Here is a 56,594-nt window from a genome sequence, read left to right on the forward strand (position 1 = left end):
TTTTTGGTTATATACCGCTACGAACAAATCACGGGTAGGTAGGCTACGCTCTCGACCGCACTATCATCTGCGCGCCCGCGAGCGTGTCGTTTCGCCACCATCCAGCAGTTCGAATCCAGCTGGGTATACAGATTCCAGGCGAGCGGCAATTCGCTGAGGAACTTGTCGCTGCACCGCCTGCACTGCCTGTTCAATCGCGACTTCAAATGCTCGCTGATTGGCCGCACCATGACTTTTTATCACTGTGCCGCGCAATCCTAACAGACAGGCGCCATTATACTGGTCGGGGTTGAGGTGACTGAATCGCCTCGTTAGGCTTTTTTGTAACCAACGTTTTAATAACAGCAGCCACCACGACCGTTTTTTGCCCTCACCCTGAGATTTCAGCAGTGAAAGGAACATTCTTACAACACCTTCCATAGTCTTTAATGTGACATTGCCTGTAAAGCCGTCACAAACCAACACATCGGTTTTGCCAGTCAACAACTCATTGGCTTCAAGATAGCCGATATAGTTAATGGAAGGGATTGTTTTTAGCACAGCAGAAGCATCCCGAATACTGTCGAGACCCTTAGTTTCTTCTTCACCGATATTAAGCAATGCAACGCGAGGGCTGGCAATCCCAACCACCTCTTCTGCCAGCACGGAACCCATGACGGCAAATTGCACCAACATCGTACTGTCGCAATCAACGTTAGCGCCGAGATCCAGCACCACCGTTTTGCCCTTCTGCTGATGCGGCAACACCGTCACCAACGCAGGTCGCTCAATCCCCTCAAGGGGTTTGAGTAATAACTTCGCCAGTCCCATTAGCGCGCCCGTATTACCGGCGCTCACACAGGCTTCTGCACGACCTTCTTTCACGAGCTCCAGGGCAACACGCATAGAGCTACCACGACTGGCGCGGATAGCCTGCGAGGGCCGGGCATCACTGGCAATAACTGACTGAGCAGGGATAATCTGCAGACGTGAACGTTGTTCGAAGTCAGCTTTGGCAAGTAATGGCGTGATTGTATCGGGATCCCCGACTAAAAGAAGTGTGAGTTGCGAATTAGAATTCAGTGCCTGCAGTGCTGCAGGCACTGTCACGGTAGGGCCAAAATCGCCCCCCATGACATCTAACGCCAGGGTTAGACGTGTCAAGGTATCGTCGCTGCTCGGCTAGGTGTTTCCCCAGTTACCCGGGGAAAGCCTCACTAAGCTTCATCACGCTGGTTCTCTTTGTCTTTCTCACCGAGGTGGGAAATTCATTGAGCCATGCGTGATTACTTAGCGATTACCTTACGGCCGCGGTAGAAACCATCGGCAGTGATGTGGTGACGCAGGTGTTGTTCACCAGAAGTTTTGTCTACAGACAGGCTGGTGACTGCGGTCAGAGCGTCATGAGAACGACGCATGCCACGTTTGGAACGGGTTGGTTTATTCTGTTGTACGGCCATGGACCTTACTCCTCAATTACTTACGCTTTAAGCTGGCTAATACGGCAAATGGATTTGGTTTTTGCGCTTCATCAGGCAATTCACCAAAGACCATGTCCGCCTCGGACACTTCACAGTGTTCAGAATCATGCACCGGAACTACCGGCAAGGAGAGGATAATCTCATCTTCAACCATTGCAAGCAGATCGATTTCACCGAATTCGTTAACCTCAATCGGTTCATACGCTTCCGGCAGTGCTTCAGCCTGCTCGTCAGAACGGACAGGACTAAAACAATATGTTGTGTGGACATGGAGTGGGAACGGTTTCCCGCAACGCTGGCATGCGAGCGTAACCGAGACCTTCGCATCACCGGTAATAACGGCAAGACGTTGGTTATCGATCGCGAACGACATGGAGCATTCCACATCACTGTCCACACTGACTACAAAATCGGTGACGCGCTCTAACAGATCAGAAGTATAGATACCTTCATAATCGAGGCGTTTTTGAGCCGTACGAACCGGATCAAGAGTCAGGGGTAATTTTACCTTTTGCATAGGGCGCGCATATTAACTTTGTAACGTCATAGAGTCAAAGAAAAAGGCAGCCTGAGGTTGCCTTTTGCCAATAATTCGCACACATTGCGGGTCATCGACTTAAAATCACTCAAGTCTGGCCATAGCAGCCAACTTGAAGGTCGAGAGCCCTAGTTTAAAATGGCTCTCATCATTACGCTATATGCGAGGGAAAAAATATGCCTCAACTCATTCTTGCGTCTACCTCTCCCTGGCGTCGCGCCTTGCTTGAAAAACTGGCCATCCCGTTCGAATGTGCAGCACCTGAGGTTGATGAGACACCGCAGCCTGGCGAAACACCTCGGCATTTGGTATTACGTCTGGCCCAGGAAAAAGCGCAATCTCTTGCCCACCGCTACACATCACACCTCATTATTGGATCCGATCAAATCTGTGTACTTGATGGAGAAATAACCGGAAAACCGTTAACAGAAGAAAAGGCCAGACAACAATTAACCAAAGCCAGCGGCAATATTGTGACGTTTTACACCGGACTGGCGCTGTATAATTCTGCAAACGGACATTTACAAACCGAAGTCGAACCGTTCGATGTTCATTTCCGTCATTTAAGCGAGACGGAAATTGACGATTACGTACGCAAAGAACGTCCGTTACATTGTGCCGGCAGTTTTAAAAGCGAAGGATTAGGTATTGCGCTCTTTGAGCGTCTGGAGGGCCGCGATCCTAATACGTTGGTTGGCCTGCCGCTGATTGCGTTGTGTCAGATGCTACGCAGGGAAGAGATGAATCCGCTGAAAGCCTGATTAATCTTCCTGATGGCGACGCGGTGCGTCTTATCAGGCCTACGGCGCATAACGCAATGGTAGGCCTGATAAGCGACGTGCATCAGGCTTTGCTGCGTAATACCTCAAGGCAGCGTTTTAGCTGATTGTCCATCGGGGCTTCAACACGCATGACCTCACCGGTCCCCGGATGGGTAAACTTCAATGCTGCGGCGTGCAGAAACAGTCGGTTCAGCCCCGTACCGGCCAACTGCTTGTCGAACTCACGGTCGCCATAGCGATCGTCAAAAGCAATAGGATGTCCAGCATACTGGGTATGCACGCGAATCTGGTGGGTCCGCCCGGTTACCGGACTACAGCGCACAAGCGTGGAAAACGCATAGCGCTCTTCTACTTTAAATCGCGTCTCCGACGGTTTACCTTCCTGATTTACCCGCACGATTCGCTCACCGCTTTGCAGAATATTCTTTAACAGCGGCGCCTGTACGGTTTTGACATGCGACTGCCACTGACCTCTTACCAGCGCCAAGTAATCTTTTTGCATTCCCTTTTCGCGCAACTGTTCATGCAGCGAACGCAGTGCGGAACGTTTTTTGGCAACCAACAGCACGCCAGACGTGTCACGGTCGAGGCGATGCACCAATTCAAGGAAACGTGCCTCCGGGCGTAACGCTCGCAGACCTTCAATTACCCCAAAGCTTAATCCACTGCCGCCATGCACGGCCGTGCCTGATGGTTTGTTGAGCACCAGAATATGGTCATCTTCATACAGAATAACATCGGCCAGCGCGGCGACCTTCTGCAGATGCGGTGAAATAGCTTCTTCTTCGCGCTCAGCGACACGCACTGGCGGAATACGCACAATATCTCCGTCTTCGAGCTTGTACTCGGGTTTGATGCGTTTTTTATTCACACGCACTTCGCCCTTACGCAAAATGCGATAAATCATACTTTTTGGCACGCCTTTAAGCTGGGTGCGCAGAAAGTTGTCGATGCGTTGCCCTGCTTCGTCGGCAGTAATGGCAACAATTTTTACGGCTGGAGTCTCTGTTTTCATGGGTGCCGATTTTAAATAGCCATCAAGATTCGCGCCACACATTTTTCTATGCTTATATTAACTGCTATACCCTATTACACAGGTTTGACAGTTTCGATTTGGTGGTTATTAAACCAATCACTGTACGGAAGTGTAAAAACTGTGAGTAACCGGGTGGTAAATGGCAAAAGTCATCTTGCTATAACAAGGTTAGCAGTGGAATAATGAGGTCGTCTCCGTGTTGAATCTTGTTAAAACAAGAACTTTTCCGGAATGACCCAATTTTGCCCGACCGATCATCAACGCAGCAATGGCGTAAGACGTATTGATCTTTCAGGCAGTTAGCGGGCTGCGGGTTGCAGTCCTTACCGGTAAGTGCTCTATGAATTTCGCGTTGTAGGAAGACGGCAAGTCTGGGAACCCCCAAGAATTTACTCCGGTGAGTGACTGGGGTGAGTAGATGAAGCCAACGCACCGATAGCGTGAAAGACGACGAGCATAATGGAAGCGTTTCTGGAGAGTAACACCCAGACTGTTCCCCTGATAATTGCGCTGTGTTTCCGTATGAAATACAGGCAACCGACACTCTGCGCCTCTTTGAGCTGACGATAACCGTGAGGTTGGCGACGCGAATAGACACGAGGCCATCGGTTCACACCCGGAAAGGCATTACTCTGCCCGCAGCTTAGTCGTCAATGTAAGAATAATGAGTAAGTTACGATGAAAAGAATGTTAATTAACGCGACTCAGCAGGAAGAGTTGCGTGTCGCCCTTGTAGATGGGCAGCGTCTGTACGATCTGGATATCGAAAGTCCTGGACACGAGCAGAAAAAAGCCAACATCTATAAAGGTAAAATTACCCGTATTGAACCGAGTCTGGAAGCCGCTTTTGTTGATTATGGCGCTGAACGTCACGGTTTCCTCCCGTTAAAAGAAATTGCCCGCGAATACTTCCCCGCTAACTACAACTCCCATGGCCGTCCCAACATTAAAGATGTGTTGCGCGAAGGTCAGGAAGTGATTGTTCAGATTGATAAAGAAGAACGCGGCAACAAAGGTGCTGCACTGACCACCTTTATCAGCCTGGCGGGTAGTTATTTGGTTCTGATGCCTAACAACCCGCGTGCGGGTGGTATCTCTCGTCGCATCGAAGGCGATGACCGGACAGAACTCAAAGAAGCGCTGGCAAGCCTGGAACTGCCTGATGGCATGGGGCTCATCGTACGCACTGCGGGTGTTGGTAAATCCGCAGAAGCGCTGCAGTGGGACCTGAGTTTCCGTCTGAAGCACTGGGAAGCGATTAAAAAGGCCGCTGACAGCCGCCCTGCTCCGTTCCTGATCCATCAGGAAAGTAATGTCATCGTTCGCGCATTCCGCGACTATTTACGTCAGGATATCGGCGAAATCCTCATTGATAACCCAAAAGTCATGGAGATGGCGCGTCAGCACATCGCCGCGTTGGGTCGTCCGGATTTCAGCAGCAAAATTAAGCTCTACACCGGTGAAATCCCGCTGTTCAGCCACTATCAAATCGAGTCTCAGATTGAGTCTGCGTTTCAGCGTGAAGTGCGCCTGCCTTCTGGGGGTTCTATCGTTATCGATAGCACCGAAGCACTGACCGCAATTGATATCAACTCCGCACGCGCCACGCGCGGCGGCGATATCGAAGAGACCGCATTTAATACCAACCTTGAAGCGGCCGATGAAATCGCTCGCCAGCTGCGTCTTCGTGACCTCGGCGGCCTGATTGTTATCGACTTCATCGACATGACGCCGGTTCGTCACCAACGTGCCGTTGAGAACCGTCTGCGTGAAGCCGTTCGTCAGGACCGTGCGCGTATCCAGATTAGCCATATTTCTCGCTTCGGCTTGCTGGAGATGTCCCGTCAGCGTCTGAGCCCGTCATTAGGCGAATCCAGCCATCACGTCTGCCCGCGTTGCTCCGGCACAGGTACCGTGCGTGATAACGAATCGCTGTCGCTGTCTATTCTGCGCCTGATTGAAGAAGAAGCGCTGAAGGAAAACACCCAGGAAGTCCATGCGATTGTCCCGGTGCCGATTGCGTCTTATCTGCTTAACGAAAAACGTACTGCGGTCAATGCCATTGAAACCCGACAGAACGGCGTACGCTGTGTGATCGTGCCCAACGATCAAATGGAAACACCGCACTACTCTGTTCTGCGTGTTCGCAAAGGTGAAGAGACATCGACCCTGAGCTATCTGCTGCCGAAACTGCACGAAGAAGAGATGGCGTTACCGACGGAAGAAGAGTACGTCGAACGTAAACAGCCTGAACAGCCTGCGCTGGCGACCTTCGCCATGCCAGACGTACCGCCAGAACCTGCTCTGCAGGAGCCTGCCGTTACAGCCGTTGCTGCCGCACCAAAAGCAGCCGCAGTCGCAGCAGGATCCGAACAGCCTGGTTTGTTTGGTCGTTTCCTCGGCGCACTGAAGTCCATCTTTGGTGGCAATGAAGAAGCCAAGCCGGTTGAGCAGCCAGCACCGAAAGCGGAAGAGAAATCTTCTGAACGCCAGCAGGATCGTCGTAAGCCTCGTCAGAACAATCGCCGTGACCGCAACGATCGTAACGATCGTAACGATCGTCGTGATAATCGCGATAACCGTGGCGAACGTGATAACCGCGATCGTGACAACCGTAATGAACGTTCTGATAGCAGCGAAAACCGCGATGAAAATCGCCGTAACCGTCGCCAGCCGCAGAATGCCGAAGCGCGCGATACCCGCCAGCAATCCACTGATGTTGCTGATAAAGCGAAGTCAGGTGACGAGCAGCAGGCTCCGCGTCGTGAACGCAACCGCCGTCGTAACGACGACAAGCGTCAGGCACCGCAGGAAGTTAAAGAACTGAACCTGGTTGAACAACCGGCACAGGATACGGATCAAGAAGAGCGCGTTCGCCAGCCTCAGACTCGCCGTAAACAGCGTCAGTTGAACCAGAAGGTTCGTTACACCGATAGCGCAACCGTCGAAACCGAAGCCGTAACCGCTGCCGTGGTTACCGAAACGGTTGTGGCTGAGCCTGTGGTTCAGGCCGCTGTTGCCCAGCGAACTGAACTGGCGAAAGTCGACCTGCCTGCCGTTGTCACTACCGAGCATGAAGATAACAACGATGCGCGTGATAACAACGATGCACGTGATAGCAACGGTATGCCGCGTCGTTCTCGCCGCTCGCCTCGCCATCTGCGCGTAAGCGGACAGCGTCGTCGTCGCTATCGTGACGAACGTTACCCGACACAATCGCCAATGCCGATTACTGTCGCCTGTGCATCTCCAGAATTAGCCTCTGGTAAAGTCTGGATCCGTTACCCTGTTGCCCGTGCACAGGAACTGCAGGTTGAAGAGCAGCATCAGCAGGAAGTGGCCCAGGTGCAGCCGGTTATCGCCGAGCAGCAAAGCATTGCAGCGGTCGTTGCGCCAGCAGTGGAAACCGTAGCGGCATCTGTCGCGGTCACAGAAGCGCCGGTAGTCACCGAAACCGTCGTTGTCGAACCTCAGGTTGTGGCGGTTGAAACCACACATCCGGAGGTTATCGAGACGGCTGTTGAGGAACAACCGCAGTTCATCGTTGACGCTGACGTCCCGGTTGCAGAAGAGGTTGTTGCTGAAGCTGAGCCCGTAGCAAACGTGGTAGAAGCACCGATTACCGAAGAACCTGTCCAGGTTGACGTCGCTGTCGCCCAGCCAGACGTTGCTGAACCGGTTATCGAGGCCGCGCCAATTGCCCCGGTTACGCAGGAAGAAGTCGCACCGGTTGCACCAGTCGTTGTCGCTGAAGCTGTGGTAGAACCTGCGTCTGTTGCCGCTGTACCCGTAACGGTTCACAGCCACGCAACCGCACCGATGACCCGCGCACCTGCGCCGGACTACGAACCAGAAGCGCCGCGTCAGAGCGACTGGCAGCGCCCTGCTTTCGACTTCGAAGGCAAAGGTGCCGCAGGCGGTCACAGCGCCACGCATCAGGCTACTGCCCCAGCCACACGCCCGCAGCCTGTTGAGTAAGCCGTAATCAACATCAAAGCCGACCTTCGGGTCGGCTTTTTTATTTCTTATCGATTTGTTTCATTCCCGTCAGCTGCGGCATCACATCCTTCATCAGCGCCAGAAATTTACGCAGTCGGACCGGATAATAACGCGCCCAGGGATACACCAGATGCACCGGCAGCGATGCCGCAGGCCAGTCTGCGAATAACTCGACTAAACGCCCGTGAACAATATCTTCTTCCACCATCCAGCTTGACACAATGGCTACCCCCAGCCCTGCCAGAGCCGCATTTCTGGCAACATAAATACTGTCCGTGCTTAATCGGGGAGAGATATTTATCGTGATGGGTTCATTTCGCTGTTGATGGCGCAGCGACACACTATGCTGATAAAACGTGTTTACAGCAATCCACGGCAGCGTTGATAACTGTTCGGGATGCGTAGTATCGCCATACTGCGCCAGCAATGCCGGGCTGGCCACAATGCTTCGGGGCACTTCGGCCAGCAGAACGGAGACCGTTGCCGGATCAACTTCCGCACCCACTCGGATCGCGCAATCAATATTGTCGCTAAGGAAATCCACCGTTTTGTCATTGAGCATCCACTCCACCGATAACTGCGGATAACGGGCCAGAAATTGCAGCAGCGGTTCAAGCAGTTGTTGCTGACCAAACGCATGAGGCGCTCGTACCCGCAGCGTACCGACGGGTTCATCCTCCGTGATATTCAGCCCATCTTCCAGCGCTAACCAGGCATCGATAATATGCTTAGCATGCTGATATCCCCGCTCTCCGTCATCGGTCAATTTCATCGCGTGGGTGGTGCGTAAAATCAGTTTCACACCCAGCAGCGTTTCCAGGGATTGCAGTCTCCGACTGACGGTCGCCTGGGTGGTCCCCATCTGTTTTGCCGCCGCAGAGAGCGATCCTGCCTCAACGATGCGCACAAACGTCCGCATCAGCTCCACTCTGTCTATACGCTCATTTTTCAAGATAACCACTTTCATCATACGTCAAACGTATAACTGTTTTACCACCACGCCCGCTACCGTGCCAATGAGCGAAAGATAAAAATAGCCGTACATCCTGTGATTGAGGAATCATTTGTGAACACATCTACCGCACTTTCCCGTTGGGTCATCTTTGTACTGGCACTTGGCGCCGGTTTCAGCGTGGCGGCTATCTACTATGCCCAGCCTCTTCTGCCGCTGATCGGTCAGGACCTGACCTTAAGTCTCACCGGTATGGGGCTGGTGCCGACGCTTACCCAGGCCGGGTACGCGCTGGGGATTTTGTTTCTCTTGCCGCTTGGCGACCGCTATGACCGCCGGACTTTAATCTTGCTGAAAAGCATCTCACTTGCCGTGCTGCTTCTGGCCTGCAGCTTTAGCGGGCAACTGCATTCACTGCTGTTGATTAGCTTGCTGATGGGAATGGCGGCAACCATGGCACAGGACATCGTTCCCGCAGCAGCCATACTCGCCCCCGCGGGGAAACAGGGAAAAACGGTCGGTACGGTGATGACCGGCCTGTTGCTGGGCATTTTGCTCTCCCGCACCGTCAGTGGTCTGGTGGGCGAAGCGTTTGGCTGGCGCGAGATGTATCAACTCGCCGCCATCAGTATTGCCATTATTACTGTGGTGATGTGGAAAATGCTGCCTCACTTTGCGGCCAATTCCACGCTGAGCTATCCGTCGTTAATGCTCTCAATGGCCAAACTCTGGCAACGGTATCCTGTACTGCGCCGGGCGGCGCTGGCACAGGGATTCCTTTCAATTGCCTTCAGTGCCTTCTGGTCAACGCTGGCGGTGATGTTATCCGAGCATTATCACATGGGCAGCGCAGTAGCCGGGGGTTTTGGTATTGCAGGAGCAGCAGGTGCGCTTGCCGCACCGCTAGCTGGACATCTTGCAGACAGAGTTGGCGGCGAAAAGGTCACGCAACTGGGGGCATTATTAGTGACGCTTTCTTTCGCGCTGATGTTTTTACTGCCCGCCCTGCCGGTTGAGGGACAGTGGCTGCTAATAGCCCTTTCTGCGGTCGGCTTTGATCTTGGGCTACAATCCAGCCTGGTGGCTCACCAGAATCTGGTCTATAGCCTTGAGCCTCAGGCGCGGGGCCGCCTGAACGCCCTACTGTTTACCCTGGTGTTCATTGGCATGGCGTTGGGTTCAGTTCTCGGCACCCAAGTTTACGCCCTGGCAAACTGGCAAGGCGTTGTCGGGTTGGCAACCGTCAGCGGTGCGATTGCTCTGATGATCAGACTGACAGGTAACACTGTGGTGAGTCGGACAAAAACGGCCTAAAAAAATGCCCGCGCCGGGGTGTAAGTGGCGCGGGCAGACAAACATATCCAGTTTCATGATATGTTTCAAAAAAAGGCGTTAACGATTTAACTGGAACAACGACATTCCCTGCATATCGGTAAACGCTTTATAGGATGCCTGCAGCGCAGCCTGCTGCATAACATAGGACGAAATCGCTGCGTTCCAGTCGACATCCACCAGGTTACTCATCTGCTGAGTTTGCCCTAATGCGCGATCGGTACCCAGTGAATCCAGCGAGCTCAACTCACTGAGTTGTGTGCCTAATTCAGCACGCACAGACAGGACGTTATTAAGCGAGTTCTTCAGGCCACGGCTGGTTTTATCAATAGCGGCTGCCGCTTTATCTTTTGCCACATCATCCCCAGCAACCGGCGTTTTGAGGGCATCAATAGCGGTATCCAGCATTTTGAACAGGCTCTTTTCCTGGGTTCCACCCGCGGGTTCCGGCACCGCATTACTGGTCAATTCGGCAAATATTTTATCCCCGGTATGGCCAATCACCATGGTACGGGCAGCATCGACCTGCTGGGTCACGTTTTGGGTTCCGCCAGTATAGGTACCATCAGCCTGGGCAAATGGTGCACTTTCTGTTTTATATCCACCGAAAATATAGCGCCCGTTGCCATCGGTGCTGTTCGCCAGGTTCATCAGCTGATCGCGGATCCCCTGTAAATCAGTTGCCAACGATGCACGGTCATCATCACTTAACGTCCCGTTAGCAGCATGGACAATTTTTTCCTGCGCGCTCTGAATAGCCGTCGTTACCTGTCCCAACACGTTTTCTTCCAGTGAGACTTTTTGCGTGGCGAAAGAGCGCGCCAGCGTGTACTGGCTGTTTTGTGCCTGAGCCTGAGACAGCACCACGGCCTGTGAGGCGGCAATCGGATCGTCAGACGGATTAATGACCCGTTTACCCGTCGACATTTGCTCGCCGAATTTCATCCATTCCGCCTGAGAGTTGGTGATGCCACGCATGTTCTGCTGGTACATCATCTGGGTACTGATACGCATTGATTCCCTCTCCCTTAGCGAATATTAATCAGTGCATCAAACAACGCATTAGCGGTTTGCAGCACCTGGGCGTTAGCCAGGTAGTACTGCTGATAGCGCTGCAAATTGCCGTACTCTTCGTCGAGATTCACCCCGGAGATGGACTGCTGCTGATTAGAGAGCTGCGTGACCACGTTGTTTTGCGTGGTGCTGCTGGTTTTCAGCGTCGCGGTTTTGTTACCGACATCGCTTACCAGCGTGGCATAGGCATCGTTGAAGGTTTTATTCCCGACGGTGGCCTTATTTTGTAGATCCAACAGTTTCTGACCGTTACGGTTGTCGCTTGCGCCCGTCTCCGCAGCAGGATCGGTCTTTTTCTCTGACGCCATGGCAATTTTTGACTCGTCGGTCACCATCACTTTCATATTGACGATGGCGTCGCTAACCGGCTTCAGAATAAAACTGTCATTATCGTTAGCTCCGGTTGGTTTATTCGTCACCGTCACTTTCAGGCCATCAATATCCAGTTTACCGCTGGCATCCGGTTTTGCTTCAAACGTCGTATTATCCGCCAGGCGCGTGACTTGCCATTTGCCACCGTTAAACACAACTTTATAGTCAGTCGCCTGCACTTTCGAACTATCATCAACTTCAGCGGTTAACTCCGCTTTGCCGGTGTTTTTAGCATTACTGGTCACCGACGGATCGCCGATAGCAAAGAAATCCTTACCCGCAACACCATCAGTATCAAAACCGGCTTTATGCTGTGTGTTAAAGGCGTCGGCAAAAGCCAGTGCCAATTGGCCCAGCGTATTACGCGTCTGGTCCAGTTCCTGAGAGCGAAACGTCAGCAACCCACCCAGTGAGCCGGTATTGAGCAGTTTTTCTGGAATTTCAATATTACCCGCAACCCCATCGACATAGGCCACGGTGGTGCGGGTGGTATCGGCACTGGACGGTACGGCAGCAAGCTGACGTGCGCTACTGCCCTGCACCAGCGAATAGCCATTCGCCATGGTGACGTTATAGGTGGCGCCGTCTTGAACGCTGACTTCAACGCCGACAATCTTGTTTAATTCGCTCACCAACTGGTCGCGCTGGTCCAGCAGATCGTTCGGTGAAGCGCCCGCGCCGACGCCGGTCAGACGAGAGATTTGATCGTTGAGACTGGCAATTTGCTTCGAGTAGTTATTGATCTGGTCAACACTGGCGGAAATCGCGGTATTAACCTGTTTATCCTGATCGCGCAGATACTGATCGGTGGTTTTAAACTGGTTGACTAAGCCGTCTGCTTTGCCAATCAATGCCTGACGCGCCGCCGGGTCTTCTGCGTTACTGACCAACGTTTGTAAGCTGGTGAAAAAGCCCTGCATCGAGGTAGAAATAGAGCTGGTCTTGCTGGCGAGCAGGTTATCGATTTTCGACATTTGCTCATAACGCGTTGTCAGACCGCTGCTTTGGTTCTGCGCAGCGCGTAACTGATTACTGATAAATGAATCATACTCACGCTGCACGCCAGAAACATAGACGCCATTGCCAACCCAGCCCCCCGCACCCAGCGTGCTGTTTGCTTGCGCCATAATGGTCGTCTGGCGGGTATACCCTGCCACGTTATAGCTGGAGATGTTATTACTGGCTGTGTTCAACGCGGCCTGCGCTGCGCTAAGACCACTCATGGCGTTGTTAATCAAGCTGGACATGGAGGTTCCTTGTAATCCTTCAATACTCGTTATTATCGGCAGCGGATGGGTAGACTTGAGTTATTTAAAACAGATTGTCGAGATTGCTACTGTAAGTTTTACTCACTTTCTCGCTCATCGACTTCAGCTGCTGGATCATGGTGGTTAATTTACGCGCATAGTGCGGATCGGTGGCGTAGCCTGCATTCTGCAAGGCCTGCGCACCCTGTTCGGCAGTCGCCGCACCGGTTACCGCGGCGTAGCGCGGATTACGCGATATCAGCCCGACATAATCCGACAGCGCCTCAAGGTACGAGCTATAGACACGGAATCGGGCTTTCACTTTTTTCGCCTCACCGTTTTCATATTCGGTAGTGGTGATTTCAGTGGTCGGCCCTTTCCAGCTCCCCGAAGCCTTCACGCCGAAAATGTTAAAGCTCGGCTCACCGTTCTCACGGCGGATTTGGCGTTGCCCCCAGCCGGATTCCAGCGCCGCCTGTGCCAGGATCAGATGATGCGGTACCCCGCTTTGTTGACTCGCCAGTTTTGCTGGTAGCGATAGCTGAGCAAGGAAGTCTTTACTGTCGCCCGACAGCGGTTCATCGTTTCCTTCCGTCGCTTTCGGTAGCGCTTTACGCACCATCTGCGTCAGTGCCTGGTTTTGATAGCTGGTCACCGTTTCCAGTGAAAACTTCATCGGTACCTGCGGTGCATCATCCGCAGGCGTCCCCTGGCCTTCGGTCATCTGCTTAACCATCATTTCAGCCAGCCCCAGACCTTTGCCTGCTGTCATCTGCTGGGCTACCTGCTGGTCATACATGCTGGTGTACAAGCGCGTCGAGTCGCTGCTAAAGACGCCATCTTTTGGCAGCGCTTCACGCATGCTTTTCAGCATCATCTGGACAAACATCCCTTCAACCTGGCGGGCGACCGGGCGGATATTTGCCGCCGGATCCTGACCCGCCTTCGCTTTCAGTTCGTTCAGCGATTGCGCATCCCAGGCGGCGCTGGTCAGCAGTTTGCTGTCGCCAATCATCAGATAATTTCCAGTTTGGCGCGTAAACAACCCGCACTTTGCATGGATTGCAGAATTGACATCAAATCCATTGGCGTGGCACCGAGCGCATTGAGGGCGCGAACCACATTGTTCAGATTGGCGCTGGAGCGCACGCTCTGCAATGAGCCGCCGCTTTGACGCATATCGATTTGGGTTTGCGGGGTAACCACGGTTTGCCCACCGCCAAACGGCGTATCGGGCTGACTAACGTTGGCCTGGCGATTCACCGTGATAGACAAGTTGCCCTGCGCAACCGCGCAACTGTCCAACGTAACTTCGCGGTTCATCACTACCGATCCCGTACGGGAGTTGATAATCACCTTCGCATCCTGCGGCGTTACGTTCACTTCTATATTCTGGATATCAGCGAGGAAGCGCACCTGTGAGCTATTGCCGCTCGGCACACGCACCTGAATCGTACGCGCATCCAGCGCCGTGGCGCTGCCAAACCCACGCGAACGGTTAATGGTGTCGGTTATCTGCTGTGCCAGGGTGAAGTCTTCATTATTCAGCTGCAGATTGAGGGTGTTTCCGCCACCAAACTGGCTAGGAAGTTCGCGTTCAATAGTGGCCCCGTTGGTGATCCGCCCACCATTGAGTTGGTTCACCTGAACGCTACTGCCGCCCGCCGCAGCACCGGCGCCGCCGACTAAAATATTGCCCTGCGCCAGCGCATACACCTGGCTATCAACCCCTTTCATCGGGGTCATCAGCAGCGTCCCGCCGCGCAGGCTTTTGGCATTACCCATTGAAGAGACCACAACGTCAATGGTTTGTCCCTGACGTCCAAACGCCGGAAAGGATGCAGTCACCATCACCGCCGCCACGTTTTTCAACTGCATATTGGTGCCGGTCGGCACGGTGATCCCCAGTTGAGAGAGCATGTTATTGAGCGTTTGGGTGGTGAACGGCGTCTGGGTGGTCTGGTCACCCGTGCCGTCCAGCCCCACCACCAGCCCGTAGCCAATCAGCGAGTTTTCACGCACACCCTGAACGCTGGTCAGATCGCGAATACGATCGGCATGGGCCAATGTAGTTGCCAGCATCAGGACCATTGCAACAAGAGTTTTAAACACAGAAAGCCTCGCTTACATCGGTGACAAATTAAGGAAGAAACGCTGCAACCAGCCCATATTCTGCGCTTCGTTGATATAGCCGTTACCGACATACTCAATACGTGCATCCGCCACCTGGGTTGACGGAACAGAGTTGCTGCCGCTGATGGTGCGCGGGTTAACCACCCCGGAGAAGCGGATAAATTCAGTGCCCTGGTTTATGGCGATCTGCTTTTCACCCACAACGTGTAAATTGCCGTTGACCAGAACCTGATCGACGGTCACGGTCAGCGTACCGCTAAAGGTGTTACGGGCATTGGCGCCACCTTTACCGTTAAAGGAGTTCCCACCGGACGCTTCTACGTCAGCACGCTCGTTGCCAAACAGTCCCTGCAGGTAGCGCGGCACCGTGTCGAAACCAAAGTTTGTTTTGCCATCACGGCTGGCGTTAGCAGAAGAGCTTTTGCTCGCACTGACGTTTTCCTGCAATACGATAGTTAGCGTATCGCCAACATTGCGCGGACGGCGGTCTTCAAATAGCGGCTGGTAGCCATAGTTAACTGGCTGCGCAGACTGAAAAATTGATCCATTCGCCACCGGCGTTGGGCCAGGTATCGGCTGGGCAGAGGTCGCCCCCTGAACCAGCGGCGTGGCCGGGATCCAGGCACATCCTGTCAGTGACACCACCAGCAGGGCCGTAATCGGATATGGGTGAAGCGCGTTTTTTCGCATTGCCTTCATCTTCTACATCAGTGTGCCGGTGAGGTTTTCACCCCACCGGACAACACGTTAGAGTTGCGTCAGTTTTTGCAGCATCTGATCGGTAGTCGACACCGCTTTGCTGTTGATTTCGTAAGCACGTTGAACCTGGATCATATTCACCAGCTCTTCCGCCACGTTGACGTTAGAGGTTTCAACATAGCCCTGATACAGCAGACCCGCACCGTTAAGCCCTGGCGTGCTCTCGTTCGGCGCACCTGAAGATTGCGTCTCGGTGTACAGGTTCTCACCAATGCTTTCCAGGCCGGTATCGTTCATAAAGGTGGTCAGGTTGAGCTGGCCTACCTGTACCGGCGCCGCCTGTCCTTGCTGGGTTACGCTGACGATGCCATCACGCCCGATAGTGATGCTGAGCGAGTTCGCTGGAATGGTGATCGCTGGCTGAACCTGAAAACCGCCTGCCGTCACCAGTTGGCCGTTCTGATCCACCTGGAAAGAGCCGTCACGCGTATAAGCAGAAGTACCATCCGGCAACATGACCTGGAAAAAACCCTGGCCTTTAATCGCCACATCTTTGCTGTTATTGGTCTGTGACAGGTTGCCCTGACTGTGTAAACGCTCGGTCGCCACCGGACGCACACCGGTACCGATTTGCAAACCCGAAGGCAGTACGGTCTGTTCAGAAGACTGCGCGCCCGGTTGACGAATCGTCTGGTACAACAGATCTTCAAACACCGCACGCTGACGCTTGAAACCATTGGTGCTGACGTTTGCCAGGTTGTTGGCAATCACATCCATGTTGGTTTGCTGTGCATCCAGGCCGGTTTTGGCGATCCATAATGAACTGATCATAAAATGTCCTGTATTAACTCATCGACAGCAGTTGGTTGGCGCGACCCGCGTTATCATCCACGCTACTGATAATCTTCATCTGCATTTCGAAGCGACGGGCGCTGGCGATCATGTCGCTCATCGCGGCAACCGGTTTGACGTTACTGCCCTCCAGCACGCCCGACATCACGCGGATGCTGGGATCGGCCGGAAGCGTCGGGCCACGGGTCGCCTGTGCCGCCGCGCTCAGACGGAACATACCGTCATCACCACGCTGCACTTCACTTCCCGTCGCCTTCACCAGCTTCAGACGCCCGACAGGCGCCACGGTATTCGCCGGATCGCCTGGGTTCAGCGCAGAAATCGTCCCGTCAGCAGCAATGGTGATTTCTGAACCTTCCGGTACCGCTATTGGCCCGGCTTCGCCAATCACCGGGTGTCCCTGAATGGTCAGTTCACCGGTGGGGCTTACCTGAATTGCGCCATTACGGGTGTACCCTTCACTGCCGTTAGCGGTCTGCACCGCCAGCCAACCGTCCTGTTGCAGCGCAACGTCCAGCGGGCGGGAGGTGTAGTCCATCTGACCTGGCGTCATATCAGCCCCTGGCGTGGAGGCCACCACCAGCGTACGCGTCGGTAAAGAGAGCCCTTCAACCGGCACCGCACGCAGCGCATTAAGCTGCGCGCGGAAACCCGGCGTTGAGGCGTTTGCCAGGTTGCTGGCCGTCACCGCCTGTTGGTTCAGCGTCTGACTGGCCGCGCCCATGGCGGTATAAATTGCGTGATCCATTAAGCCATCCCGTCAAGCGCTTAGCGCAGGTTGACCAGCGTGTTGAGGATCTGATCCTGGGTTTTGATGGTCTGCGCGTTCGACTGATAGTTACGCTGGGCGACGATCATGTTCACCAGTTCTTTACTCAAATCCACGTTCGATGCTTCCAGCGCGCCGTTCGTCAGCTTGCCGAAGTTACCGGTGCCCGCGGTGCCCAGCAGCGCGACGCCAGAAGACTGTGTCGCGGCCCAGACGTTATCGCCCTGAGAAGCCAGACCTTCGTTGTTGGCAAAGTTAGCCAGCACGATCTGTCCCAGAAGTTGCTTCTGTTCGTTGGAGTAGTTACCCACCACCGTGCCGTCATCGTTAATCTGGTAGCTCACCAGATCGCCCGGTTTGTAGCCGTTCTGATTCGTCGCAACGATGTTATTGGCGCCGGTATTCTGCTGCATGGAATTGAGGAAACTCAGAGAGAAACCCGCAGGGACCGCGCCATTGATAGCACCGGTGGTTATCTGAATTTGCGGCTGGGCGTTGGCGGGGCCTTCCACAGGGATTTTTGGCCCTGTAGGATTTAACGGATCAACCGGAACGGTCCCAGGAATATAGTTATTCACCGAGGCCAGCGTGCCATTAGCGCTGAAGTTCATCACCGCATTTTTAGTCGCGGGAGAACCCGCCACGCTGGCATCCTGGGTGTAAACATCCCATTTGTTATCCGTCGTTTTGACATAAAAAACATTCATGTCATGGGCATTACCCTGACTATCAAATACGGTCACGGTGCCTTTTTTGTTGTACGAGTCCGCATCACTTGCGCTAAAAGGTTTATTCGCCGGAATCTTGTCAGTGGAGTTCAGGTTGATCTGCATAGACGCGGTGGTCGTGGATTTCGCCGCCATCAGCGTATTCGGAATCGTGATCGGTGCCGGGTTTGCGCCCTGCTGTACCGTCGGCGGCGTGCCGGTGGCCGGATAACCCGTCAACTGCAGCCCCTGCATGTTGACGATATTACGGTTTTCATCGAGCTTGAACTGACCGTTTCGGCTGAAGAAAACAGACCCATTGCTGTCGACCATACGGAAGAAACCGTTCTGGCTAATGGCAACGTCCAGCCCACGGCCGGTGTTGGTAGTAGTGCCATCGGTAAAGTCCTGGGTAATACCCGCAACTTTAACGCCCAGGCCCACTTTAGAACCGGCAAACATATCCGCAAAGGAAGCGGTACCGGATTTAAACCCGTAGGTCGCGGAGTTGGCGATGTTGTTACCGATGACATCGAGGTTGGTCGCTGCAGCGTTCAGACCGCTGACCGCTTGAGAAAAGGCCATGACTTACTCCTGATAAGTGTGAAGGCTTAGATGATCTGCCGTACTTCGTCGAGGGTGGTGGTTCCATAGGTGCCGAGGTCCAGCGTGTTACCGCCGTTGCTGCGAATAACCCCCTGCACCAACGCAAACTGAAGTGGCTGCGCCACAAGCTGCGTCCCCCCATTGCTGGCGGATATCGCCACGTTGTAGGAACCGCTTGGGGCCGCCGTGCCATCCGTCATGGTGCCGTCCCAGGTGAAGGTGTGAACCCCCGCCTTCAGCTCACCAATATCGATCGTGCGCACGACCTTGCCGTCTTTATCGGTAATGGTGGCAGTGACCTTATCGGCTGGCTGCTGCAGCTCAACGCCAAACGGTGTCGTGGTGGTGGTCGCCCCCTCTTCCGTCCCTTTCCCGGTCAGGATCGTGGTACCTGGAATCATCACGCCATGACCAATCAAGGTACTGGCCTGCAGCGACTGACTGTTGTCTATCTGTCCAGAAATCGACCCCAGCGTAGTATTCAGCTTCTCAATCCCGCTGACGGTACTGATTTGCGCCAGCTGGGTGGTGAGTTCGTTGTTTTGCAAGGGGTTGGTCGGATCCTGGTTTTTCAGCTGCGCGACTAACAGCGTCAGAAAGCTGCTTTGCAGATCGGCGGCATTGCTGCCCGTCAGTGAACTGTTGTTACTGGCTGCATTCACGCCCGTGCTGCTCGGGTCATTCATTTTTACCGAAATTGACATGTGCGGCTCCTTTACTGGCCTAGCGTCAGCGTTTTAAGCATCAAACTTTTTACGGTATTGAGCACTTCGACGTTTGCCTGATAGCTGCGTGAGGCTGACATGGTGTTGACCATCTCTCCGACCACATCCACATTGGGCATTTTGACGTAACCGTTCGCATCGGCCAGCGGATTACCCGGTTCATAAACCAGCTTGTCCGGCGCCTGGCTCTCAATCACATCAGCGACTTTTACGCCACCGGTAGCCGCACCCGGCGCGGCGTTAACCTGAAAAACAACCTGCTTCGCGCGATACGGTTGACCGTCAGGTCCCGTCACGCTGTCCGCATTCGCCATATTGCTCGCCGCCACATTCAGGCGCTGGGATTGCGCGGTCAGCGCCGAACCTGCGATATCAAAAATATTTAACAACGCCACGAATTAGTTCCCTCCTTGCAGCACGGTCATCATGCCCTTGATTTGTCCACCCAATGCGGTGAGCCCCATCTGATACTTCAGACTGTTATCGGCAAACTGCGTACGCTCGCGGTCCATATCCACCGTATTGCCATCCAGCGACGGTTGGTCCGGAATGCGATAAAGCAACTCCGTCGAAGGTGCAGAAAGTGTCTGGGCCGGAATATGTTGTGCAGAGGTCAGCGTCAACGAGACACCGCCGGTTTCTTCCCGTCCACGCACCATGACTTTTTTTAATTCACTGGCGAAATCCAGGTCGCGCGCCTGATACCCCGGCGTGTCGGCGTTGGCAATGTTGGCCGCTAATACTTCCTGGCGTTGGGCGCGCAGATTCAGCGCTTCCTGTTGAAAACGTAAGGCGGCGTCGAGCTTATCGAGCATATCTCCTCCGCAAATGACAAAATTCAGCCGACAGCTTAAATCCCATTACGCGCGCGTTATCGCTGGAATAAGCGCAAAATGCGTCGCTATTTGTTGCGTTGATGGCGGCGTCACACAGGTAAAATCCAGCCACAGCCTGAAAAAGCGAGAGGTATTGATGCAAACGTTCAAACGCGGAATAGCGGTGGTCGCACTGCTGTTCAGCCCCCTGACGCTGGCGCAAGACCTGAATTCGCAGCTTACGGCGTGGTTTTCCGAGCGACTGGCAGGGTTCAGTGACGAGGTGGTCGTTACCCTCCGGACCCCACCCAACCTGCTGCCTGCCTGTGAGCAACCGGCACTCAGCGTGGCCGGTAGCGCGAAGTTATGGGGCAATGTGAATGTGCTGGCGAGATGTGGCAATGAAAAACGTTACCTACAGGTGAACGTGCAGGCCACGGGCGACTACGTGGTTGCCGCTGCCCCCATCGCCCGGGGAAGCGCGCTTAACTCAGCCAGCGTAACACTAAAACGCGGTCGTCTGGACCAACTGCCGCCACGTACCGTGCTGGACATTAACCAGGTGCAGGAAGCGGTGAGTCTGCGTGATGTGGTCGCTGGCCAGCCGATCCAGCTCACCATGCTGCGTCAAGCATGGCGGATAAAAGCGGGTCAGCGCGTGCTGGTTATCGCCAATGGAGACGGTTTTCGCGTGAATGCGGAAGGTAAGGCGCTGAATAATGCGGCGGTTGCCCAGAACGCCAGGGTACGGATGCTTTCAGGCCAGGTCGTCAGCGGCGTCGTCGATTCTGATGGGAATATTCTTATTAACCTATAATAGGTTAAAGATTTTTTTGCGGATGCCGATAGATAATCAACCAATGATTAAAGCGGGCCGCTATAGCGTAACCCCTCGATGAGGATAAAAAAAATGAGTATTGATCGTACCTCACCATTGAAGCCAGTTAGTACTGTCCAGCCGCGCGAAGCCAGCGACACGTTGGTCCAAAAAACGCGTAAGGAAAAAACGTCCACGACCAACAGCACTAGCGTCATGTTGAGCGACGCGCAGGCAAAGCTGATGCAACCCGGCACCAACGACATCAATATGGAGCGCGTCGAAGCACTGAAAACCGCCATCCGTAACGGTGAGTTGAAAATGGATACCGGAAAAATTGCCGACTCGCTGATCCGCGAGGCGCAGAGCTACTTACAGAGTAAATAAAGTATGACGCGTTTGTCAGAAATACTTGATCAGATGACGACTGTCCTGAATGACCTGAAAACGGTGATGGATGCTGAGCAGCAGCAACTTTCCGCAGGCCACATTCACGGTAGCCAGCTACAGCGTATTACAGAAGAAAAAAGTTCTTTGCTGGCAACCCTGGATTACCTGGAGCAGCAGCGACGTCTTGAGCACGACGCGACGCGCAGCGCTAATGATGATATTGCCCAACGCTGGCAGACGATTACCACTAAAACGCAGCATTTACGCGATCTCAACCAGCATAATGGTTGGCTGTTGGAAGGACAAATCGAGCGCAATCAACAGGCGCTCGAGGTGCTTAAACCGCATCAGGAACCCACGCTTTATGGCGCTAACGGCCAAACATCTTCAGCCCATCGCGGCGGAAAGAAGTTCTCAATTTGACGAATGCCTGACGGCTCGTAGCTTTCAGGCCTGCGTGTTTTGCAGGCCGGATAAGGTGCTCCCCTCATCCGGCAGTATGTTCATTATGCCGTTCGGCGCACAAACTCTTTCACTTTAAAGCCCAGCACGGCCAGCGCGGCAAAGTAAGCAGTAATGCCGACCAACACCACCGCCATTAAGCGCAGCAGACGCCACAGCATCGTCCCCTGAGACCACTCCGGCATAATGTACAGCATCCCCACCAGCGCCGCAGACATCACCAGCACAGAGATCACCAGACGCGCCAGGAACCAGGCCCAACCCGGCTGTGGGGTGAATATTTTCTGTTTACGCAACTGCCAGTACAGCAGCGAGGCGTTCAGACAGGCCGCCAGACCGATCGACAGCGACAGCCCGGCATGTTTCAACGGACCGATAAACGCCAGGTTCATCACCTGGGTCATAATCAGCGTCACGATGGCAATTTTCACCGGCGTTTTAATGTCCTGACGGGAATAAAATCCGGGGGCCAATACTTTCACCACGATCAGGCCAATCAGGCCGACCGAATACGCTACCAGCGCGCGCTGGGTCATGGACGCATCAAAAGCGGTAAACTTACCGTACTGGAACAATGAAACCGTCAGCGGCTTTGCCAGGATCCCCAATGCCACCGCACTGGGCAAAGCAAGCAGGAAGCACAGGCGTAAACCCCAGTCCATCAGGCGACAATATTCATCATGGTTACCGCTGGAAAAACTTTTTGACAGCGAGGGCAGCAGAATAGTGCCCAGCGCGACGCCCAGAACACCTGACGGGAACTCCATCAAACGGTCAGCGTAGTACATCCAGGAAACCGAACCTGAAGCCAGAAATGACGCGAAAATCGTGTTGATAATCAGAGAAATCTGGCTGACGGAAACGCCGAGGATCGCCGGCCCCATCTGCTTCACTACGCGCATCGCGCCCGCATCACGAAAATTCACGCGCGGCAGCACCAGCATGCCAATTTTCTTCAAGTGCGGAAGCTGATAAACCAGTTGCAGCACACCACCGACGGTCACGGCCCATGCCAGCGCCAGCACCGGCGGATTAAAATACGGAGCGGCAAACAGCGCAAAACCGATCATGCTGATGTTGAGAAACGTCGGCGCAAACGCCGGAATAGAGAAACGGTTCCAGGTATTCAGAATCGCACCCGCCAACGAGGCGAGCGAAATCAACAGAATATAAGGAAAGGTTATCTGCAACAGCTGGGTAGTCAGCGTAAATTTGTCAGCAGTATCGGCAAAGCCTGGCGCGGTGACCATGATCACCCACGGCGCGGCAAGCATCCCGGCAACCGTCACAACGGCCAACGCCAGCGTCAGCAAGCCAGACACGTAGGAGACAAACACGCGGGTGGCGTCTTCGCCCTGCTTACTTTTGTATTCAGCCAGAATAGGGACAAATGCCTGAGAAAATGCGCCTTCAGCAAAAATTCGACGCAGCAGGTTAGGAAGTTTGAAGGCCACAAAAAAGGCATCGGTCGCCATCCCTGCACCAAAGATTCTGGCGACGATCGCATCACGCGCAAAACCCAGCACGCGTGAGAACATCGTCATTGAGCTGACGGCTGCCAGTGACTTTAATAAATTCATCTATGTTGTATTCCAGACTCTGAGGCAAAACCCCGTATAACCAACATCGCCATCCGGCAATGTCACTGTGCCTGATGGCGACGCCGCAGCGTCTTATCAGGCCTACAAGCCAGCCTATGGTTGAAAAGAGGTGTTATTTTGAGTGGGCATATATACCCGTAATACTTCAAGCTGCATGTGCGTTGGCTGCGCTCGCTCACCCGAATCACTTACCTGAGTAAGCTCAACGGAATTCACTCCCTTGCCGCCTGCCTGCAACTCGAATTATTTTGGGTATAGTACCTGGATTATGCTGAATTACTACCGCCAGATGTTACAGGGGGTTATTCGTCCATCGCATCCCGCCACAGCTTTTCCACCACGCGCTGCGCCAGAATAGCCTGCTCACCCGCTGTCTCAGGAACTGTCTGATTTTGCACGCATTCAATAAAATGGCGCGCACATCCGGTAAAGCCTCGCTGCTCCAGCGTCGTTTGCCAGCCGGGTATCGGTTGCTGAACGACACCGTGTCCGCGCTCCTCACGCCATTCACGCATATCCGTGACATCAATTAACCCACCGTCGATAACCGCCTGCACGCTCTCGCGCTGACTGCCCGCACGGCGATGCATACTGGTCGTTATCTGCAGCCGGTCGACGCAGAAATGGTGTTCTGCATACAGCATTGCTCCGGACTCGTTGGTTAACAGCGTGCCGCTATTTAGCTGTGCCTTTCCCCCTGCCAGCCACAGCGCGGTGTCCACCACATGCAGATAGTCATCCAGCAGCGTAAAACGCAGATCGTGTGGCCCGACGCTATCGCTGCGATGCTTATCCATGCGGATGGAGGCCGGCTGGCTTAACTGCGACTTTAACTCGCGATACAGCGGCGCAAACCGGCGGTTAAATCCGACCATCAACGTCAGTTTTTTTCGCGCCGCCAGCTCCACCAGTTGTTCCGCATCACGCAGGTTTTCTGCCAGCGGTTTATCCACGCAAACGTGGACCCCGGCATGAAGCAATTCGCTGACTACCGCATGGTGCGTCGCAGTACTGGAGTGTACGAAAACCGCATCACAGGTTGCCGCCAGGTTTTGTAATGAATCAACATACGGCATGCGCCAGGCTGCACAAATCCGTTCTGCTTTCTCACGCGAAGGTGACCAGGCCCCCTGTAACGTCCAGTCCGCAGCGGCGCCCAACACGGGTAGCCAGGCCTTTTGCGCGATGCCGCCCAACCCGACGACACCGATACGAAGTTTTTTCACGTTACTCTCCCAGATGCGCCAGCAAGGATTCGAGCCGCTGTTTTAACTCAGCGACTTCGCTTTCCAGCACCTCAACGCGCGCCTGCAAATCGCTGGATGCCGCCTGAGGCTCATCGGCGGTTGTCACCATCGTCAGATCGACGTCGCCACAGAACAGATGCATATAGCGGCTTTCGCGTTTTCCCGGTTCACGCGCCAGACGGACCACGTAAGGACCATCTTCGCGGGTGGCCAGCTGTTCCAGCGTTGACTCCACTTCCGCCACATCGCTGAATTCATACATGCGGGATGCGCGACTACGCAGTTCGCCCGGCGTCTGCGCACCGCGCAGTAACAGCGTGGTGATCAAAGCCACCTCACCGGCGCTGAGCTTAAGGTTACCAAACTCTGAATTGCAGAAGCGCTGTTCGTACTTGGTCACACGATTGCCGAATCCGCTCACCGTACGCAAGAAATGGCGTTTCACCAGATTATCGAGCTGATCCTGCACCTCCGATTCCGACAGGTTCATCACCGGTTCACGATTAGTTTTTTGGTTGCAGGCGGTCACGACACCATTCACGGAGAGCGGATATTGTTCCGGCGTAGTTACCTGTTTTTCCAGCAAACAGCCAATCACGCGTGCTTCGGTAGCGGTTAATTCATATTTCATCGTCTTCTCCATTCATCAGCCAATACAGCTGAAACTTAGCGACCGGGGGTCCATTCTGATGTTGTTAACGCCGTCAGCACATGATCGCGCCACTGCCCATCTATCAGCAGATAGTCTTTGGCATAACCTTCTTTTTCAAATCCAAGCCGCGCCAGCAAATCGCCGCTACGTTTATTGTGTGGCATATAGTTCGCCATAATGCGATGAATATGCTGCGTACGCTGCATATAGCGAATGGCTGCAACCAATGCCTCGTACATCAATCCCTGCCCTTGCCACTTTTGCGCAATGGAATAGCCGAGATAGCAGGCGTGAAACGATCCACGCACAACGTTGGAGAAATTTGCAACACCGATAATCTCTTTCTCTTCCGGGTCGAGCAGCGCAAAGTAATAGGCAGAGCCTTGTTTATGAAACTCGGTGATCATACTCAGACGCGCCTGCCAGCCAGAGGGATAGCAGTGGCTTTCATCGCGAATAGGCTCCCAGGGCTTTAAGAAATGACGATTCTCTGCGTAATAATCTGCCAGACGCCAGGCATCACGCTCATGCACTAAACGCACGACCAGGCGGTCCGTGGTTAAGCGCACTTTTGGCACGTTACTGCGATAGCCAAACATTCTATACCTACTCCTTCCCGCACCGTTTTCAATACGCTATTCGCGATACTATACCTGTACAAATATGCCCGATGAAAAGAGCAAAACACCATTTCTTGAATTATTCACACATTTTGATGAAAACTCTCTATCAAGACCGACTTTTGATAAAAAAATATTGTCCCGCCGAGGGTGGGAAAAGGTCAGACAACCCCGCAGAATAGACAGGCTTACCGTTAAAACTCTAAACAGAGTGACGAGTTTTTCCCTGGAGGGGAAATGTCGCAAGTCTCGCAGGCGAGGAACCTGGGTAAATATTTCCTGCTTATCGATAATATGCTGGTCGTGCTGGGCTTCTTCGTCGTCTTCCCGCTGATCTCGATTCGTTTCGTCGACCAAATGGGTTGGGCCGCCGTGATGGTCGGCATCGCGCTCGGGTTACGTCAATTTATTCAGCAGGGTTTGGGAATTTTTGGCGGGGCCATTGCCGACCGTTTTGGCGCAAAACCGATGATTGTCACCGGCATGCTGATGCGCGCCGCCGGGTTTGCGACGATGGGAATCGCCCATGAACCCTGGCTTCTGTGGTTTTCCTGTTTTCTCTCCGGGCTGGGCGGCACGCTGTTCGATCCCCCCCGTTCGGCGCTGGTGGTCAAACTGATCCGCCCGGAAAAGCGCGGGCGCTTCTTCTCTATCCTGATGATGCAGGACAGCGCCGGGGCGGTCATTGGGGCATTACTGGGAAGCTGGCTGTTACAGTATGACTTCAGGCTGGTCTGCGCCACCGGGGCCATTATCTTCATCCTGTGCGCCGCCTTTAACGCCTGGTTGCTTCCTGCGTGGAAACTATCGACAGTGAAAATTCCGGTGCGTGAAGGGATGAACCACGTGATGCGTGACAAGCGATTTGTCACTTACGTGCTGACGCTGGCAGGTTACTACATGCTGGCAGTCCAGGTGATGCTGATGCTGCCGATTATGGTTAACGACATTGCAGGATCCCCGGCGGCCGTCAAATGGATGTATGCCATCGAGGCGTGCCTCTCGTTAACGTTGCTCTACCCGATTGCCCGCTGGAGCGAAAAACGTTTTCGCCTTGAACACCGCCTGATGGCCGGTCTGTTAATCATGTCAGTCAGCATGATGCCTATTGGGTTGGTCGGAAACCTACAGCAGCTCTTCACCCTGATCTGCACGTTCTATATCGGCTCCATTATTGCTGAGCCAGCACGTGAAACGCTCAGCGCCTCGCTGGCGAGCGCACGGGCCCGGGGGAGCTATATGGGTTTTAGTCGGCTGGGACTCGCCATCGGCGGCGCCATAGGCTACATCGGCGGCGGCTGGCTGTTTGATATGGGTAAGGCACTGTCGCAGCCCGAGTTACCGTGGATGATGCTGGGTGTTATCGGCATTATCACCTTCCTGGCGCTGGGCTGGCAGTTCAGCCACAAACGCACGACGCGTGGCATGCTGGAGCCTGATGCCTGACGCGTAACCCTCAGCCCGGACACCTTTTCAGTTTTTTCTGCTGGTGTCCGGGGCGCTGGTACTGGATGCTGCTTTGTGTCACGATTACGCCATAAGCATCATGTTGAGGAACCCCATGAAAAAGTTTTTTTTTGCTGCTGCACTCATTGTCAGCGGCCTGTTGGTTGGTTGTAATCAACTCACACAATACACGGTAAGCGAGCAAGAAATTAACCAGGCGCTGGCAAAGCATAATAATTTTTCGAAAGATATCGGTTTGCCCGGCGTTGCTGAAGCCCACATCGTGCTGAGCAATCTGACCAGCCAGATCGGTCGTGAAGAACCCAATAAAGTGACCCTTACCGGCGACGCCAACCTGGACATGAACTCACTATTTGGCAGCCAGAAAGCGACAATGAAGCTGAAGTTAAAAGCATTACCGGTGTTCAATAAAGAAAAAGGCGCGATTTATCTGCAAGAGATGGAAGTGGTTGATGCGACCGTCACACCAGAAAAAATGCAGTCGGTTTTGCAAACCCTGATGCCATATTTAAACCAGTCGCTGCGCAATTATTTCAACCAGCAACCGGCATACGTCCTGCGTGAAGACAGCAGTGAAGGCGAAGCGCTGGCGAAAAAGCTGGCAAAAGGAATTGAAGTAAAACCGGGTGAAATCATCATCCCGTTCACCGATTAACACACCAAAGGGCGCATCAGCGCCCTTTTTTTCGTGCAAACGAAAACGTTTCCGCTTATCCTTTGTTTCCGGCAAAAAAGACTATCCTCAGCCGGAGCATATTGATGACTGCACCATCCCAGGTATTAAAGATCCGCCGCCCAGACGACTGGCATCTTCACTTTCGCGATGGCGACATGTTGAAAACTGTCGTGCCCTACACCAGTGAAATTTATGGACGCGCAATTGTCATGCCGAACCTGGCACCGCCCGTCACTACTGTTGACGCAGCCATCGCTTACCGTCAGCGTATACTGGACGCCGTACCTGCCGGAAACGATTTCACCCCGTTAATGACCTGCTATCTGACGGACACGCTGGATCCCAACGAACTGGAGCGCGGGTTCAACGAAGGTGTTTTCACCGCCGCCAAACTCTACCCGGCTAACGCCACCACCAACTCTACTCACGGCGTGACCTCTATTGATGCCATCATGCCGGTTCTGGAACGGATGGAAAAACTCGGCATGCCTTTGCTGGTGCACGGTGAAGTCACGCACGCGGAAATCGATATATTCGATCGCGAAGCACGCTTTATTGACACGGTGATGGAGCCATTGCGGTCGCGTCTGACCGCGCTGAAAGTGGTGTTTGAACATATCACCACTAAAGACGCCGCCGACTACGTGCGTGACGGCAATGATCTGCTGGCAGCGACCATTACCCCGCAGCATTTGATGTTTAACCGTAACCATATGCTGGTCGGGGGCATTCGTCCGCATCTTTATTGCCTGCCTATTCTCAAGCGAAACATCCACCAGCAGGCGCTGCGTGAACTGGTCGCCAGTGGTTTCAGCCGGGCGTTCCTCGGCACTGACTCGGCGCCGCATGCGCGTCATCGTAAAGAATCCAGCTGCGGCTGCGCGGGGTGTTTTAATGCCCCTACCGCACTCGCCAGTTATGCCACCGTCTTCGAAGAGATGAACGCCCTGGCCCATTTCGAGGCCTTCTGCTCGCTTAACGGTCCTCGCTTCTACGGACTGCCGGTTAACGACACCTTTATTGAACTGGTTAAAGAAGAGCAGCAGATACCGGAAAGTATCGCGCTGGAGGGAGACACGCTGGTGCCTTTCCTCGGCGGTGAAACAGTACGCTGGTCAGTGAATCGCTAAAAAAATGTCGCAACCTGTTGTCAACTGGCGAAGTTAACTGTATAAATAACCAGTATATTCAACAGGGGGCTATTATGCGTATTGAAGTCACTATTGCCAAAACTTCACCTTTGCCTGCTGGCGCCATTGACGCGTTGGCAGGTGAACTCTCCCGTCGTATTCACCATCATTTTCCGGATAACGACGGTAACGTCACCGTTCGTTATGCCGGCACAAACAATCTGTCGGTCATTGGCGCGACAAAAGAGGACAAAGAACGCATCAGCGAGATCCTGCAAGAAACATGGGAAAGCGCGGATGACTGGTTCATTAATGAATAAAAAATGATATGCAGTGATGTTTTTTGCCGGGTCGCCCCGGCTTTTTTTATTTTCCCGTATCATAAAGATTTCGAGCAATCTCTCTCAACAAAACAGTTAATGTTTATTTACATGCTGATTATCTTTTAGTCAAAACCACAAAATAACTGCACAACATGCTAAAAAAATATGAATGACATGCCGGTTTATCGTTCAGATAACACTTAAAACAAAAAAATTATGCCCTGTCCTCTTTAAATTTTCAGTGAATACCCTTATTTATTGATATACTGAACTTGCTTCAGAAAAAAACGCATTGAACCTCGAAAACCGTTGTCTAGTAACACGAATTAGGGGGCATGATGGAAAAGAATAATGAAGTCATTCAGACTCATCCGCTTGTAGGATGGGACATCAGCACCGTTGATAGCTATGATGCGCTGATGCTGCGTTTGCACTACCAGACCCCGAATCGTCCAGACCCAAATGGGACTGAAGTTGGTCAAACGCTCTGGTTAACCACTGATGTTGCCAGGCAATTTATTTCAATATTAGAAGCCGGAATCGCCAAAATTGAATCAGGTGATTTCCCCGCTAATGAGTATCAGCGTCATTAAATCTGATGCACCCAACCTTCAAAAGGCACCTTAACGGTGCCTTTCTTATTTGATGGTTGAACATTCCGGGTTGAATATTCCAGGTCAGTTATTTACCCTGCTACTATCGCGATTGCAGAGAGAAGCGGATGAAATACGACTTAATCATTATTGGCAGCGGTTCCGTAGGCGCCGCCGCCGGATACTATGCCACGCGCGCCGGTCTGAATGTACTGATGATCGATGCACATATGCCGCCGCACCAACAGGGTAGCCATCACGGCGATACACGCTTAATTCGTCATGCCTATGGCGAAGGTGAAAAATACGTTCCGTTGGTCCTGCGCGCGCAGACATTGTGGGATGAACTCGCCCAGCATAATGAAGAACCTGTGTTTGTCCGTTCTGGCGTTGTCAACCTCGGCCCGGCAGATTCCACGTTCTTATCTAACGTGGCGCAAAGCGCAAAACAGTGGCAGCTCAACGTTGAACAGTTGGATGCCGCTGCCATCATGGCCCGCTGGCCCGAAATTCGTGTCCCGGAAAACTATATCGGCCTGTTTGAGGCCGATTCAGGTTTTCTGCGCAGTGAGTTGGCCATTAAGACCTGGATTCGCCTGGCTGAGGAAGCAGGCTGCGCTCAGCTGTTTAAATGCCCGGTTACCGCGATTCATCATCATGATGATGGCGTAACGGTTGAGACCGCAGACGGCGACTATCACGCGAAAAAAGCGCTGGTGAGTGCCGGCACCTGGGTACAGGCATTAGTACCGGAATTGCCGATACAGCCAGTGCGCAAAGTGTTCGCGTGGTATCAGGCTGACGGGCGCTACAGCGTTAAAAACAATTTCCCGGCCTTCACCGGCGAATTGCCTAATGGCGATCAGTATTACGGTTTCCCGGCCGAGAACGACGAACTGAAGATTGGTAAACATAACGGCGGGCAGGTTATTCACTCAGCCGAAGAGCGCAAAGCGTTTGCCGCTGTCGCCAGCGATGGTTCAGAGGCTTTCCCGTTCCTGCGTTCTGTTCTGCCCGGCGTGGGATGTTGTCTGCACGGTGCGTCGTGCACCTACGATAACTCTCCGGATGAAGACTTTATTATTGATACGCTACCCGGACATGATAATACGCTTATTATTACCGGGCTAAGCGGTCACGGCTTTAAGTTTGCCTCGGTACTGGGGGAAATTGCGGCTGATTTTGCCCAGGACAAGCCGTCGGCCTTCGACCTGGCACCGTTCAAACTGAGCCGTTTTAAACTATAACCATGATATGGCCTCGCCACTGGGGCCATTTTATTGAAGGAATAATAGTGATGCGCCGCATCGTTGACTATCTGGTGAATAATATACGCGAGCATTTTATGCTCTACATTATTTTATGGTCGCTGCTGGCAATCATGGATGTAATATATATTATGTTTTTCTGATCTTAGCCTGCTGACAATAATTGACAGCAATTGAGATTTCTTTAATTTTTATTGTGATTAATTGAATAATCAGAAACCCTACAAAGTACCGCACATCAGGCTCTACCCGCCCATCTTTCTCTAAACACCTGATGATCAACTCATCATCACATCAAATTTATTGAATTAAGAATAAATATCATCACTATTGTTATTTATTAGTTGCATTAATGTCTTTTACAGGCCATTTTCATTCACTTCTGAAATATCTATCGGTGTATTTATGCAATTCAATAATAGTCCACAGCGCTATGGTGTGGTGTCAGCCGTTTTACACTGGCTGGTCGCGCTTGCCGTGTATGGCATGTTTGCGTTGGGTTTATGGATGGTCACACTCAGCTATTACGATGGCTGGTACCACCAGGCACCTGAACTGCATAAAAGCATCGGCGTATTGCTGATGATGGGGCTTGTGATTCGCGTGGTCTGGCGGCTGTTCTCTCCTCCTCCTGCGGCATTGAAAAGCTATTCTCGCTTAACTCGTCTGGCTGCGGCCCTGGGCCACCTCAGTTTATATCTGCTGCTGTTCTCCATTGTCATCAGTGGGTATTTAATTTCGAGCGCAGACGGCAAACCCATCAGCGTCTTTGGCTGGTTTGAGATCCCCGCCACGCTCGCCAACGCCGGGGCGCAGGCCGATCTCGCCGGGAGTCTGCACCTGTGGCTTGCCTGGAGCGTTGTGGTCCTCTCTCTTTTACATGGGCTGATGGCCCTGAAACACCACTTTATCGACAACGACGATACCCTTAATCGCATGTTGGGAAAATCGTCATCTGACTATGGAGCTTAAAATGAAAAAAAACCTGCTGGGACTGACTCTCGCATCTTTACTGTTTACCACCAGTTCGGCCATCGCGGCAGATTACAAAATCGACAAAGAAGGACAACATGCCTTTGTTAATTTTCGTATTCAGCATCTGGGATACAGCTGGCTGTACGGCACCTTTAAAGACTTCGACGGATCGTTTACCTTCGATGAAAAAAATCCAGCCGCCGATAAAGTGAACGTCACCATTAACACCAACAGCGTTGACACTAATCATGCCGAGCGTGACAAGCATCTGCGCAGCGCAGATTTCCTTAACGTCGCCAAATTCCCGCAGGCGACCTTCACCTCCACCAGCGTGAAGAAAGCGGGTAACGACCTGGATATTACCGGGGATCTGACGCTGAACGGCGTCACCAAACCGGTCACGCTGGACGCGAAGCTTATTGGTCAGGGTGGCGATCCGTGGGGTGGCACCCGTGCAGGCTTTGAAGCACAAGGGAAGATTAAGCTGAAGGACTTTAACATCACCACCGACCTGGGGCCTGCTTCACAGGAAGTAGACTTAATCATCTCGGTAGAAGGTGTTCAGCAGAAATAGTATCTCAATGCTGCCAAAATGGAAGCCGGATGAGGCTGTAGCCCTCATCCGGCATCATTTTATTGCGCAGGGTCTGGAATACCCAGTTTAGTATTCAGACGGCCACGGGACTTATTAAAAATTTTATTGCCATTCTCACGACCTGCGCGACGGCGACGTTGTTCCTCTTCAGGCAACGTACTCTCTTCACAACACAGATCGCTGCAGCACCCTTTGTACTTCTCGGCGCAGGCCGGGCACTGGATAAACAGAAGATGGCAGCCGTCATTTTTGCAGTTGGTATGACTGTCGCACGCCGCACCACACTGATGACAATGCGCAATAACGTCTTCAGAGATCCGCTCCCCCATCCGCTCATCAAAAACAAAGTTTTTACCGATGAAGCGTACCGGTAGTCCCTGTTCTCGAGCTTTACGGGCATATTCAATAATGCCGCCCTCAATGTGCCAGACTTTACTGAACCCGTTGTATTTCATCCAGGCGCTGGCCTTCTCACAGCGAATACCGCCCGTGCAGTACATTACGATTTTTTTATCTTTATGTTCCTGCATCATTTCAACGGCTTTCGGCAACTGATCGCGGAACGTATCTGCCGGGATCTCCATGGCGTTCTCGAAGTGCCCCACCTCATACTCATAGTGGTTGCGCATATCGATAAACACCGCGTCAGGATCGTCAAGCATGGCGTTCACTTCTGCCGCCTTCAGGTAATCACCAACGTTGCTGGCATCAAAAGCAGGATCATCGATGCCATCTGCCACAATACGTTCACGGACTTTCATGCGCAGTACCCAGAACGATTTTCCGTCATCGTCCAGCGCAATGTTAAGTCGCAGCCCGGCAAACGCAGGATCAAACGCGTACAGCTGCTGACGGAATGCCTCAACCTTGCTTTGCGGCACGCTGATTTGTGCGTTAATGCCTTCGTGCGCCAGATATACGCGCCCGAAAACGTTCAGCTCGGTGAACAGTTGGTACAGCGCATCACGCGTATCCTGAGGATTAACGAGGTTGAAATATTTATAAAATGAAATCGTGGTGCGCGGCTCAGATTCCGCCAACATTTTAGCTTTGAGCGCGTCATTCGAAATGCGGTTGTGTAACACTGGCATGGTGTACGTTTCCTGCAGTCAGTAAAAAGATGAAAATCGGCCGGCATCATAAAGCAAACATTGCCAATTTACATCCACACATTTTACGCTACATTTCATACTTCATGATAAAAGCGTCACAACAATTGACGAAAAACCAGCCATTCTCCCGTCACAAATTTTTGATACGCGCGAAAAAATGCGACAATACAGGGCATTGGTCGTTTAATGACAGGATAGACATGACGAATTTACCCAAGTTCTCGGCTGCACTTTTGCATCCACGTTATTGGTTAACCTGGCTAGGTATTGGCATCCTTTGGTTGATCGTGCAGTTACCCTATCCGTTCCTCTATAAGCTGGGCTGTACATTAGGTCGGCTGGCGTTACATGTGATGAGACGCCGGGCAAAGATTGTTTCGCGTAATCTGGAGCTGTGCTTCCCACAGATGAGCGAACAAGAGCGTCAGCAGATGGTGGTAAAAAACTTTGAGTCCGTCGGCATGGGCGTAGTGGAAACTGGCATGGCCTGGTTTTGGTCCGACCGTCGTATTACGCGCTGGACCGAAGTAATCGGCATGGAGCATATTCGTGATGTTCAGGCACAGCAGCGTGGGATCCTGTTAGTGGGTCTGCACTTTCTGACGCTTGAATTAGGCGCGCGTCAGTTTGGTTTACAGGAACCCGGTATCGGGGTGTATCGCCCCAACGACAATCCGCTGCTCGACTGGCTGCAAACCTGGGGGCGTATGCGCTCCAATAAATCAATGCTCGATCGTAAAGATCTAAAAGGGATGGTCAAGGCTCTGAAGAAAGGTGAAGTGGTCTGGTATGCCCCGGATCACGACTACGGCCCACGCTCCAGCGTCTTTGTGCCGCTGTTTGCTGTAGAGCAGGCTGCAACCACCTCTGGGACGTGGATGCTGTCGCGGATGTCCAATGCGTGTCTGGTGCCGTTTGTCCCTCGTCGTAAACCTGACGGCAAAGGGTATCAGTTGATTATGCTGCCGCCGGAATGTTCGCCGCCGCTGGACGATGCTGAAACCACCGCCGCGTGGATGAACAAAATTATTGAGAAATGCATCATGATGGCGCCGGAGCAATATATGTGGCTACATCGCCGGTTCAAAACACGCCCTGAAGGCGCACCTTCCTTGTACTGACCCTTTGTTGCAGCCCGCGGGCTGCAACATCTCCCCCTCCGTTTAGGTTTTACTGCTCTGCGCATTGCAGCGACTATCAACCAGGCGCATAATTAGTCTGCTTACTTATTTTTACACGATAGCGCAAACAGCGCGCCACACTGCGGATCGCTATGTCACCCTCAGATGTCTCCATCAACTGGAAGCGTAATCTCACGGTTGCCTGGCTCGGTTGCTTTTTAACCGGTGCAGCATTTAGCCTGGTAATGCCTTTCTTACCCCTGTATGTCGAAAGCCTCGGCGTGACGGGACACGGTGCCCTGAACATGTGGTCGGGTCTGGTGTTCAGCATTACGTTTCTTTTTTCAGCTATCGCTTCACCTTTCTGGGGCGGCCTTGCAGATCGCAAAGGCAGGAAAATCATGCTCCTGCGCTCAGCGCTGGGGATGGCTGTCGTGATGCTGCTAATGGGGCTGGCGCAAAATATCTGGCAGTTTTTGATCCTGCGTGCGCTGCTGGGACTGCTTGGTGGGTTCATTCCCAATGCGAATGCGCTGATCGCCACCCAGGTGCCGCGCAATAAAAGCGGCTGGGCGCTGGGAACACTTTCAACCGGCGGCGTCAGTGGCGCACTGCTGGGCCCGCTGGCGGGAGGCTTGCTTGCCGACCAATACGGGTTGCGCCCCGTTTTCTTTATTACCGCCAGCGTGCTGCTGCTCTGTTTTATGCTGACGTTATTTTTTATTCGTGAGCATTTTCAACCGGTCAGCAAAAAAGAGATGTTGCACATTCGGGAGGTCGTCGGATCCTTAAAAAATCCAAAGCTGGTACTGAGTCTGTTCGTCACCACACTGATCATTCAGGTCGCAACCGGATCCATCGCACCTATCTTGACGCTGTATGTGCGGGAACTGGCGGGTAACGTCGGCAATATCGCTTTTATCAGCGGCATGATCGCTTCAGTTCCCGGCGTGGCCGCTTTACTCAGCGCGCCAAGGCTGGGCAAATTAGGCGACCGCATAGGCCCGGAGAAGATCCTGATTGTCGCCCTGGTCATTTCCGTATTGCTGCTCATCCCCATGTCATTCGTCCAGACACCCTGGCAGCTCGGCATCCTGCGCTTTTTGCTGGGAGCCGCCGACGGCGCACTGCTCCCTGCCGTACAAACGCTGCTGGTCTATAACTCAACCAACCAAATAGCCGGGCGTATTTTCAGCTACAACCAGTCATTTCGTGATATTGGCAACGTGACGGGGCCACTGATGGGCGCAGCTATTTCAGCCAACTATGGTTTTCGCGCGGTCTTCTGCGTGACCGCGGGAGTGGTCTTATTTAACGCGCTCTACTCCTGGAACAGCCTGCGCCGACGTCGCGAAACCCAGCGCACGCAATGATTTTTGTGCATTCATACTTGCACTAGCGGAGAATCAACTATTATTTCCCTGAATACCTCATTAAATCAAAGGGAGACGCTGATGACCATGTATGCCACGCTGGAAGAAGCCATTGATGCTGCCCGTGAAGAGTTTCTGGCTGATAACCCCGACCTAGATGCGGACGACGCCAGTGTTCAGCAGTTGAACGTACAAAAGTATGTGCTACAGGATGGTGACATCATGTGGCAGGCTGAGTTTTTCGCCGACGAAGATGAGGAAGGCGAATGTCTGCCGATGCTGAGCGGTGAAGCGGCACAAAGCGTCTTTGATGGCGATTATGATGAGATTGAAATTCGCCAGGAGTGGCTGGAGGAAAATACCCTCCACGAGTGGGATGAAGGCGAATTCCAGCTTGAACCACCTCTGGATACCGAGGAAGGTCAGACGGCAGCCGACGAATGGGATGAGCGGTAATTACTCGTAGGGACCATGGTGGATGTCAAGGGGCAACAGCAGCGTATCAAACACCAGTGAAAAAGGCAGATCGATCAGGGTGACATAGCGCCATGCTGAATCCCGGACATCCCACTGCACGCCGGGATAGTATTGATTTCCGTGACCTTGCCCCGGGATCGTGCGGCTAATAATACTGCCGCACCCGCTCAGCAAGATGACCATGATTCCAACCGCAAGTATTCGCACCTGAACCCTCATTAACAACATTGTCATCCGCATAAAAAAATACCGGCACCAGGCCGGTATTTTCACATTTCAGGCGTTCTATTTCTTCCTGAGTGCCAGCGGGTTCAGGGTTATCCCCTGATAATAATTAACCCACGACGAATACTTATCCGGCGAGTTCCAGACGCGATAATGTAAACGCGCCATGGTCACCGGATCGCTCAACAGCACAAGGCGGCGATCGCGATTCAGTTTCTCAGGTGTATCGTTCAGCGCCTGCTCGACATGACGGTCACGGGCAATCTCCAGCACGTTACTGGAGCGGTGACGCGCGGTCGCCATCGCCGTAGCCAGTGCGTTAAATGACGGGTTAAACACCGCGTGCATAAAGCCGTCATCCAGCGAGCGATTGCGATTCATCACCAGGTAGTTATCCGTATCCACCAGCACCTGCGGAGGAGAATACTCCTCCGGGATCAGGAACAGCTTCCAGCGCTTGGTACGTAACCCTATCGTTGAACGGCTGGAAATCACCGACACAAACGGCGACAGGATCAGGGAGAAGACAATCGGTGCCAGCCAGAACAGGAAGCGCAGATCCAGCCAAGCCATACCGACCGCCCAGACCAGACCCAGCAGCAGCTGGGAGCCGTGACGCATAAACGCTTCACCCCACGGAGTGGAATCATCATCACGCTGCGGCGAGTTCCAGACGACTTCCCAACCGAGGAAAGCACTGACCACGAAGACGGTATGGAACAGCATACGCACCGGCGCCAGCAGCACGGAGAACAGCACCTCCAGCAGCAGCGACAGCGTCACGCGGACAAAACCGCCGTACTCTTTCGTCCCTTTGCACCAGATGAGCAAAATACTCAGCAGCTTCGGCAGGAACAGCAGCACCATGGTTGAGGCAAACAGTGCAATCGCCAGTTCAGGACGCCACTGCGGCCACACCGGGAACAGCTGACGCGGCTGCAGGAAGTATTGCGGCTCCGTCAGCGCATGCACCACCTGCAATGCGGTTGAAAGCGCGAGGAACATAAACCACAGCGGGGCAGACAGATAAGACATCACGCCCGTCAGGAACACCGCACGGTGAACCGGATGCATCCCTTTGACCAGGAACAGACGGAAGTTCATCAGGTTGCCGTGACACCAACGACGGTCACGCTTCAGTTCATCAAGCAGGTTTGGCGGCAGCTCTTCATAAGAACCCGGCAGATCGTAGGCAATCCACACCCCCCAGCCTGCACGACGCATTAACGCCGCTTCCACGAAGTCATGGGAGAGGATCGAACCCGCAAACGAGCCTTCACCCGGTAGCGGTGCGAGCGCACAATGCTCAATAAACGGCTTCACGCGAATAATCGCGTTGTGACCCCAGTAGTGCGACTCCCCGAGCTGCCAGAAGTGAAGCCCGGCGGTAAACAGCGGCCCATACACGCGCGTAGCAAACTGCTGGCAGCGTGCATACAGCGTGTCCATACCGGACGCTTTTGGCGACGACTGAATAATACCGGCATTCGGGTTCGCTTCCATCAGACGCACCAGACCGGTCAGGCAATCGCCGCTCATTACCGAGTCAGCGTCCAGGACGACCATGTAGCTGTACTGATTCCCCCAGCGACGGCAGAAGTCATCAATGTTGCCGCTTTTACGCTTCACACGACGACGACGACGGCGGTAGAAAATCTGTCCTTCGCCCTGCACTTCAGCGATCAGCTCCATCCAGGCTTTTTGTTCCGCCACGCAGATATCAGGGTTGTAGCTGTCGCTCAGGATGTAGACATCGAAATGCGCAGCATTACCCGTGGCTTTCACCGATTCCCACGTGGCGCGCAGCCCCGCGAATACGCGGTCAACGTCCTCGTTACAGATAGGCATGATAAGCGCAGTGCGGTGCTCAGGGTTTAATGCTTCATCCCCCACCGTTGACGCGGAAATACTGTACTTATCGCGGCCAATCAGCAGTTGCAAGAACCCCATCAGCGCGGTCCAGAACCCTGCCGATACCCAGCAGAACAATACCGCAAACAGAATCAGGATACCGGTCTGGAGCACATAGGGCAGCAATTGCATAAAGGAGACCCACAGGTCCTGCCCCATCATGTCTGCCGGATTAATGAACGCCCAGCCCTGGTACGGAAGAATGGTCTTCATATACCAGGTCGCAACGACCGTTTGCGCCAGCGTTAAGATAAGCAGCGTATAGCGGCGAATCGTCCCGACGGTACGCCATTTCTGTTCACTTTCTTGTTCTTCTTTCGTCAAACGAGAAAGATAACGCGGCGTAACATCGCGTCCACGCAGACGATCCCAAAAACGGCCTACCGGGTTGGTACGCCAGGGATCGGGAAACATAGATGTACGCGTAGCCTTCGGCATAGCCTGCAGCTGGTCGCGTCCTTCATCGTCTTTAATTAACTGCTCTTTGGCCAGAGAATCCGGCCAGGCTTGCTCAAGGCGAGCTTTAACAGACCCCTGCGGTGAATCGTCTTCGCGCGAGTAAGTACGATGCTCGGCATCCAGCGCCTGATGAACGGCGCGGATGTCAGTTTTCGGCAGTGCCGCTTTCTCGATATCCGAAAGCGGCATTGCGTCAATATACTCAGTTGTCTTATTCATTGGCAGGTAACTGGTAGCTCCAGGTTTCACTCAACGGCTGATCGGCATTGACCAACGCAGCACGCATTTCAGTGGTTTTCTTCGCATCTTTCACTTTCACGCGCAGCATCAGACGCCAACCCTTAGTGACCGGGTTATAACGCACCGTACTCTCAACGATTTCACCGTTATCACCAATGCTGGTTTGCGCGGTGACTGGGGTATCCTGCGGCAGTTTTTTCATATCTGCGCCGGCAAAATCGACGATAAATGCAATCGTGCCGTCAGGCTGACGAATGAGGTTCGATTGTTTGACATCACCGGTAGAACGACGTGTCTGCTGTACCCAGGCATTATCCGGCGCATGAAGTTTGTCTTCATCGCGGGTAAAGGTCAGCGTGTACTTGAAGTTCATCTCTTTGCCTGCTTCAGGCAGTTGGTCCGGCGTCCAGTAAGCGACGATGTTGTCGTTGGTTTCATCGTTGGTTGGGATTTCAACTAACTCAAGTTTCCCCTTGCCCCAGTCACCTTTCGGCGTTACCCAGGCACTCGGACGCAGGTCGTAGCGGTCGTCGATATCTTCAAAACGCGAGAACTGGCGGCCACGTTGCAGCAGACCAAATCCCTGCGGGTTTTCCATCGCAAAACTGCTCACCGCGAGGTGTTTCGGGTTATTCAGCGGACGCCAAATCCACTCGCCGTTGCCAGCATGGATAGACAAACCGTTAGAGTCGTGCAGCTCCGGACGATAGTTGGTCGCCGGAGACGGTTGGTTCGGCCCGAACAGGAACATACTGGTCAGCGGCGCAACGCCCAGTTTGCCTACTTTGTCGCGCAGGTAAACTTTGGACTGAACGTCCACCACCGTGTCACGGCCTGGCATAATCACAAAACGATAGGCCCCGGTGGCGCGTGGGGAGTCCAGCAATGCATAGATGGTTAAACGTTTGTCAGTCGGTTTTGGACGCTCGATCCAAAACTCGCGAAAACGGGGAAATTCTTCACCGGAAGGCAGTGCGGTATCAATAGCGAGGCCGCGTGCAGACAGGCCATAAACCTGACCGGCTCCCAGGACGCGGAAATAGCTGGCACCGAGCATGCTGACGATTTCATCGTTTTTATCTTTGCTGTTGATCGGGTACAGCACCTTGAACCCGGCGAAACCGAGATCTTTTACCGTGTCTTTATCATGCTGAACATCGCCGAAATTAAAATAATCCGGGTTGTATTTGATTCTCTTTACCGCTGTGGCGGTAACTTCGTTGATCTTGACCGGCGTGTCGAAGTACATACCCTGGTGGTAGAACTCGAGCTTAAATGGGGTCTTGAGATTGCTCCAGTAGGCTTTATCGTGATTGAACTGGATCTGCTGATAATCCGCATACTTCATGTCGCGGAAAACGGAGGGCAAGTTACTTTTAGGCGCCTCATAGCCTTTATCGGCTAAGGATTGAGCTTGCTTTGCCACATCATCAATACTGAATGCCCAGCTCGAAGATGTGTACAGCGTTAACATGACTGCTGCACCCAACCAACGCATTTTCATCATTTGTAGTTTATGTTTCATAATTAGTAAGCACTTCCCCCTTTGTGTGCTTATATTGATCCGATCCATTTTAATGGATAATCGGGTATTCCGACAACTGAATCCCTGTATTGTTCGCGCGCTGGCTCATGGTTTAATCAGGTTCATCTGCCTGTTTTCACTTTGCGTGCTTATCCTGGAGACAGGTTGTTGGACTTCGTGTAGGGTTGCCCTCGAATGTAACCATTATTCGTCTTAGGGATAAGACGAAAAGTCTGAGAATACGTAACTGTTTATGAGCTCTGTATCCCCTCCGCGTGAATATTTTCTTGACTCCATCCGCGCCTGGCTGATGTTGTTGGGGATCCCATTCCATATCTCATTGATTTATTCCACACACACCTGGCACGTGAACAGTGCTGAACCGTCGTGGTGGCTAACCTTGTTTAACGACTTCATCCATGCGTTTCGCATGCAGGTGTTTTTTGTTATTTCGGGTTATTTTTCCTACATGTTGTTTTTACGCTATCCATTAAAACGCTGGTGGAAAGTGCGTGTTGAGCGCGTGGGGATCCCGATGTTGACCGCGATTCCCTTGCTCACCCTGCCGCAATTTATCATGCTGCAATATGTAAAAGGGAAAGCAGAGAGTTGGCACACGCTCAGCGGGTACGATAAATATAACGCCCTTGCCTGGGAGCTCATTTCTCATCTGTGGTTTTTGCTGGTCCTTGTGGTGTTAACGACCGTGAGCATGTGGGTATTTACCCAAATTAAGAAGCGTCAGGAAAGCCAGCAGGGAACGCCCCCAGCCCCAGCGTCAATGGTAAAGTTAACGCTAATTTTTGCCTTGCTTGGTGTGGGCTACGCCGTCGTCAGACGAACCATTTTTATTCTCTACCCTTCGATCCTCAGCGACGGCATGTTTAATTTTGTCGTCATGCAAACGCTGTTTTATGTGCCTTTCTTTATGCTCGGTGCGCTGGCATTCATTAATCCCAATCTGAAGGCGCTGTTCACCACCCCCTCGCGTGGTTGCACTCTCGGTGCAGGAGCGGCCTTTGTAGCGTACCTGCTCAACCAACGATACGGCAACGGCGACGCCTGGATGTATGAAACTGAATACGTGGTAACCATGGTTCTGGGGCTGTTGATGGTTAACGTGGTCTTTTCGCTCGGCTATCGTTTATTGAATTTTCAGTCAGCGCGCGTAACCTATTTTGTCAATGCATCGCTGTTTATTTATCTGGTGCATCATCCGTTAACGCTGTTTTTCGGCGCCTATATCACACCGCACATCTCATCCAATCTGCTGGGCTTTCTCTGTGGACTGCTGTTTGTGGTCGGGATCGCGGTGATACTGTACGAAATTCATCTCCGGATCCCGGTACTGAAGTTTTTGTTTTCAGGAAAACCGCCGGTTAAGCAGGACAAAAACAAGGCCGTCACTGGTTAGCTTGGGTTACGTCGTTCAGAGCAACCATTCAATCGGTAATATCGAGGCCAGCTTCACCAATACCCGCTTCCAGAATCCGGTGGCGGGTTCTTTTTTCAGCACCTGCTCATGACCCTGCTGGCGGTCAACCCAGTTAATCCGTCCCCAGCGATCGAGACGCAATTGCCAGGCAACATCATGCTGACTCTGCATAAAACGGTTATGAATTAGTGCGGCCAGGCTTTCACTTTCAATAACAAATCCCATTTCCGTGTTGAGCAATGTGGAGCGCGGATCAAAATTAAGCGAGCCGATAAACACCTTACGCCCGTCAATACTGAAAGTTTTAGCGTGCAAACTCGAGCCCGAATTACCGGTTAATCCGCGATCGTGCACAGCCGTGGCGCGATCGCGTGTCGGTTTAAGCTCATATAATTCCACACCATAGCGCAGCAGTTTTTTTCGCCAGCGCGCGTAGCCGGCATGAACAATTGCCACATCATTCGCCGCCAGCGAATTGGTTAGAATGGCAATTTTGACCCCTTTTCTCACCAAACGCAGCAGTTGGGCAACGCCCGCCCGTGTAGGCACAAAATAGGCGGAAATAATATCAATACGCTCGGTAGGTGAGCCCATAATATCGAACAAGCGCTGAGGTAATAGCGAATGGCGCGGAGCCTTCCCCTCACCTTTTAGCGGGTCGTCGCTGAGCAGGCGTGTTTTGGCCCAAATCAGCGGCAACGCCCCCCGATCGAGACTGGCCATAAACTGGCTGGTTTCCAGCTTATTCAGGTAACGGCGAGTTATATCATCGTTATACCAGGACTCCGGCAGGTCAATACGCTGGGTAGGTTCAGGCTCTGACAGTGAGAGCACTTTTTTGAGTGTTGAAACGGACTGACACTGCCAGTAACGTTCAAAATCATCCGCAACCTCGGTCACCACCGGCCCTACGGCCATTACATCCAAATCAGAAAATAGCGGCTGTTCGCCTGCGCCAAAATAGGCGTCACCGATATTGCGCCCGCCAACCAACGTGACCACCCCGTCGGCGGTATAACTTTTATTATGCATACGACGGTTAAGTCGGGCGAAATCGGTTAAATAGCCCACCGCACGCAAGATGCGAAAAGAGAAAGGATTAAACAGGCGGACTTCGATATTCGGGTGGTTATCCAGTAATTGCAGCGTATCATCCAGACCCGGCGTGTTGTTGTCGTCCAGCAACAAACGGACCTGCACGCCACGTTTCGCTGCGGCCAGCAGTACCGAAAACAATAGCAGCCCGGACATGTCGTTCTCCCAGATGTAATACTGCACATCCAGGGAGCGTTCCGCCATTTCAGTGAGTCGATAGCGAGCGGCAAACGCATCCAGACTGTCATCCAGCGCAAGGATGCCGCATTGTTCAGGATGGCTGGCGCAAAGCGGAGTAATTGCACGCTCGAGCCGCGTCATATCAGGCTGGGTTATCATCGCCTTGCTGGGTGAGTAATCTGTTATAAAGTTGGGCCGTTTCGTCATCAAAACACACGAAGTAAATCTGCTCAGGTAGCGCCCGGCGGGTCGTGAACCTCAACACCGTGTTGACGGCGATTTCCGCTGCTGCTGCGCGCGGATAACCATACACTCCCGTGCTAATCGCCGGAAAAGCAATGGATTGATAGCCATTGGCTAAGGCCAGTTGCAGCGTGTTCAAATAGGCCTCTTCGAGACGTTCAGCTTCATGATGATCGCCCCCCTGCCACACAGGCCCCACGGTATGAATAACCGCTTTCGCAGGAAGATTGCCTGCCAGAGTGATGACCGCATGACCCGTTGGACATTCTCCCTGCTGTTGGATAACCTGTTTACAGGCCTCCAACAATGCCGGTCCGGCAGCGCGATGAATTGCCCCATCCACGCCACCGCCTCCCAATAGGGACGAATTGGCAGCATTGACGATCACATCAACAGCCATCGTCGTAATGTCGCCCTGTACCACATGAACACGCGATTGCATAAACTTCCCCTGACGAAACACCTTCTCTTCAGTGTACAGCAGGGTTTTCCAGGAAATCTCACTTTTTAACGAAACGGCTGCATATCTACGCCAGAACGACTTATTTATATTCAATGTTAAGAATAGCGAGGGTTTTCTGCTCATTGAGGTAGTGCATGTTAGCGCTCGCAATTTGCTTAACATTCTGCGGCACCAGAGTGACCTGTTGCGCATTAAAACGGCTACTTTGCATCTTGCCGTCGCGTATACATGACATTTCTATCTGTTGTTGCTGGGTGCTAACTTCACAAGGCGGTTCCACTATTTCACCGCGAAAATGAATAATCCCACCCGCTGAGATTTGTTGAGCACTTACGGATACTGTAAAAAGAGAAAAAACACCAATGCCAATACTCAGAATTCTGTTCGCTAAAGTACACATAAAGGTTCCTCAATGATTAGTCCTCTTGAGGGATCGGTATGATCCTTCACCGCTGCGATTAACGACCCGATAAAAACATCTTCACGTTTCTATATTCATAGAACAGCAATGCGCTCCCAGCCACACCCGACCTGCAAATACTTCAGTCCCTCAAGAATGACCGGATGAGTCTGTCCATTGTTGTGAGAGATGCAGCGATTGCCCATCCGAAACGGTGACAATAATTTTTACTGAGTCCTCAGCGGAAATATTAAAGCTCAGCTTAGTTAAATCAATCGGCCGATTAGCAGGGACCGAAAGGCTTGTTTTCTGCTGCGTTTGGCTTTGCCCCCCCTTCCCTTCACGTATCGCGAAGACTTGTACCTGACATTCACAGGGTTGCGTTAACGTTACCTGAGGAATAATGGTGTACATTTCGCCTTGCTGGGTTGTATTAAAGGTGATTTGATTTGACAGCGCGGCAATAAGTAATAGCGTATGCATACTATTCTCCCGAAAAAAAACAGGGCTTTCGCCCTGTTTATTCTCAGTCAGCAGACTGAATTAATGTTGGTTAGCCGTGACGTTGTTGCCAAAACCAACCTGACGAACCAGAACGTTGGAGTCAGACGCAGTCTGATTAACCACCGCACCGTTGCGACCACCGTATTGGGTCACGTTAATGTCCGCACGTTTAGCATTCCACTGATTGATGTCAGCGCTGTTGCTGAAGCCTGACTGTTTCAGACTGATGGTACTGTCATCAGCACCTTGCCCGACGGTTGCCCCGTTACCACGCCCATGCTGGGTGATGGTCACATCGGATTTACGTGCATCACTTTGCAGCGCATTCGCAATGTTGCCAGAACCATACTGGTAAATACTCATTGATGATTCTGGACCAAAATTATTACCACCACCATGGTGATTGCCGTTGCCGCCCCATTGCGGAACAACACCAGCCAGAGCACTGCCAGAAACTACGATTGCTGCGAATGCTGCCACTTTTAAAAGTTTCATGGTAAACCCCCATCGGATTGATTTAAAAGTCGTTCATGGATTAGCGTTGAGTCACGCGAATGGCCATTTGCGACTGTCTCTGCACCACAACTGCTGTTTTTTGTGTACCGTACTGGGTAATATTTGCTTTATTACCCGAACCTTTCTGGATAATAACGGCCGTATTACCGTAAGAACCTTGTTTTATACTCGCATCATTGGAACTACCCGCCTGATCTATATATGCAAGATTATATGATCCTGCCTGATCTATTTTCGCTCGGTTACTTGAACCATCCTGCGAAATGACCGACAATAGCTTCGAGCCCGACTGGCGTGTATTGGCACTGTTCCCAGCGCCTACTTGACCAATAATGGCTGCCTGATTAAATGAAGACTTACTTAATTCATTTACCGCAAAGTTATATTCTGCATTAGCCATGTCATAACTTGTTGCGGACACAATTCCAGGCACACCCAGCATTGTAAACATCATAAATAACAACTTGTTTTTCATGTTGTCACCCTGGACCTGGTCGTACATGAAGTTGAATTATTTACCACTCAAGTTTTGTTGTTAACATGACTTAAACTTGTTAATGCCACGTTACGATGAAGAGTATGTCCGTTGAAACATTTTAAATAACTCACCCGCGAGTGGTATTTTTATATTCAGATTCACCCCAAAGTACTAATTAACAGCCAATAACGCTGTTATCTGTATACATTTTATTTTGGCTTTAGCGTGAGATGTGCATTTCTATGCAGAAGCATAAAAAACCAATCTTCAGCGACTTCAGGCCCTCGCAGCGCGAGGTGTTGATTGGCCTTGGCGCAAGTCGTGACAAACATCATTTTTTTCTGTCGAAAATTACTCAACGTAAAGTGAGACAAAAACTTCAGAATTCATTAGAAAGCTAAAACGAAAGAACTATAAATAAACTTCTTATTTATCATACGATTAATATAATTTGTATGATTTTTTAAATCTATGCAATAACAGTAAAGTGTACAACTTTCCTATCAAATCTAAACTCAATAAAAACCTTAAAATCACATTTTAATATATAAATTTACATTATGTAACAAGTTTAACACTTGCTTTAAGATTTGTAATAGCTAGATTGAAATCAGTTGAAGTCCATTTGTTTTAATATTTTCACCCCTTTGGGTCGATATTTTATTTCTACACAGCAGTGCAGCATCTGTCAGTACTTCTGGTGCCTCTATTTTAGTAGAGGCAGCTGTCAGGTGTGCGACTATAAAAGTGGAGTTTCATCATGTTTAATGAAGTCCATAGTATTCATGGTCATACATTATTGTTGATCACTAAACCGTCCCTGCAGGCAACTGCATTATTACAACATTTAAAGCAATCGCTGGCGCTCACCGGAAAACTGCATAATATTCAACGTTCTCTGGACGATATTTCCTCCAGCTGCATTGTTTTACTGGATATGATGGAGGCAGATAAAAAGCTGATCCATTACTGGCAAGATAACTTAAGTAGAAAAAACAACAGTATAAAGACGTTATTGTTGAATACACCCGATGATTATCCGTACCGGGATATTGAAAACTGGCCGCATATCAATGGTGTATTTTACGTAGCAGAAGATGAACAGCGTGTGGTGGCCGGGTTACAAGGCGTTTTACGCGGTGAATGCTACTTCTCGCAAAAGCTCGCCAGCTACCTGATCACACATTCTGGAAACTATCGTTATAACAGTACAGAGTCAGCACTACTCACACATCGTGAAAAAGAGATCCTTAATAAACTGCGTATCGGCGCCTCAAATATTGAAATCGCACGCTCACTGTTTATCAGTGAAAATACGGTAAAAACGCATCTTTATAATCTTTTCAAAAAGATAGCTGTGAAGAACCGTACGCAGGCGGTCTCGTGGGCCAATGATAACCTCAGGCGATAATGCCATGAAACGCTATTTGAACTGGATTGTGGCAGCAAATTTATTCCTTGCTGCCGGGAATCTACACGCCGCTGTAGAAGTGGAGGTTCCCGGACTGTTAACCGACCACACTGTCTCTTCAATCGGCCATGATTTTTATCGTGCGTTTAGCGACAAGTGGGAAAGTGAGTACACAGGAAACTTAACCATCAATGAAAGGCCCAGTGCACGTTGGGGAAGTTGGATCACCATAACGATCAATCAGGACGTTATCTTCCAGACTTTTTTATTCCCGACGAAAAGAGACTTCGACAAAATAGTCGTCTTCGCTCTGGCTGAAACAGAAGATGCATTAAATCGTCGGCAAATAGATCAAACACTATTAAGCACAAGCGATTTAGCGCGTGATGAATTCTAAAACATGATTTTGTCCGGAGGCTTTCATGCGTGTCAAACATGCAGTGGTTTTGCTCATGCTAATTTCACCATTAAGTTGGGCCGGAAACATGACGTTCCAGTTCCGCAATCCAAACTTTGGTGGCAACCCAAATAACGGCGCTTTTTTGCTGAACAGTGCGCAGGCGCAAAACTCGTATAAAGATCCAAGTGGTGACGATTTCGGTTTTGAAACCCCATCGGCCCTGGACAACTTTACCCAGGCCATCCAGTCACAAATTCTCGGCGGTCTGCTTACCAATATTAATACCGGTAAGCCGGGCAGGATGGTAACCAATGATTTTATCATTGATATCGCCAACCGGGATGGGCAGCTGCAACTCAATGTCACAGACAGGAAAACGGGCAAAACATCGACGATAGAAGTGTCGGGTTTACAAACACAGTCAGCCGATTTCTAAGCTATAGCTACGAAAGGAAAAAATCATGCAGCGCTTACTTATTTTGGTTGCAATATTCTTACTCAGCGGATGCTTAACAGCCCCGCCACAAGAAGCCGCTAAACCGACATTAATGCCGCGTGCCCAAAGCTATAAAGACTTGACGCACCTGCCAATGCCTACGGGCAAGATTTTTGTCTCGGTTTACAACATTCAAGATGAAACGGGTCAATTTAAGCCTTACCCGGCAAGTAACTTCTCAACGGCTGTCCCGCAAAGTGCCACGGCGATGCTGGTCACCGCATTGAAGGATTCTCGCTGGTTTGTACCGCTGGAGCGTCAGGGATTACAGAACTTGCTTAACGAACGAAAAATTATTCGTGCTGCGCAAGAAAACGGTACCGTTGCTGTAAATAACCGTATTCCGCTTCAGTCACTGACCGCCGCAAACGTAATGGTGGAAGGGTCTATCATCGGTTATGAAAGCAACGTTAAGTCTGGTGGGGTTGGCGCGCGTTATTTCGGTATTGGCGCAGACACGCAATACCAGCTTGATCAGATTGCGGTCAACCTGCGTGTGGTCAACGTCAGCACGGGTGAAATCCTTTCTTCGGTGAACACCAGCAAAACCATTCTCTCCTATGAAGTCCAGGCTGGGGTATTCCGCTTCATTGATTACCAACGTCTGCTGGAAGGTGAAATCGGTTATACCTCTAACGAACCCGTTATGCTGTGCCTGATGTCAGCCATTGAAACTGGGGTTATTTTCCTGATTAACGACGGGATTGATCGCGGATTATGGGACTTGCAGGATAAGAAACAGGTCGATAACGATATTCTGGTTAAATACCGTCATTTGTCGGTACCGCCGGAATCCTGATACTTAATATGAAAAGACAACGACAAGCGTGAGGGTAACCTCACGCTTTTTATTATTTACTGGTCAACGAAGGTGATTCTCGGTTTTCACGGCGGGACGCCAGCCACAGTCCGCTGTTCTTCATTGCATAGCCAAACACCAGTCCCACTGCTAACGAAGGCAGAACCAGACGCCAGTCCCCCTGCCCTGCAAATGTTGCACATGCACCAATAAACGTACCCGGCACAAATGAAAGCAACCATTGCTTAGCCTGAATGCACATCAAGAAGGCAACAATCCCCGTGATGACATAGCCGATGATGTCCATATGCGGGGCAAGCGCACTACCGTTAATAATCACCAACGCCCACACCACACCGCTTAACAGCGTACACGCTGAGATCCACAGCCCTTTCAGCCCACTCTGCGGACAGGCAAAATAGGCTGTACAACCCAAAAAACCTGCCCAACTGAGTAAACCAAGAGAAACGGCCACCCATCCCCAGATACCGGAGAGAATGCCCGTTGTGATTGCAATAGAAAGAAGTATGTTCATGCCGCGCATCTTAGCAGAAAAACGGCATGATAATGAGATCGTGCACACAATTTATGCAAGCTGATAAATTGCGTTGCAGAATAAAGTGACTTAAATCACATTTACTCTTCGGTATCTTCCTGCAACTCGTCCCACATCGCGCCAATCGCATCGCGCGTCAGCGGCGCCATGGTACGCCAGAATGGGGAACTGGCATGCGCTTCCACTTTGCCAAGGAACGCGTCACACCACGGGAGCAGATAGTCAACGAATAACGTTTCCAGCGCTTCACTTTCATCTTCAGCAGACTGATCTTCAAGCCATGACGCAGCCAGCAGCAATGTGCCGATATGATCAGCAGGAGTATCCGACAACGGCATGCCGCGCGCAGAAAGGAATGCGCGAACATCGGATTCCTTAGCACCTTCGACCCAAGCGCTGCGATAAGGTGGCACCGCACACTCTTCACCGACAAACAGCGCGTTATAATCTGCAGCCACCTGCGGCATATCACAGCTTTTCTGTAAGCGAGCCAGCAGTTCATCTTGCTCCAGTGGCCAACTTGCTGACAGTTTACCCTCACCGATCACGGTAAAAAGAGGAACCAGTAACGGGTCCTGCGGTTGGCGGTAAAACAGCGATCCCAGGACGCGACACAGGATAGAAAACTCGTTCATTGTTGTATTCCAGTTAGTTCACAATTAAAGTTCAGCAAATTCCGCGATAGGCTCCATGCCGCGCGATTCCAGAAACGCCAGCAGGCGTTTTGGCGATACGTTTAAAATTCTGTCCTCCGGGAAGTTCACATCATCCAGGATTTTACGGCATTCACCAAATTCCCCCAGCGTGAAGGCGGTATGGGAATCCGATCCTAACGCCACCCATCCACCGGCATCGCGTACCGCTGCGGCGACTGCGCGACAGTTGTCTTCACTGCCCTTACGTGAATGCAGGAATGAGGAGTTATTGATTTCCAGTGCTACCTGGTATTTCGCTGCCGCCTGTGCGACGGCGGTAAAGTCTAACTCATACTTTGGATTTCCTGGATGACTGATAATGTGCACATTACCACTCGCCATTGTGGCAATCATCGCCTGGGTATGCGTGTCTTTATCAACAGGTGCGAAAACCGGCTCATGGAAGCCTGCAATGATTAAATCCAGGGAAGTAAACATCGGACCGGAGCAGTCGATCTCGCCGTCAATATTTTTAATATTCGCTTCAATACCGCGGAGAATTCCCACCCCGTCCACCAACCTTGGCCAAATGCGCATATTAATAAAATGCCAGTGATGCGGGGCATCTGCCATGTCCGGCCCGTGATCGGTGATCGCAAACAGCTTGATACCTTTGCGTTTGGCTTCGGCGATGTAATCACTCAGGGTGCTGTAGGCGTGGGTGCTGGCGACGGTATGCATATGCAGGTCAACGGGATACATAATTCTCTCCTGTAGTCATTTTTCGTCAAGGATAGCAGGTATCTCCACCATTAATACCCTAAATAATTAGAGCTGTAGGACGGTGTTTAGACGAAACCCGGCGGCTGGCCGGGTTGTTATCAATATCCCCTAACGCGATCGACTTGACCCGTTACGGCTTTCCCACTCTCAAGGTTTAAAATGGTGCGTGAGATATAGTCTACGGCCTCTGCAGGACGCGTCACGGCGGCAATATGCGGCGTCATCGCCACGCGCGGATGTTTCCATAGAGGGTTATTTTCCGGTAGCGGCTCGCTGCTGTAGACGTCCAGCATCGCGCCCTTCAACTTTCCGGTATTCAGCGCAGCCAGCAGATCGTCTTCCTTCAGATGAACCCCGCGTGCCAGGTTAAGCACGTACGCCCCATCCTGCAATTGATTCAGCAGCCCGGTGTTAATAATACCTACCGTTTCTGCCGTATTTGGCAGAAGATTAATCAGCACCCGCGTTTGGCTCAGGAACGCCGCCAGCTCTGCGGTACCGGCAAAGCTTTCCACACCGGGCCAGGATTTACGCGTCCGACTCCAGCAACGCAGCGGGAAGCCCCATGCTTGCAGGCTCTCAGCCACTTTAGCCCCTAATACCCCTGCCCCCATAATCCCGACAGTAAACTCTTCGCGGGTATACTCTTGCAGCGGTTGCCATTTCGCCTGACTTTTTAGCGCCTGATAGTCATCAAAGCGTCGAAACCAGTGCAGCACCTGACTCACCGCATATTCCTGCATTTGCAGACCCATACCGGTATCTTCCAGACGGAAAAGCGGGATTGACGCATCCAGCATTTCAGGGTGGGCTTTTAGCTTGCTGAGGATAGAGTCCACGCCGGCGCCCAACGCGAAAACAGCTTTTAACTTGCGACCTGCCAGCATATCAACCGGTGGATGCCAGACGAGGGCATAGTCAGCATGCGCATTATCACCCCGCTTCCATTCACGGACATTTGCGCCTGGGATTGCCTTAGCCAGTGCCTTCAGCCACCAGGCCGTATCGAATGTCGGGTGATAGAAAAGTATTTCCATATTAACTCCTGAGCAGTGTTATGCGGAACTTTCTCGCACTTATCATCATTTTCCAAGGAATATCAGAATAGCAAATTTTAGGATGCTGGCAAAAAAAGCAATTCTTGCTTATTTACGCCCCATGTTGCTTGAAGTTTGTGTAAATGCACGTTTTTTTTAAAAAGTAGATTGACGTCGGGGCGGTGTTTCCCCTACATTAGCGCCCGTTCCGCTAACGCAGGAACAACAATACGGTGAGGTGTCCGAGTGGCTGAAGGAGCACGCCTGGAAAGTGTGTATACGGCAACGTATCGAGGGTTCGAACCCCTCTCTCACCGCCATATTTGAAGAAGAGCTCGTACGCAAGTACGGGCTTTTTTTTCGTCTGTTGCAATATGGCGGATGCGATACGAGCATCTTATCCGGCCGACAACGCAAATCCCCGTAGGCCGGATAAGCGAAGCGCCATCAGGCATCCTGCAAAGAAGCGTGTCTGTGTTTTTTATATGCATATAAACGATTATCCCTGCTTATAAAAAACAAAGCCCGGTTCCCCGGGCCTTGAAGACGCAGAACCTATCAGCTGTAAGCGTTAAGCGTCCGCTGACAAAGCGCCGAGCGAACGCAATCATCTTTATTGAAACGAACGATTCCAATCATGTCATCTTCTTCGAAGCGGGCCAGCGCATCGTTTAGTCCGGATCGAACATGCGCCGGTAAATCGCACTGGGTAATATCCCCGTTCACAATTACCGTCACATTCTCCCCGAGGCGCGTCAAAAACATCTTCATCTGCGCAGCAGTGACATTCTGAGCCTCGTCGAGAATGACAACGGCATTTTCAAATGTCCGTCCGCGCATATACGCGAACGGCGCGATTTCTACCTTCCCAATCTCAGGTCGCAGGCAATATTGCATAAAGGAGGCACCCAGACGTTTTACCAGCACGTCATACACCGGGCGAAAATAGGGAGCAAACTTCTCGGAAACATCTCCAGGTAAGAAGCCGAGATCTTCATCAGCTTGCAGAACTGGACGGGTGACAATGATCCGGTCCACATCTTTGTGGATCAGAGCCTCTGCTGCTTTTGCCGCGCTGATCCAGGTTTTACCACACCCGGCTTCACCGGTGGCGAAGATCAGCTGTTTACTCTCAATAGCATTCAGGTAGTGCGCCTGAGCCTCATTTCGCGCCGTGATAGGTGTGGCATCGCGACTGTCACGCGCCATACCAATCGCTTCTACGCCGCCCATCTGCACAAGCGAGGTGACCGATTCATCTTCACGTTGTTTATGGCTACGCGAATCCCGTCTCAGCACACGTTTTGCTTCACGACGAGCTTTGATCACTGCTTTTTGTCTTCCCATGGATAGCACCTTGAGTTGTAGGTATACATCACACGCGCCATCTTCGGCACGATTATGCGCACGAACATCTGAGGGTTGGCTTCCTTGTAAGCCATTGCTTGCCTACGAATAAGACACCACACACGGCTACGCGCACCGTATAAGGCGTCAGTAACAAGGATAAGATGTGGAAGAGAGAGAAATTTAGCGGTGACGAGATGGCTACCGGAAGAGAAACGTCCGCGTAAGGTGGTGATAATGTAAGAAACCTGTCCAATGCAGGACGTTACCATTCGCGATCTCCATAGTGAATGACTATCACTGCCGGGAACTACCGCTGTTACATATAAGTACAACAGAATTTATTCTCAATGCAACAATATTTTTACTTGTTGTTAACTAAATTCCATCTTATCGTTGGCAACAGTCTCTTACAGAGAGATGACAGAATTATTTCACTGCAGCACGTATCACGAAAAATTTATTATTTCGTTCATCGCTGAATCAGGTCAACATGTGAGGAATTGCCCCGCACAGGCGCGGGGCACGGGTATCAGGCTTGTAGCAGAGATTGTCCGAGGTAGTGGTCCGGTGTTTTTACGCCCGGTAAAGCAAAGAAGTAACCGCCGCCAATCGGCTTAACGTACTCCTCCAACGCTTCACCATTCAGGCGTTTCTGTACGGCCAAAAAACCTTTCTGCAGATCGTGTTGATAGCATACGAACAGCAGCCCCATATCCAGCTGTCCAGATTGCGTCACACCGAGCGAATAGCTGTAGCCACGACGCATCATCAGGCTGGATTCGGTCTCTTTGGTCCGCGGGTTCGCCAGCCGGATATGGCTGTCGAGCGCAATCACCTCACCTTCAGGATCATTGGCATAGTCCGGTACATCATGCTCATGCTGCATTCCCAGCGGAGCGCCGGTCTGTTTATCGCGACCAAAAATGGTTTGCTGCTCTTTAAGCGGCGTGCGATCCCAGAACTCCACGCGAAACTGAATAAGTCTCACCGCCTGATAGCTGCCCCCTACCGCCCATGCAGGCTCGCCTTGATCGGCCGTGACCCACACCACGTTTTGCATCAGCTTTTCATCAGTACCATCCGGGTTCGCGGTCCCGTCTTTAAAACCGAGTAAATTTACCGGGGTTTCTTTGCCTTTACTGCGTGCAGCATGATCGGAGATAAATCCCTCTCGCTTCCAGCGCACGCTGAGCAAATCCGGCGTGTGCTTGATGATATCGCGCAACGCGTGAATAACGGTGTCCTGCGTGTTGGCGCAAATTTGTAACAGCAGATCCCCGTGGCACAGCGCCGCATCCAGCGAATCATTCGGGAAGCGCGTCATTTTTTGCAGTGTTTTTGGCATTTGTGCTTTCAGGCCATAGCGCTCATCAAACAGTGAATGGCCGACCGACAGCGTCATCGTCAGGTTGTCCGGGGCAATGTAAGCCCCCAGTATGCCGGAGTCCATTGGCGGCAAGCGCGGATTCGGCGTTTCTGGAGCCGGGCCGCCGGTGGTCAGGAACGCAAAGCGATGGGTCAGTAAACGGAACAGACGTTCAAGATCTGCTTTGTCGCTGGCGAGGACATCAAATGCCACCAGCATCATCGAGGCCTGCTGCGGCGTCAGGATCCCCGCCTGATGCGGTCCATAAAAGGGCTGTACATCATCGCGCGCATTGGGTGACAGAGTGCCCGGCGCACTGTGCGGTTTTTGCGCATGCGCAACCGGACAGCCGCCCGCCAGTGCCAGCGCGCCGCCCAATGCTCCCATGCCCTTTAACAGACGTCGGCGTGAAGGTTCACTCACGCCGTTTTCATTATCTTGTTGCATGATGCTTAATCCAGACCCAGTACGCCGCGTAATTGCGACAAATCTTCTGCCAGCGTCGTAATCGGCCCTTTCAGCGCGTTGCGGTCAGCATCGGTCAGTTTGTCGTAAGTTTCAAACCCGTCTTTGGTGCGATACTTGCTCAGGATGCTATCGACTTTTTTGAAGTTCGCATCCACTTTTGCCAGCAGTTCAGCATTGGATTTTTGCAGTTGAGGACGCAGGAGATCGACAATTTTCTGCGCGCCATCGACGTTGGCCTGGAAATCCCACAGGTCGGTGTGGCTGTAGCGATCTTCTTCGCCGCTAATTTTACTGGCGGCCACTTCTTCAATCAGACCCGCCGCTCCGCCAACCACTTTAGACGGTGGGAAGGCCAGTTCACTGATGCGCGTTTGCAGGTCGATAACGTCGGTGTTCAACTGGTCGGCGTATTTATCCATCCCCTTGGTGGTATTGTCGCCAAACAGCGCTTTTTCCAGACGGTGGAAGCCGGTGAATTTAGGATCGGCGGCCTTTTGCTCGTAATCATCTTCACGTGCATCGATGCTGCCATCGAGGTCAGAGAACAGCTCAGCAATCGGTTCAATACGTTCATAATGCTGGCGCGTCGGCGCATACAGGGATTTAGCCTTCTCGATATCCC

At 52.0% G+C, this 56,594-nt stretch carries 61 protein-coding genes and 1 tRNA gene (1 of these 62 only partly in view); 24 read left to right on the forward strand and 38 right to left on the reverse strand.

The features are described 5' to 3' along the window. Positions 1–63 precede the first annotated feature (63 nt). The 3 genes from plsX to yceD form a co-directional block, all read right to left on the reverse strand. A complete protein-coding gene (gene plsX, locus IB214_RS15645; protein ID WP_096759432.1) occupies positions 64–1,143 on the reverse strand; it encodes a phosphate acyltransferase PlsX in 1,080 nt (359 codons plus the stop codon). Between the two features lie 122 nt (positions 1,144–1,265). Next, positions 1,266–1,439: a 50S ribosomal protein L32 gene (gene rpmF / locus IB214_RS15650; RefSeq protein ID WP_003036242.1), complete on the reverse strand. Its 174-nt coding sequence runs from the start codon at positions 1,437–1,439 to the stop codon at positions 1,266–1,268. A gap of 16 nt (positions 1,440–1,455) precedes the next feature. Next, entirely contained in the window at positions 1,456–1,977 is a 522-nt protein-coding gene (gene yceD, locus IB214_RS15655; protein WP_115258860.1) for a 23S rRNA accumulation protein YceD, read from the reverse strand. Positions 1,978–2,174: 197 nt separating this feature from the next. On the opposite strand from yceD, the gene IB214_RS15660 reads away from it, so the two are divergent. Continuing rightward, positions 2,175–2,759 carry a nucleoside triphosphate pyrophosphatase gene (locus IB214_RS15660; protein WP_096757549.1) on the forward strand — a complete coding sequence of 195 codons (585 nt, stop codon included), beginning with the start codon at positions 2,175–2,177 and terminating at the stop codon, positions 2,757–2,759. An 82-nt stretch (positions 2,760–2,841) separates the two neighbouring features. On the opposite strand, the gene rluC is transcribed toward IB214_RS15660, so the two are convergent. Beyond that, the gene (gene rluC / locus IB214_RS15665) at positions 2,842–3,795 is read right to left on the reverse strand and encodes a 23S rRNA pseudouridine(955/2504/2580) synthase RluC (RefSeq protein WP_167456044.1); all 954 of its coding nucleotides are present in this window, start codon (positions 3,793–3,795) and stop codon (positions 2,842–2,844) included. Positions 3,796–4,494: 699 nt separating this feature from the next. On the opposite strand from rluC, the gene rne reads away from it, so the two are divergent. Then, entirely contained in the window at positions 4,495–7,794 is a 3,300-nt protein-coding gene (rne, locus tag IB214_RS15670; RefSeq protein WP_117341766.1) for a ribonuclease E, read from the forward strand. A gap of 40 nt (positions 7,795–7,834) precedes the next feature. Here the strand turns inward: rne and IB214_RS15675 are convergent, their stop codons facing one another. Then, positions 7,835–8,770: a LysR family transcriptional regulator gene (locus tag IB214_RS15675; protein ID WP_164496610.1), complete on the reverse strand. Its 936-nt coding sequence runs from the start codon at positions 8,768–8,770 to the stop codon at positions 7,835–7,837. Positions 8,771–8,881: 111 nt separating this feature from the next. On the opposite strand from IB214_RS15675, the gene IB214_RS15680 reads away from it, so the two are divergent. Then, positions 8,882–10,081 (forward strand): MFS transporter, encoded by a 1,200-nt coding sequence (locus IB214_RS15680; RefSeq protein WP_115258862.1) that lies wholly within the window; start codon positions 8,882–8,884, stop codon positions 10,079–10,081. A gap of 78 nt (positions 10,082–10,159) precedes the next feature. Here IB214_RS15680 and flgL read toward each other — a convergent pair whose 3' ends face one another. The 11 genes from flgL to flgB form a co-directional block, all read right to left on the reverse strand. After that, on the reverse strand, positions 10,160–11,113 hold the full coding sequence (gene flgL / locus IB214_RS15685) for a flagellar hook-associated protein FlgL (protein WP_115258863.1): 954 nt from the start codon (positions 11,111–11,113) through the stop codon (positions 10,160–10,162). A gap of 14 nt (positions 11,114–11,127) precedes the next feature. Then, positions 11,128–12,792, reverse strand: coding sequence for a flagellar hook-associated protein FlgK (gene flgK / locus IB214_RS15690; RefSeq protein ID WP_117341765.1), 1,665 nt, complete (start codon positions 12,790–12,792; stop codon positions 11,128–11,130). Positions 12,793–12,856: 64 nt separating this feature from the next. Further along, positions 12,857–13,807, reverse strand: a complete 951-nt coding sequence (gene flgJ, locus IB214_RS15695; RefSeq protein ID WP_117341764.1) for a flagellar assembly peptidoglycan hydrolase FlgJ — start codon at positions 13,805–13,807, stop codon at positions 12,857–12,859. Continuing rightward, positions 13,807–14,904, reverse strand: coding sequence for a flagellar basal body P-ring protein FlgI (locus IB214_RS15700; RefSeq protein WP_096757557.1), 1,098 nt, complete (start codon positions 14,902–14,904; stop codon positions 13,807–13,809). The genes flgJ and IB214_RS15700 overlap by 1 nt, the downstream gene beginning before the upstream one ends. A 12-nt stretch (positions 14,905–14,916) precedes the next feature. After that, the gene (locus IB214_RS15705; protein ID WP_096757558.1) at positions 14,917–15,615 is read right to left on the reverse strand and encodes a flagellar basal body L-ring protein FlgH; all 699 of its coding nucleotides are present in this window, start codon (positions 15,613–15,615) and stop codon (positions 14,917–14,919) included. A gap of 57 nt (positions 15,616–15,672) precedes the next feature. After that, positions 15,673–16,455: a flagellar basal-body rod protein FlgG gene (flgG, locus tag IB214_RS15710; RefSeq protein ID WP_045441663.1), complete on the reverse strand. Its 783-nt coding sequence runs from the start codon at positions 16,453–16,455 to the stop codon at positions 15,673–15,675. Positions 16,456–16,468: 13 nt separating this feature from the next. Next, positions 16,469–17,224 carry a flagellar basal body rod protein FlgF gene (locus IB214_RS15715; RefSeq protein ID WP_096757559.1) on the reverse strand — a complete coding sequence of 252 codons (756 nt, stop codon included), beginning with the start codon at positions 17,222–17,224 and terminating at the stop codon, positions 16,469–16,471. Between the two features lie 20 nt (positions 17,225–17,244). Then, complete coding sequence (flgE, locus tag IB214_RS15720) at positions 17,245–18,537, reverse strand: flagellar hook protein FlgE (RefSeq protein ID WP_115258867.1); 1,293 nt, start codon at positions 18,535–18,537, stop codon at positions 17,245–17,247. A 26-nt stretch (positions 18,538–18,563) separates the two neighbouring features. After that, on the reverse strand, positions 18,564–19,262 hold the full coding sequence (gene flgD / locus IB214_RS15725) for a flagellar hook assembly protein FlgD (protein WP_115258868.1): 699 nt from the start codon (positions 19,260–19,262) through the stop codon (positions 18,564–18,566). 11 nt (positions 19,263–19,273) lie between these two features. Beyond that, a complete protein-coding gene (flgC, locus tag IB214_RS15730; protein ID WP_096757562.1) occupies positions 19,274–19,678 on the reverse strand; it encodes a flagellar basal body rod protein FlgC in 405 nt (134 codons plus the stop codon). Positions 19,679–19,681: 3 nt separating this feature from the next. Beyond that, entirely contained in the window at positions 19,682–20,098 is a 417-nt protein-coding gene (gene flgB / locus IB214_RS15735) for a flagellar basal body rod protein FlgB (protein WP_096757563.1), read from the reverse strand. A gap of 157 nt (positions 20,099–20,255) precedes the next feature. Here flgB and flgA point away from each other — a divergent pair, with 157 nt between their 5' ends. From flgA to flgN, 3 genes are all read left to right on the forward strand, one after another. Then, on the forward strand, positions 20,256–20,915 hold the full coding sequence (flgA, locus tag IB214_RS15740; RefSeq protein WP_115258869.1) for a flagellar basal body P-ring formation chaperone FlgA: 660 nt from the start codon (positions 20,256–20,258) through the stop codon (positions 20,913–20,915). A 93-nt stretch (positions 20,916–21,008) separates the two neighbouring features. After that, positions 21,009–21,302, forward strand: coding sequence for a flagellar biosynthesis anti-sigma factor FlgM (gene flgM / locus IB214_RS15745; RefSeq protein WP_096757564.1), 294 nt, complete (start codon positions 21,009–21,011; stop codon positions 21,300–21,302). 3 nt (positions 21,303–21,305) lie between these two features. Continuing rightward, positions 21,306–21,728, forward strand: a complete 423-nt coding sequence (flgN, locus tag IB214_RS15750) for a flagella biosynthesis chaperone FlgN (protein WP_115258870.1) — start codon at positions 21,306–21,308, stop codon at positions 21,726–21,728. A gap of 83 nt (positions 21,729–21,811) precedes the next feature. On the opposite strand, the gene murJ is transcribed toward flgN, so the two are convergent. The 4 genes from murJ to rimJ form a co-directional block, all read right to left on the reverse strand. After that, positions 21,812–23,347 carry a murein biosynthesis integral membrane protein MurJ gene (gene murJ, locus IB214_RS15755; RefSeq protein WP_096757566.1) on the reverse strand — a complete coding sequence of 512 codons (1,536 nt, stop codon included), beginning with the start codon at positions 23,345–23,347 and terminating at the stop codon, positions 21,812–21,814. Positions 23,348–23,670: 323 nt separating this feature from the next. Then, on the reverse strand, positions 23,671–24,594 hold the full coding sequence (locus IB214_RS15760; protein WP_096757567.1) for a Gfo/Idh/MocA family oxidoreductase: 924 nt from the start codon (positions 24,592–24,594) through the stop codon (positions 23,671–23,673). Between the two features lies 1 nt (position 24,595). Then, positions 24,596–25,246, reverse strand: a complete 651-nt coding sequence (locus IB214_RS15765) for a YceH family protein (RefSeq protein ID WP_096757568.1) — start codon at positions 25,244–25,246, stop codon at positions 24,596–24,598. Positions 25,247–25,281: 35 nt separating this feature from the next. After that, complete coding sequence (rimJ, locus tag IB214_RS15770; RefSeq protein ID WP_115258871.1) at positions 25,282–25,866, reverse strand: ribosomal protein S5-alanine N-acetyltransferase; 585 nt, start codon at positions 25,864–25,866, stop codon at positions 25,282–25,284. 258 nt (positions 25,867–26,124) lie between these two features. Here rimJ and mdtH point away from each other — a divergent pair, with 258 nt between their 5' ends. The 9 genes from mdtH to IB214_RS15815 all read left to right on the forward strand — a co-directional run bounded on the left by mdtH (position 26,125) and on the right by IB214_RS15815 (position 32,893). After that, on the forward strand, positions 26,125–27,333 hold the full coding sequence (gene mdtH / locus IB214_RS15775) for a multidrug efflux MFS transporter MdtH (protein ID WP_117341763.1): 1,209 nt from the start codon (positions 26,125–26,127) through the stop codon (positions 27,331–27,333). Between the two features lie 115 nt (positions 27,334–27,448). After that, entirely contained in the window at positions 27,449–28,009 is a 561-nt protein-coding gene (locus IB214_RS15780; RefSeq protein WP_096757571.1) for a lipoprotein, read from the forward strand. A 104-nt stretch (positions 28,010–28,113) separates the two neighbouring features. Continuing rightward, the gene (gene pyrC / locus IB214_RS15785) at positions 28,114–29,160 is read left to right on the forward strand and encodes a dihydroorotase (RefSeq protein WP_117341762.1); all 1,047 of its coding nucleotides are present in this window, start codon (positions 28,114–28,116) and stop codon (positions 29,158–29,160) included. Between the two features lie 74 nt (positions 29,161–29,234). Further along, complete coding sequence (gene dinI, locus IB214_RS15790) at positions 29,235–29,480, forward strand: DNA damage-inducible protein I (protein ID WP_096757573.1); 246 nt, start codon at positions 29,235–29,237, stop codon at positions 29,478–29,480. 341 nt (positions 29,481–29,821) lie between these two features. Continuing rightward, on the forward strand, positions 29,822–30,076 hold the full coding sequence (bssS, locus tag IB214_RS15795) for a biofilm formation regulator BssS (protein ID WP_096757575.1): 255 nt from the start codon (positions 29,822–29,824) through the stop codon (positions 30,074–30,076). A gap of 128 nt (positions 30,077–30,204) precedes the next feature. Continuing rightward, a complete protein-coding gene (gene solA, locus IB214_RS15800; RefSeq protein WP_117341761.1) occupies positions 30,205–31,323 on the forward strand; it encodes an N-methyl-L-tryptophan oxidase in 1,119 nt (372 codons plus the stop codon). 50 nt (positions 31,324–31,373) lie between these two features. Beyond that, the gene (locus IB214_RS15805) at positions 31,374–31,487 is read left to right on the forward strand and encodes a YceO family protein (protein WP_096757577.1); all 114 of its coding nucleotides are present in this window, start codon (positions 31,374–31,376) and stop codon (positions 31,485–31,487) included. 262 nt (positions 31,488–31,749) lie between these two features. Beyond that, entirely contained in the window at positions 31,750–32,316 is a 567-nt protein-coding gene (locus IB214_RS15810) for a cytochrome b (protein WP_117341760.1), read from the forward strand. Position 32,317: 1 nt separating this feature from the next. Further along, entirely contained in the window at positions 32,318–32,893 is a 576-nt protein-coding gene (locus IB214_RS15815; protein WP_117341759.1) for a YceI family protein, read from the forward strand. A 59-nt stretch (positions 32,894–32,952) separates the two neighbouring features. On the opposite strand, the gene IB214_RS15820 is transcribed toward IB214_RS15815, so the two are convergent. After that, entirely contained in the window at positions 32,953–34,005 is a 1,053-nt protein-coding gene (locus tag IB214_RS15820; protein WP_117341758.1) for a rhodanese-related sulfurtransferase, read from the reverse strand. Between the two features lie 221 nt (positions 34,006–34,226). Between IB214_RS15820 and IB214_RS15825 the strand changes: the two genes are divergently transcribed. From IB214_RS15825 to IB214_RS15835, 3 genes are all read left to right on the forward strand, one after another. Beyond that, entirely contained in the window at positions 34,227–35,147 is a 921-nt protein-coding gene (locus tag IB214_RS15825; RefSeq protein ID WP_117341757.1) for a Kdo(2)-lipid IV(A) acyltransferase, read from the forward strand. Positions 35,148–35,299: 152 nt separating this feature from the next. Then, positions 35,300–36,520 carry a multidrug efflux MFS transporter MdtG gene (mdtG, locus tag IB214_RS15830; RefSeq protein WP_117341756.1) on the forward strand — a complete coding sequence of 407 codons (1,221 nt, stop codon included), beginning with the start codon at positions 35,300–35,302 and terminating at the stop codon, positions 36,518–36,520. An 81-nt stretch (positions 36,521–36,601) separates the two neighbouring features. Beyond that, positions 36,602–36,976, forward strand: coding sequence for a MysB family protein (locus tag IB214_RS15835; RefSeq protein WP_096757583.1), 375 nt, complete (start codon positions 36,602–36,604; stop codon positions 36,974–36,976). Here the strand turns inward: IB214_RS15835 and IB214_RS15840 are convergent, their stop codons facing one another. The 3 genes from IB214_RS15840 to mdoG form a co-directional block, all read right to left on the reverse strand. Further along, complete coding sequence (locus tag IB214_RS15840; RefSeq protein ID WP_096759434.1) at positions 36,977–37,204, reverse strand: YceK/YidQ family lipoprotein; 228 nt, start codon at positions 37,202–37,204, stop codon at positions 36,977–36,979. A 78-nt stretch (positions 37,205–37,282) separates the two neighbouring features. Beyond that, a complete protein-coding gene (mdoH, locus tag IB214_RS15845; protein WP_117341755.1) occupies positions 37,283–39,811 on the reverse strand; it encodes a glucans biosynthesis glucosyltransferase MdoH in 2,529 nt (842 codons plus the stop codon). Then, positions 39,804–41,339 (reverse strand): glucans biosynthesis protein MdoG, encoded by a 1,536-nt coding sequence (gene mdoG, locus IB214_RS15850; RefSeq protein WP_096759435.1) that lies wholly within the window; start codon positions 41,337–41,339, stop codon positions 39,804–39,806. Before mdoG ends, mdoH begins: the two co-directional genes overlap by 8 nt. 271 nt (positions 41,340–41,610) lie before the next feature. Between mdoG and mdoC the strand changes: the two genes are divergently transcribed. Further along, entirely contained in the window at positions 41,611–42,771 is a 1,161-nt protein-coding gene (mdoC, locus tag IB214_RS15855; protein ID WP_115258880.1) for a glucans biosynthesis protein MdoC, read from the forward strand. Between the two features lie 15 nt (positions 42,772–42,786). Here mdoC and IB214_RS15860 read toward each other — a convergent pair whose 3' ends face one another. From IB214_RS15860 to csgB, 6 genes are all read right to left on the reverse strand, one after another. Further along, positions 42,787–44,226: a phospholipase D family protein gene (locus tag IB214_RS15860; protein ID WP_174361566.1), complete on the reverse strand. Its 1,440-nt coding sequence runs from the start codon at positions 44,224–44,226 to the stop codon at positions 42,787–42,789. After that, on the reverse strand, positions 44,210–44,752 hold the full coding sequence (gene ymdB, locus IB214_RS15865) for an O-acetyl-ADP-ribose deacetylase (RefSeq protein WP_117341753.1): 543 nt from the start codon (positions 44,750–44,752) through the stop codon (positions 44,210–44,212). The genes IB214_RS15860 and ymdB overlap by 17 nt, the downstream gene beginning before the upstream one ends. A 100-nt stretch (positions 44,753–44,852) precedes the next feature. Then, positions 44,853–45,173 carry a type 1 fimbrial protein gene (locus tag IB214_RS15870; RefSeq protein ID WP_115258883.1) on the reverse strand — a complete coding sequence of 107 codons (321 nt, stop codon included), beginning with the start codon at positions 45,171–45,173 and terminating at the stop codon, positions 44,853–44,855. Positions 45,174–45,323: 150 nt separating this feature from the next. Next, positions 45,324–45,656, reverse strand: coding sequence for a curli assembly chaperone CsgC (gene csgC, locus IB214_RS15875; RefSeq protein WP_096757589.1), 333 nt, complete (start codon positions 45,654–45,656; stop codon positions 45,324–45,326). 60 nt (positions 45,657–45,716) lie between these two features. Further along, positions 45,717–46,172 carry a curli major subunit CsgA gene (csgA, locus tag IB214_RS15880; RefSeq protein ID WP_115258884.1) on the reverse strand — a complete coding sequence of 152 codons (456 nt, stop codon included), beginning with the start codon at positions 46,170–46,172 and terminating at the stop codon, positions 45,717–45,719. Between the two features lie 40 nt (positions 46,173–46,212). Further along, positions 46,213–46,668: a curli minor subunit CsgB gene (gene csgB, locus IB214_RS15885; RefSeq protein WP_115258885.1), complete on the reverse strand. Its 456-nt coding sequence runs from the start codon at positions 46,666–46,668 to the stop codon at positions 46,213–46,215. 763 nt (positions 46,669–47,431) lie between these two features. Here csgB and csgD point away from each other — a divergent pair. From csgD to csgG, 4 genes are read left to right on the forward strand one after another with little or no spacing between them, the layout of a single operon-like run. Continuing rightward, a complete protein-coding gene (gene csgD / locus IB214_RS15890) occupies positions 47,432–48,082 on the forward strand; it encodes a biofilm master transcriptional regulator CsgD (protein WP_115258886.1) in 651 nt (216 codons plus the stop codon). A gap of 4 nt (positions 48,083–48,086) precedes the next feature. Next, positions 48,087–48,479, forward strand: coding sequence for a curli production assembly/transport protein CsgE (gene csgE / locus IB214_RS15895; protein WP_115258887.1), 393 nt, complete (start codon positions 48,087–48,089; stop codon positions 48,477–48,479). A 25-nt stretch (positions 48,480–48,504) separates the two neighbouring features. Next, the gene (gene csgF, locus IB214_RS15900; protein ID WP_096757594.1) at positions 48,505–48,918 is read left to right on the forward strand and encodes a curli production assembly/transport protein CsgF; all 414 of its coding nucleotides are present in this window, start codon (positions 48,505–48,507) and stop codon (positions 48,916–48,918) included. A gap of 25 nt (positions 48,919–48,943) precedes the next feature. Continuing rightward, the gene (gene csgG, locus IB214_RS15905; protein ID WP_096757595.1) at positions 48,944–49,777 is read left to right on the forward strand and encodes a curli production assembly/transport protein CsgG; all 834 of its coding nucleotides are present in this window, start codon (positions 48,944–48,946) and stop codon (positions 49,775–49,777) included. 52 nt (positions 49,778–49,829) lie between these two features. Here the strand turns inward: csgG and IB214_RS15910 are convergent, their stop codons facing one another. From IB214_RS15910 to ghrA, 4 genes are all read right to left on the reverse strand, one after another. Next, on the reverse strand, positions 49,830–50,312 hold the full coding sequence (locus tag IB214_RS15910) for a DUF1097 domain-containing protein (RefSeq protein ID WP_135912264.1): 483 nt from the start codon (positions 50,310–50,312) through the stop codon (positions 49,830–49,832). A gap of 101 nt (positions 50,313–50,413) precedes the next feature. Next, a complete protein-coding gene (locus IB214_RS15915) occupies positions 50,414–50,968 on the reverse strand; it encodes a molecular chaperone (protein WP_096757597.1) in 555 nt (184 codons plus the stop codon). 24 nt (positions 50,969–50,992) lie between these two features. Beyond that, a complete protein-coding gene (locus tag IB214_RS15920; protein ID WP_115258890.1) occupies positions 50,993–51,730 on the reverse strand; it encodes a phosphatase in 738 nt (245 codons plus the stop codon). 119 nt (positions 51,731–51,849) lie between these two features. Further along, positions 51,850–52,788, reverse strand: coding sequence for a glyoxylate/hydroxypyruvate reductase GhrA (ghrA, locus tag IB214_RS15925; RefSeq protein ID WP_096757599.1), 939 nt, complete (start codon positions 52,786–52,788; stop codon positions 51,850–51,852). Positions 52,789–53,020: 232 nt separating this feature from the next. Here ghrA and IB214_RS15930 point away from each other — a divergent pair. Beyond that, positions 53,021–53,108: transfer RNA gene (locus tag IB214_RS15930), tRNA-Ser, on the forward strand. A 238-nt stretch (positions 53,109–53,346) separates the two neighbouring features. On the opposite strand, the gene phoH is transcribed toward IB214_RS15930, so the two are convergent. The 4 genes from phoH to efeO form a co-directional block, all read right to left on the reverse strand. Beyond that, complete coding sequence (gene phoH, locus IB214_RS15935; RefSeq protein WP_168246965.1) at positions 53,347–54,135, reverse strand: phosphate starvation-inducible protein PhoH; 789 nt, start codon at positions 54,133–54,135, stop codon at positions 53,347–53,349. After that, positions 54,114–54,407 carry a hypothetical protein gene (locus IB214_RS15940; protein ID WP_170973033.1) on the reverse strand — a complete coding sequence of 98 codons (294 nt, stop codon included), beginning with the start codon at positions 54,405–54,407 and terminating at the stop codon, positions 54,114–54,116. Before IB214_RS15940 ends, phoH begins: the two co-directional genes overlap by 22 nt. Positions 54,408–54,667: 260 nt before the next feature. Next, positions 54,668–55,951, reverse strand: a complete 1,284-nt coding sequence (gene efeB / locus IB214_RS15945) for an iron uptake transporter deferrochelatase/peroxidase subunit (RefSeq protein ID WP_096757600.1) — start codon at positions 55,949–55,951, stop codon at positions 54,668–54,670. A gap of 5 nt (positions 55,952–55,956) precedes the next feature. Then, positions 55,957–56,594 carry the 3' portion of an iron uptake system protein EfeO gene (gene efeO / locus IB214_RS15950; protein ID WP_115258893.1) on the reverse strand. Its footprint extends 490 nt past the window's final position, so the window shows 638 of its 1,128 coding nt (coding positions 491–1,128); its start codon lies beyond the right edge, outside the window — the gene reads right to left on this strand; the stop codon is at positions 55,957–55,959.

The sequence above is a fragment of the Citrobacter sp. C1 genome (genome assembly GCF_014596895.2).
Taxonomy (GTDB): Bacteria; Pseudomonadota; Gammaproteobacteria; order Enterobacterales; family Enterobacteriaceae; genus Citrobacter; species Citrobacter gillenii.

Bases quoted from the DNA above. Each gene is read 5' to 3' on its own strand.
- IB214_RS15805 (WP_096757577.1), top strand. From the start codon at position 31,374: ATGCGCCGCATCGTTGACTATCTGGTGAATAATATACGCGAGCATTTT.
- csgD (WP_115258886.1), top strand. From the start codon at position 47,432: ATGTTTAATGAAGTCCATAGTATTCATGGTCATACATTATTGTTGATC.
- IB214_RS15825 (WP_117341757.1), top strand. From the start codon at position 34,227: ATGACGAATTTACCCAAGTTCTCGGCTGCACTTTTGCATCCACGTTAT.
- flgN (WP_115258870.1), top strand. From the start codon at position 21,306: ATGACGCGTTTGTCAGAAATACTTGATCAGATGACGACTGTCCTGAAT.
- flgD (WP_115258868.1), bottom strand. From the start codon at position 19,262: ATGTCAATTTCGGTAAAAATGAATGACCCGAGCAGCACGGGCGTGAAT.
- flgB (WP_096757563.1), bottom strand. From the start codon at position 20,098: ATGCTCGATAAGCTCGACGCCGCCTTACGTTTTCAACAGGAAGCGCTG.
- flgL (WP_115258863.1), bottom strand. From the start codon at position 11,113: ATGCGTATCAGTACCCAGATGATGTACCAGCAGAACATGCGTGGCATC.
- csgE (WP_115258887.1), top strand. From the start codon at position 48,087: ATGAAACGCTATTTGAACTGGATTGTGGCAGCAAATTTATTCCTTGCT.
- ymdB (WP_117341753.1), bottom strand. From the start codon at position 44,752: ATGCAATCGCGTGTTCATGTGGTACAGGGCGACATTACGACGATGGCT.
- IB214_RS15870 (WP_115258883.1), bottom strand. From the start codon at position 45,173: ATGTGTACTTTAGCGAACAGAATTCTGAGTATTGGCATTGGTGTTTTT.
- IB214_RS15940 (WP_170973033.1), bottom strand. From the start codon at position 54,407: ATGGTAACGTCCTGCATTGGACAGGTTTCTTACATTATCACCACCTTA.
- flgA (WP_115258869.1), top strand. From the start codon at position 20,256: ATGCAAACGTTCAAACGCGGAATAGCGGTGGTCGCACTGCTGTTCAGC.
- IB214_RS15810 (WP_117341760.1), top strand. From the start codon at position 31,750: ATGCAATTCAATAATAGTCCACAGCGCTATGGTGTGGTGTCAGCCGTT.
- murJ (WP_096757566.1), bottom strand. From the start codon at position 23,347: ATGAATTTATTAAAGTCACTGGCAGCCGTCAGCTCAATGACGATGTTC.
- IB214_RS15910 (WP_135912264.1), bottom strand. From the start codon at position 50,312: ATGAACATACTTCTTTCTATTGCAATCACAACGGGCATTCTCTCCGGT.
- flgK (WP_117341765.1), bottom strand. From the start codon at position 12,792: ATGTCCAGCTTGATTAACAACGCCATGAGTGGTCTTAGCGCAGCGCAG.
- IB214_RS15915 (WP_096757597.1), bottom strand. From the start codon at position 50,968: ATGAACGAGTTTTCTATCCTGTGTCGCGTCCTGGGATCGCTGTTTTAC.
- dinI (WP_096757573.1), top strand. From the start codon at position 29,235: ATGCGTATTGAAGTCACTATTGCCAAAACTTCACCTTTGCCTGCTGGC.
- rimJ (WP_115258871.1), bottom strand. From the start codon at position 25,866: ATGTTTGGCTATCGCAGTAACGTGCCAAAAGTGCGCTTAACCACGGAC.
- flgJ (WP_117341764.1), bottom strand. From the start codon at position 13,807: ATGATTGGCGACAGCAAACTGCTGACCAGCGCCGCCTGGGATGCGCAA.
- IB214_RS15780 (WP_096757571.1), top strand. From the start codon at position 27,449: ATGAAAAAGTTTTTTTTTGCTGCTGCACTCATTGTCAGCGGCCTGTTG.
- mdoG (WP_096759435.1), bottom strand. From the start codon at position 41,339: ATGATGAAAATGCGTTGGTTGGGTGCAGCAGTCATGTTAACGCTGTAC.
- csgB (WP_115258885.1), bottom strand. From the start codon at position 46,668: ATGAAAAACAAGTTGTTATTTATGATGTTTACAATGCTGGGTGTGCCT.
- flgG (WP_045441663.1), bottom strand. From the start codon at position 16,455: ATGATCAGTTCATTATGGATCGCCAAAACCGGCCTGGATGCACAGCAA.
- rne (WP_117341766.1), top strand. From the start codon at position 4,495: ATGAAAAGAATGTTAATTAACGCGACTCAGCAGGAAGAGTTGCGTGTC.
- solA (WP_117341761.1), top strand. From the start codon at position 30,205: ATGAAATACGACTTAATCATTATTGGCAGCGGTTCCGTAGGCGCCGCC.
- mdtH (WP_117341763.1), top strand. From the start codon at position 26,125: ATGTCGCAAGTCTCGCAGGCGAGGAACCTGGGTAAATATTTCCTGCTT.
- IB214_RS15815 (WP_117341759.1), top strand. From the start codon at position 32,318: ATGAAAAAAAACCTGCTGGGACTGACTCTCGCATCTTTACTGTTTACC.
- IB214_RS15920 (WP_115258890.1), bottom strand. From the start codon at position 51,730: ATGTATCCCGTTGACCTGCATATGCATACCGTCGCCAGCACCCACGCC.
- phoH (WP_168246965.1), bottom strand. From the start codon at position 54,135: ATGGGAAGACAAAAAGCAGTGATCAAAGCTCGTCGTGAAGCAAAACGT.
- IB214_RS15705 (WP_096757558.1), bottom strand. From the start codon at position 15,615: ATGCGAAAAAACGCGCTTCACCCATATCCGATTACGGCCCTGCTGGTG.
- mdoH (WP_117341755.1), bottom strand. From the start codon at position 39,811: ATGAATAAGACAACTGAGTATATTGACGCAATGCCGCTTTCGGATATC.
- csgA (WP_115258884.1), bottom strand. From the start codon at position 46,172: ATGAAACTTTTAAAAGTGGCAGCATTCGCAGCAATCGTAGTTTCTGGC.
- bssS (WP_096757575.1), top strand. From the start codon at position 29,822: ATGGAAAAGAATAATGAAGTCATTCAGACTCATCCGCTTGTAGGATGG.
- efeB (WP_096757600.1), bottom strand. From the start codon at position 55,951: ATGCAACAAGATAATGAAAACGGCGTGAGTGAACCTTCACGCCGACGT.
- rpmF (WP_003036242.1), bottom strand. From the start codon at position 1,439: ATGGCCGTACAACAGAATAAACCAACCCGTTCCAAACGTGGCATGCGT.
- mdtG (WP_117341756.1), top strand. From the start codon at position 35,300: ATGTCACCCTCAGATGTCTCCATCAACTGGAAGCGTAATCTCACGGTT.
- yceD (WP_115258860.1), bottom strand. From the start codon at position 1,977: ATGCAAAAGGTAAAATTACCCCTGACTCTTGATCCGGTTCGTACGGCT.
- flgE (WP_115258867.1), bottom strand. From the start codon at position 18,537: ATGGCCTTTTCTCAAGCGGTCAGCGGTCTGAACGCTGCAGCGACCAAC.
- flgM (WP_096757564.1), top strand. From the start codon at position 21,009: ATGAGTATTGATCGTACCTCACCATTGAAGCCAGTTAGTACTGTCCAG.
- IB214_RS15660 (WP_096757549.1), top strand. From the start codon at position 2,175: ATGCCTCAACTCATTCTTGCGTCTACCTCTCCCTGGCGTCGCGCCTTG.
- csgG (WP_096757595.1), top strand. From the start codon at position 48,944: ATGCAGCGCTTACTTATTTTGGTTGCAATATTCTTACTCAGCGGATGC.
- mdoC (WP_115258880.1), top strand. From the start codon at position 41,611: ATGAGCTCTGTATCCCCTCCGCGTGAATATTTTCTTGACTCCATCCGC.
- IB214_RS15765 (WP_096757568.1), bottom strand. From the start codon at position 25,246: ATGAAATATGAATTAACCGCTACCGAAGCACGCGTGATTGGCTGTTTG.
- IB214_RS15715 (WP_096757559.1), bottom strand. From the start codon at position 17,224: ATGGATCACGCAATTTATACCGCCATGGGCGCGGCCAGTCAGACGCTG.
- IB214_RS15820 (WP_117341758.1), bottom strand. From the start codon at position 34,005: ATGCCAGTGTTACACAACCGCATTTCGAATGACGCGCTCAAAGCTAAA.
- csgF (WP_096757594.1), top strand. From the start codon at position 48,505: ATGCGTGTCAAACATGCAGTGGTTTTGCTCATGCTAATTTCACCATTA.
- rluC (WP_167456044.1), bottom strand. From the start codon at position 3,795: ATGAAAACAGAGACTCCAGCCGTAAAAATTGTTGCCATTACTGCCGAC.
- ghrA (WP_096757599.1), bottom strand. From the start codon at position 52,788: ATGGAAATACTTTTCTATCACCCGACATTCGATACGGCCTGGTGGCTG.
- IB214_RS15860 (WP_174361566.1), bottom strand. From the start codon at position 44,226: ATGATAACCCAGCCTGATATGACGCGGCTCGAGCGTGCAATTACTCCG.
- IB214_RS15835 (WP_096757583.1), top strand. From the start codon at position 36,602: ATGACCATGTATGCCACGCTGGAAGAAGCCATTGATGCTGCCCGTGAA.
- pyrC (WP_117341762.1), top strand. From the start codon at position 28,114: ATGACTGCACCATCCCAGGTATTAAAGATCCGCCGCCCAGACGACTGG.
- csgC (WP_096757589.1), bottom strand. From the start codon at position 45,656: ATGCATACGCTATTACTTATTGCCGCGCTGTCAAATCAAATCACCTTT.